Annotated in this window: 46 protein-coding genes and 2 pseudogenes; 22 read left to right on the plus strand and 26 right to left on the minus strand. The window is 60.6% G+C overall.

Going from position 1 to position 57671, the window contains the following annotated elements; all coding sequences use genetic code 11:
• Nucleotides 1-143: 143 nt before the first annotated feature.
• The 5 genes from QQL24_RS29475 to QQL24_RS29495 form a co-directional block, all read right to left on the minus strand.
• Nucleotides 144-1175, minus strand: a complete 1032-nt coding sequence (locus QQL24_RS29475) for a mechanosensitive ion channel family protein (protein WP_284315882.1) — start codon at nt 1173-1175, stop codon at nt 144-146.
• A 113-nt stretch (nt 1176-1288) separates the two neighbouring features.
• Nucleotides 1289-2059, minus strand: coding sequence for an SDR family oxidoreductase (locus tag QQL24_RS29480; RefSeq protein WP_284315883.1), 771 nt, complete (start codon nt 2057-2059; stop codon nt 1289-1291).
• 47 nt (nt 2060-2106) lie between these two features.
• Complete coding sequence (locus tag QQL24_RS29485) at nt 2107-2538, minus strand: hypothetical protein (RefSeq protein WP_284315884.1); 432 nt, start codon at nt 2536-2538, stop codon at nt 2107-2109.
• Between the two features lie 1276 nt (nt 2539-3814).
• Entirely contained in the window at nt 3815-4231 is a 417-nt protein-coding gene (locus QQL24_RS29490; protein ID WP_284315885.1) for a cupin domain-containing protein, read from the minus strand.
• Between the two features lie 31 nt (nt 4232-4262).
• Nucleotides 4263-5018 carry an SDR family oxidoreductase gene (locus QQL24_RS29495; RefSeq protein ID WP_284315886.1) on the minus strand — a complete coding sequence of 252 codons (756 nt, stop codon included), beginning with the start codon at nt 5016-5018 and terminating at the stop codon, nt 4263-4265.
• Between the two features lie 769 nt (nt 5019-5787).
• On the opposite strand from QQL24_RS29495, the gene QQL24_RS29500 reads away from it, so the two are divergent.
• Nucleotides 5788-6498, plus strand: a complete 711-nt coding sequence (locus QQL24_RS29500) for an SDR family NAD(P)-dependent oxidoreductase (protein ID WP_284315887.1) — start codon at nt 5788-5790, stop codon at nt 6496-6498.
• Between the two features lie 562 nt (nt 6499-7060).
• Nucleotides 7061-8245, plus strand: coding sequence for an MFS transporter (locus QQL24_RS29505; RefSeq protein ID WP_284315888.1), 1185 nt, complete (start codon nt 7061-7063; stop codon nt 8243-8245).
• Between the two features lie 178 nt (nt 8246-8423).
• On the opposite strand, the gene QQL24_RS29510 is transcribed toward QQL24_RS29505, so the two are convergent.
• The 4 genes from QQL24_RS29510 to QQL24_RS29525 are packed head-to-tail and all read right to left on the minus strand — an operon-like array spanning nt 8424 to nt 12539.
• Nucleotides 8424-9116 carry a response regulator transcription factor gene (locus QQL24_RS29510; protein WP_284315889.1) on the minus strand — a complete coding sequence of 231 codons (693 nt, stop codon included), beginning with the start codon at nt 9114-9116 and terminating at the stop codon, nt 8424-8426.
• Nucleotides 9113-9490, minus strand: coding sequence for a response regulator transcription factor (locus QQL24_RS29515; RefSeq protein ID WP_284315890.1), 378 nt, complete (start codon nt 9488-9490; stop codon nt 9113-9115). Before QQL24_RS29515 ends, QQL24_RS29510 begins: the two co-directional genes overlap by 4 nt.
• A 2-nt stretch (nt 9491-9492) precedes the next feature.
• Nucleotides 9493-10134 carry a response regulator transcription factor gene (locus tag QQL24_RS29520; RefSeq protein ID WP_284315891.1) on the minus strand — a complete coding sequence of 214 codons (642 nt, stop codon included), beginning with the start codon at nt 10132-10134 and terminating at the stop codon, nt 9493-9495.
• Nucleotides 10131-12539 (minus strand): MASE1 domain-containing protein, encoded by a 2409-nt coding sequence (locus QQL24_RS29525; RefSeq protein ID WP_284315944.1) that lies wholly within the window; start codon nt 12537-12539, stop codon nt 10131-10133. Before QQL24_RS29525 ends, QQL24_RS29520 begins: the two co-directional genes overlap by 4 nt.
• A gap of 735 nt (nt 12540-13274) precedes the next feature.
• On the opposite strand from QQL24_RS29525, the gene QQL24_RS29530 reads away from it, so the two are divergent.
• From QQL24_RS29530 to QQL24_RS29540, 3 genes are all read left to right on the plus strand, one after another.
• Nucleotides 13275-14789: an HlyD family secretion protein gene (locus QQL24_RS29530; RefSeq protein ID WP_284315892.1), complete on the plus strand. Its 1515-nt coding sequence runs from the start codon at nt 13275-13277 to the stop codon at nt 14787-14789.
• Nucleotides 14786-16405, plus strand: coding sequence for a DHA2 family efflux MFS transporter permease subunit (locus QQL24_RS29535; protein WP_284315893.1), 1620 nt, complete (start codon nt 14786-14788; stop codon nt 16403-16405). The genes QQL24_RS29530 and QQL24_RS29535 overlap by 4 nt, the downstream gene beginning before the upstream one ends.
• A gap of 576 nt (nt 16406-16981) precedes the next feature.
• Nucleotides 16982-17698, plus strand: a complete 717-nt coding sequence (locus QQL24_RS29540) for a nitroreductase (protein ID WP_284315894.1) — start codon at nt 16982-16984, stop codon at nt 17696-17698.
• A gap of 497 nt (nt 17699-18195) precedes the next feature.
• On the opposite strand, the gene QQL24_RS29545 is transcribed toward QQL24_RS29540, so the two are convergent.
• The 3 genes from QQL24_RS29545 to QQL24_RS29555 all read right to left on the minus strand — a co-directional run bounded on the left by QQL24_RS29545 (nt 18196) and on the right by QQL24_RS29555 (nt 20079).
• A complete protein-coding gene (locus tag QQL24_RS29545; RefSeq protein WP_284315895.1) occupies nt 18196-18588 on the minus strand; it encodes a DUF5615 family PIN-like protein in 393 nt (130 codons plus the stop codon).
• Nucleotides 18585-19298 (minus strand): hypothetical protein, encoded by a 714-nt coding sequence (locus QQL24_RS29550; protein WP_284315896.1) that lies wholly within the window; start codon nt 19296-19298, stop codon nt 18585-18587. Before QQL24_RS29550 ends, QQL24_RS29545 begins: the two co-directional genes overlap by 4 nt.
• A 241-nt stretch (nt 19299-19539) precedes the next feature.
• The gene (locus QQL24_RS29555; protein ID WP_284315897.1) at nt 19540-20079 is read right to left on the minus strand and encodes a hypothetical protein; all 540 of its coding nucleotides are present in this window, start codon (nt 20077-20079) and stop codon (nt 19540-19542) included.
• A 279-nt stretch (nt 20080-20358) separates the two neighbouring features.
• On the opposite strand from QQL24_RS29555, the gene QQL24_RS29560 reads away from it, so the two are divergent.
• The gene (locus tag QQL24_RS29560) at nt 20359-20541 is read left to right on the plus strand and encodes a helix-turn-helix transcriptional regulator (protein WP_284315898.1); all 183 of its coding nucleotides are present in this window, start codon (nt 20359-20361) and stop codon (nt 20539-20541) included.
• A gap of 59 nt (nt 20542-20600) precedes the next feature.
• On the opposite strand, the pseudogene QQL24_RS29565 reads toward QQL24_RS29560, so the two are convergent.
• From QQL24_RS29565 to QQL24_RS29580, 4 genes and pseudogenes are all read right to left on the minus strand, one after another.
• A pseudogene (locus QQL24_RS29565) lies at nt 20601-20841 on the minus strand (IS3 family transposase); the annotation flags it as partial.
• 113 nt (nt 20842-20954) lie between these two features.
• On the minus strand, nt 20955-21896 hold the full coding sequence (prpB, locus tag QQL24_RS29570) for a methylisocitrate lyase (protein ID WP_284315899.1): 942 nt from the start codon (nt 21894-21896) through the stop codon (nt 20955-20957).
• 10 nt (nt 21897-21906) lie between these two features.
• The gene (gene prpC, locus QQL24_RS29575) at nt 21907-23094 is read right to left on the minus strand and encodes a bifunctional 2-methylcitrate synthase/citrate synthase (protein ID WP_284315900.1); all 1188 of its coding nucleotides are present in this window, start codon (nt 23092-23094) and stop codon (nt 21907-21909) included.
• 10 nt (nt 23095-23104) lie between these two features.
• Nucleotides 23105-24658: an MmgE/PrpD family protein gene (locus QQL24_RS29580; RefSeq protein WP_284315901.1), complete on the minus strand. Its 1554-nt coding sequence runs from the start codon at nt 24656-24658 to the stop codon at nt 23105-23107.
• A 221-nt stretch (nt 24659-24879) separates the two neighbouring features.
• Between QQL24_RS29580 and QQL24_RS29585 the strand changes: the two genes are divergently transcribed.
• From QQL24_RS29585 to QQL24_RS29610, 5 genes are all read left to right on the plus strand, one after another.
• Nucleotides 24880-26307: a short-chain fatty acyl-CoA regulator family protein gene (locus QQL24_RS29585; protein ID WP_284315902.1), complete on the plus strand. Its 1428-nt coding sequence runs from the start codon at nt 24880-24882 to the stop codon at nt 26305-26307.
• A 145-nt stretch (nt 26308-26452) separates the two neighbouring features.
• On the plus strand, nt 26453-28189 hold the full coding sequence (locus QQL24_RS36495; protein WP_348536509.1) for an alpha/beta fold hydrolase: 1737 nt from the start codon (nt 26453-26455) through the stop codon (nt 28187-28189).
• 282 nt (nt 28190-28471) lie between these two features.
• A complete protein-coding gene (locus QQL24_RS29600) occupies nt 28472-29572 on the plus strand; it encodes a Dyp-type peroxidase (protein WP_284315903.1) in 1101 nt (366 codons plus the stop codon).
• Nucleotides 29565-30383, plus strand: coding sequence for a family 1 encapsulin nanocompartment shell protein (locus QQL24_RS29605; RefSeq protein WP_284315904.1), 819 nt, complete (start codon nt 29565-29567; stop codon nt 30381-30383). The genes QQL24_RS29600 and QQL24_RS29605 overlap by 8 nt, the downstream gene beginning before the upstream one ends.
• 342 nt (nt 30384-30725) lie before the next feature.
• Nucleotides 30726-33551: an ATP-binding protein gene (locus tag QQL24_RS29610; protein WP_284315905.1), complete on the plus strand. Its 2826-nt coding sequence runs from the start codon at nt 30726-30728 to the stop codon at nt 33549-33551.
• A gap of 263 nt (nt 33552-33814) precedes the next feature.
• Here the strand turns inward: QQL24_RS29610 and QQL24_RS29615 are convergent, their stop codons facing one another.
• Nucleotides 33815-34711 (minus strand): LysR family transcriptional regulator, encoded by an 897-nt coding sequence (locus QQL24_RS29615; protein ID WP_284315946.1) that lies wholly within the window; start codon nt 34709-34711, stop codon nt 33815-33817.
• Nucleotides 34712-34927: 216 nt separating this feature from the next.
• Between QQL24_RS29615 and QQL24_RS29620 the strand changes: the two genes are divergently transcribed.
• The 7 genes from QQL24_RS29620 (at nt 34928) to QQL24_RS29650 (ending at nt 39672) form a co-directional block, all read left to right on the plus strand.
• A complete protein-coding gene (locus QQL24_RS29620; protein WP_284315906.1) occupies nt 34928-35668 on the plus strand; it encodes a 3-oxoacyl-ACP reductase family protein in 741 nt (246 codons plus the stop codon).
• A gap of 265 nt (nt 35669-35933) precedes the next feature.
• The gene (locus QQL24_RS29625) at nt 35934-36581 is read left to right on the plus strand and encodes a glutathione S-transferase family protein (RefSeq protein WP_284315907.1); all 648 of its coding nucleotides are present in this window, start codon (nt 35934-35936) and stop codon (nt 36579-36581) included.
• A 74-nt stretch (nt 36582-36655) separates the two neighbouring features.
• Nucleotides 36656-37075 carry a nuclear transport factor 2 family protein gene (locus QQL24_RS29630; RefSeq protein ID WP_284315908.1) on the plus strand — a complete coding sequence of 140 codons (420 nt, stop codon included), beginning with the start codon at nt 36656-36658 and terminating at the stop codon, nt 37073-37075.
• Entirely contained in the window at nt 37072-37623 is a 552-nt protein-coding gene (locus QQL24_RS29635; protein WP_284315909.1) for an SDR family NAD(P)-dependent oxidoreductase, read from the plus strand. The genes QQL24_RS29630 and QQL24_RS29635 overlap by 4 nt, the downstream gene beginning before the upstream one ends.
• A 27-nt stretch (nt 37624-37650) precedes the next feature.
• Nucleotides 37651-38487, plus strand: a complete 837-nt coding sequence (locus tag QQL24_RS29640) for an alpha/beta fold hydrolase (RefSeq protein ID WP_284315910.1) — start codon at nt 37651-37653, stop codon at nt 38485-38487.
• Nucleotides 38488-38518: 31 nt separating this feature from the next.
• Nucleotides 38519-38899: a DUF427 domain-containing protein gene (locus QQL24_RS29645; protein ID WP_284315911.1), complete on the plus strand. Its 381-nt coding sequence runs from the start codon at nt 38519-38521 to the stop codon at nt 38897-38899.
• Between the two features lie 26 nt (nt 38900-38925).
• Nucleotides 38926-39672, plus strand: coding sequence for a glucose 1-dehydrogenase (locus QQL24_RS29650; RefSeq protein WP_284315912.1), 747 nt, complete (start codon nt 38926-38928; stop codon nt 39670-39672).
• Nucleotides 39673-39903: 231 nt separating this feature from the next.
• Here QQL24_RS29650 and QQL24_RS29655 read toward each other — a convergent pair whose 3' ends face one another.
• From QQL24_RS29655 to QQL24_RS29670, 4 genes are all read right to left on the minus strand, one after another.
• Nucleotides 39904-41646: a recombinase family protein gene (locus QQL24_RS29655; RefSeq protein WP_284315913.1), complete on the minus strand. Its 1743-nt coding sequence runs from the start codon at nt 41644-41646 to the stop codon at nt 39904-39906.
• The gene (locus QQL24_RS29660; protein ID WP_284315914.1) at nt 41643-41918 is read right to left on the minus strand and encodes a hypothetical protein; all 276 of its coding nucleotides are present in this window, start codon (nt 41916-41918) and stop codon (nt 41643-41645) included. Before QQL24_RS29660 ends, QQL24_RS29655 begins: the two co-directional genes overlap by 4 nt.
• Nucleotides 41919-42107: 189 nt before the next feature.
• Nucleotides 42108-42995, minus strand: a complete 888-nt coding sequence (locus QQL24_RS29665; RefSeq protein ID WP_284315915.1) for a class I SAM-dependent methyltransferase — start codon at nt 42993-42995, stop codon at nt 42108-42110.
• A gap of 333 nt (nt 42996-43328) precedes the next feature.
• Complete coding sequence (locus QQL24_RS29670; RefSeq protein ID WP_284315916.1) at nt 43329-43631, minus strand: hypothetical protein; 303 nt, start codon at nt 43629-43631, stop codon at nt 43329-43331.
• A gap of 578 nt (nt 43632-44209) precedes the next feature.
• Between QQL24_RS29670 and QQL24_RS29675 the strand changes: the two genes are divergently transcribed.
• Together QQL24_RS29675 and QQL24_RS29680 are read left to right on the plus strand one after the other, a co-directional pair.
• Entirely contained in the window at nt 44210-45781 is a 1572-nt protein-coding gene (locus QQL24_RS29675) for a serine hydrolase domain-containing protein (protein WP_284315917.1), read from the plus strand.
• Between the two features lie 3 nt (nt 45782-45784).
• Nucleotides 45785-46642 (plus strand): annotated as a pseudogene (locus QQL24_RS29680) (IS91 family transposase); the annotation flags it as partial.
• A gap of 703 nt (nt 46643-47345) precedes the next feature.
• Here QQL24_RS29680 and QQL24_RS29685 read toward each other — a convergent pair.
• Entirely contained in the window at nt 47346-48161 is an 816-nt protein-coding gene (locus QQL24_RS29685; protein ID WP_284315918.1) for an oxidoreductase, read from the minus strand.
• A 162-nt stretch (nt 48162-48323) separates the two neighbouring features.
• Nucleotides 48324-48929 carry a TetR/AcrR family transcriptional regulator gene (locus QQL24_RS29690; protein ID WP_284315919.1) on the minus strand — a complete coding sequence of 202 codons (606 nt, stop codon included), beginning with the start codon at nt 48927-48929 and terminating at the stop codon, nt 48324-48326.
• An 84-nt stretch (nt 48930-49013) separates the two neighbouring features.
• Here QQL24_RS29690 and QQL24_RS29695 point away from each other — a divergent pair, with 84 nt between their 5' ends.
• Both QQL24_RS29695 and QQL24_RS29700 read left to right on the plus strand, forming a co-directional pair.
• A complete protein-coding gene (locus QQL24_RS29695; RefSeq protein ID WP_284315920.1) occupies nt 49014-50126 on the plus strand; it encodes an efflux RND transporter periplasmic adaptor subunit in 1113 nt (370 codons plus the stop codon).
• Nucleotides 50126-53236 (plus strand): efflux RND transporter permease subunit, encoded by a 3111-nt coding sequence (locus tag QQL24_RS29700; RefSeq protein ID WP_284315921.1) that lies wholly within the window; start codon nt 50126-50128, stop codon nt 53234-53236. Before QQL24_RS29695 ends, QQL24_RS29700 begins: the two co-directional genes overlap by 1 nt.
• 435 nt (nt 53237-53671) lie before the next feature.
• On the opposite strand, the gene QQL24_RS29705 is transcribed toward QQL24_RS29700, so the two are convergent.
• The 3 genes from QQL24_RS29705 to QQL24_RS29715 are packed head-to-tail and all read right to left on the minus strand — an operon-like array spanning nt 53672 to nt 56385.
• Nucleotides 53672-54172: an SRPBCC family protein gene (locus tag QQL24_RS29705; protein WP_284315922.1), complete on the minus strand. Its 501-nt coding sequence runs from the start codon at nt 54170-54172 to the stop codon at nt 53672-53674.
• 43 nt (nt 54173-54215) lie between these two features.
• Nucleotides 54216-55637 carry an ISKra4 family transposase gene (locus QQL24_RS29710; RefSeq protein ID WP_284315923.1) on the minus strand — a complete coding sequence of 474 codons (1422 nt, stop codon included), beginning with the start codon at nt 55635-55637 and terminating at the stop codon, nt 54216-54218.
• 58 nt (nt 55638-55695) lie between these two features.
• Nucleotides 55696-56385: a plasmid pRiA4b ORF-3 family protein gene (locus QQL24_RS29715; protein ID WP_284315924.1), complete on the minus strand. Its 690-nt coding sequence runs from the start codon at nt 56383-56385 to the stop codon at nt 55696-55698.
• Nucleotides 56386-57671: the final 1286 nt, after the last annotated feature.

Consider the following 57671-nt stretch of genomic DNA (forward strand, 5'->3'; position numbering starts at 1 on the left):
CAGATCACGCTGATTTGCGGAATCCCCTTGAGTCAGAATCCACGCCCCTTGGTATAAGAGGTTCAAACGTCGATCAATTCTCGATAGAAAAAAATTCTGTCCCACAGAGTCATTTCTCAACTGAAATCAACATGCAGGGGGCTTCATCCGGTGATTTCAGAGTCACCTACCAAACGCAAAGCATCACGATTACCTCCATCAGGTGCGTATAGAGGTAGACGATAGCTTTCCGGAGGCATTGCCAGCGCGAGATGGTTGTGCTTGCATTGAAGGTAAACTTGGTCGATCACTTCGTTTCTTGCCGGTGTCCGGCTGGCTGGATTGGCCACGGCGAACTGCAGCTCGATCTTGATGGCTGCGGCGTCTATCTCCTGCAACGCGACAACCGGCGGCGGTTCCATAACGATATGTTTGCAGGCCAGGAGCGCATTTCTCATCACATTTTCGATCACATGAGGCCTCTGCAAGGCGGCGATGCGTATCACCAACGTCATTTGATGGGCCTCGTCGGGCCGGCTGCGATTAGTGAGGCCCAGCTTCGCTAAAACGCTATTGGGTAGGACAACGAGGTCGTAGGCACCGGTGAGCAGGTGCGTTGAGCGCCAGTTGGTCTCTACAACGCGTCCACTGGTGCCATCACCCAACTGAATCCAATCCCCGAGCACGTATGGCCGCTCAAGGGTGAGGGCGATGCTGGAGAAGACATCGCCGAGAGTGTTCTGCAGCGCCAGACCGATAATGACGGCGACGACGCCGGACGTCGCCACAAGCGTGCCAATCGGGGCATCGAACACAAACCCAACTATTGAAAGCGTCACGCTGAGGTAAACAACAGCGCTGACCAGATCGAGGAGCAGATGCGCCTCTCTTGGCCTGTGACCGTAGGCCATGTAGAGGCGTACAGCGCCGATAATGGTCCAGGCAAGGTGCATCCACCACAAGACCAGCGCCGATCTTCCGAGGAGTGCGCCGATCTCGTCAGCATTCGTCTGGTCAAGTCTATAGGGTGAGACATCGCCGACAACCAACGCAAGCGTCATGCCTGAGAAGAACGCGATCTGCACCACAAGGCGAGCGGTGTGGCGCCTTCGTCCTTGGAGGAGCCACACAAGAATCCCGAAGAGTCCCATTACGTTGATCAGGATGAGTGTCAGCTCGTGTTGGTCTCCAGGCATGGGGGGTGTCTCTGACAGGATAACGATTGCATGAAGCCGGGCGCCAAACTTCGCCGAGGCGATTGCTAACCTCTGTGACTGCCGAAGGCGACGAGCTGGTATCTGCTCGCGGCTTAGAAGGCAGGTGTGAGCGTCTCGGCAATCGCCCTCCGCAGCCAGTCCTCGAACCGCGTCGGTGCAAAGCGTGGATGGTCGCCCGGCATGAGCGTGTCGTCCCGTAGGACCACGCCGAAATAGAGGGCCTCCGGATCCGCAATGACGAAGCGGGGATCCTCATTGGCCGCGAGGATCGTACGCGCAAGGTCGCTGAGACGAAAGCTGTCGGGTCCGACCACCTCGATCTCCTCGTTCTGGGCACGCCCCAACACGACATCTCGAAGGGCTAGCGCGACATCGTCGGCGGCTATGGGCTGCACGTAGGCTGGCGACACCCGCAGCGTGTCGCCCTCCGCATCGGCTTCCACAATGCCGTTGATATATTCGAAGAAGGGTGACGATCTGAGGATCGTAAAGGGCGCGTTCGAAGCCCGGACCAAGTTCTCCTGTGCCATCTTCGCCCGGAAATATCCGCTCTCGGGAAGGCGATTGGTACCCACCACGGACAGGGTCACGTGATGCCGTACGCCGGCCGCCGCTTCCGCGGCCAGGAGGTTCCGGCCTGAGATCTCGAAGAAGGCCAATGCGGCATTTTTCTTCAGCGACGGCGAGTTCGAAACGTCCACGACGATTTCGGCGCCGCTTAACGCCTCGGCCAGGCCCTCGCCAGTGATCGTGCTGACGCCGGTCGAGGGTGAAGCGGAGATGACCTCGTGATTACCCAGCCTCAAGAGGGTCACTACTTTGGCTCCAATCAAGCCGGTGCCACCGATGACGACGATTTTCATGTTGTGCTTCCTGAAGGGTTCGATCTCAACAAAAGCGGGCGCCTGCCTCAAATGCGGCTCGGCAGCGGCGCGGTTCCTTCGATCGAGTTGTCACGAACGCCCTGGCTCAAGGCCCAGAGGCACAGCAGGATGCCGACCAGCGCTGGCAGGGTCACGCCAACAAAATCACGGGGGATCGCCGAGACGGGGCTGATGCAGACGGCAACCTCCCAGAAGTGGAAGAGGGCATGGGCCGAAAGCCAGACTGTGGCCGCCAGCCAGAAATCGATCCTCCTTGAGGGCATGCTCATGCCGAATAGGAAGGCCAGCCCCAGCAACACCTGGATCATGCCGATGTCGCGGACGAAATGCTGATTGAAGAAGCCCGTGTCGGTCACGCCAGGAACAAGTTCGTACCAGGTGTACGGCACGATGATCATGACCACCCCGTTAATTGTCAGGAGGATGACGTTGAACGAGACCATGGCATAGACAGCCATCCTCGTCAGTCGGCGGCTCAGCTGTGAATGCATGGGTAAATCCTCTCGAGGTTGATGGTTCCTGGTAAGCATCTACATAAGCGCTGCTGAATCGTGTCTGCCCTGCATGAAGATCTGCCAGTGGCCGAACAGTAGTCTTGCCCAGATCAGTCGCAACAGCCTGGGCTTTTTTTCGGCTCAGATGACTGCAGGAAAATAACAGAGGCCGCATATTGCCGTCGATATATTGAATGGTTCAGCGTGTCTCATACCAATGTATAGGGTAATAGGGTGCCTAGTCTTTGGCACCCCTTGGGCACGCCAGTGGCTCCTGCCTTCGACGGCCGGCTATGAAAACAGGGCGAGCCTGACCCCTATCATTGGGAGAAATTGGCAAGAGCCCGCGCTTCGTGCCGGTTAGGCGTGCTCCGAAGCGATCTCACAACTCGGAAACTGGAAGTCCAAAATTCGGCCTGCAAGGCTAGCTCCGATGTCTGGTGTGCGAATTAAATTGCGCCAATCCATTTTGAGGAAGTGCCGCACCCAGCTACCTACTTGCTAGGTCTTAGTACCAACGGAGAGGATAATATAGCCCCAGGTATAGCTGTCGTGAAGCGTCAGATTTGCGAATGATTTTGTATAGCCGTGTCAACCGGACACAACAGGAATGATGAACGCGAGAATTTTTCCGGTTTCTTCTCGCGGCCAACGAAATGGCAGGCGAGCATTTTACCTGTTCGGCTATTCAATACACAAGGTCGTGACCACGAGTATTCAGGTTGCCGATAATTACGCGGACAAAGACTTGGAAAATAACATCATCAACTCGTGAATCGTAATGATGGGTGGGAGCCGCATCATCGGTTCGAATACCATGTATCGGCTGCACCGAGAAGGCCACGAGGTGAAGCTCACGAGTACCGGTATCAACACTGTCAGCGCAGAAGGCCTCCCGGTCGCATTCGCCGATGCCCAGGTTGTTGTCAATCTGACGAACTAGGCGTCGTTCGAAGAGAGGACGTCTTTGCGCTCCTTGAGGGCTGCGATTTTATCGGCGAGAGCTGTTCTCTCAGAACGACGTGCACCGATGCCGGCGTCATATCCAACGCAAATAACACGACCTTCGAAGGCGCCGAAGGTCGTTCGCAAAGGGGCGATGATTAACTAGAAGTAAAGTGCCAGCGGCAACGCCACTGCCTATTTGACTGAATGTCACGCCTGTCCCGCGCTCACCTTAGCAACCCGACAGTGTCCATGGCGTCGGCTGCTCGAGCAACCTACGCCATGGCTAATTGTGTCAGTTCCCGAGTGGGCTCGTCAGTTCTGTCTCATTCGTGTCCACGACGAATACAGCGAGGAGCTTGGCCGGCTTGGTCTGGCTGGCATTGGCACTGATGACGTGGCGGTCGCCGGGCAGCTCAGAGAAACTCTGTCCGGCCTTGTAGACCGTCGCCGGTCCATCGTTGACCTGGCTACGGATCGTTCCCTCAAGCACGGTCGCGTAGATGAATGCGGATTTGGGATGCGTGTGGCCGGGAGAATAGCCGCCCGGCCCATACTCGACGAGCACGCCCTTGATGCTCTTGCCTGGAACGTTCGGTAGTTCGTGCTGGTAGACAAGGGCCACCTTGGCGTTTTTTGACTGCGGAGCGGCCGCGAGCGATCCGCCGAACGGCAGGATGGCAACAAGCAGCGAGCAGAGGATGCGTTTCATTGAGCCTATCCTTTGGGTTGCCGATGCGGGGTCACGCTGCTGCCCGCGAGCGACGAAGCCATTCGTCGAAACCGATATGGCCGAGGCGAGCCACACCCAAGGGCACGAGGGACAGTTCCTCGACCCGGCCGCCCCAATATCGGGCCTCGGGGTCACGCACCACTTCGCGCTTGTCACCGACCGCCTTCAGATATCGGGCAACAATTTCATTGAACGGTGCCCGCTCTGGGCCAGCGATCTCGATGATGCCGTTTCGGGGCGCCGCGAGAGCAGTATCTGCGACGACATGAGCAACGTCGTCCGCGGCGATGGGCTGGAACATGCCCGGTGGGAGCCTGACCTTATCTCCGTTCATACTTGCATCGGCTATGCCGCTGAGAAATTCCATGAACTGGGTCGCGCGGATGATGGTGTAGGGGATACCTGACGCCTTGATTAGTTTCTCTTGCGCGACCTTAGCGCGGAAGTAGCCATTGTCTGTCGTACGGTCGGTTCCGACGATGGAGAGCGCGACATGGTGGCCGACATCTGCCGCGGCCTCTGCGGCGAGAATATTTCGCCCGGAGGTCTCGAAAAATTCCAGCACCGCCCTGTCTTCAAATGAGGGCGAGTTGGTGAGGTCGATCACCACCTGTGCGCCGGAGATGGTCTCCTTGAGCCCCTCGCCGGTGATGGTGTTGACACCGCTTTTGGGTGAGGCTGCGATAACCTCGTGACCGCGTTGGCGTAGATTTGCCGCAGCCTTCGACCCGATGAGGCCGCTCCCACCCATAATCACGATCTTCATATTTTCTCTCCTTTGATTGAGACGCTTGGTGTTAGTTGGACTCAGATACGACAATCGCGTGTTGAGTAAAATTAACAAAAGTTTCGTTGATAAAACTACTTAACTCAAATAATATTTATGCTATGTACACTATGCTGAATGTAGAGAGGCAATTTAGAATAACATATACCTGATTTTTCTTCAGTGGCTTCGTGAATATGCATTTCAACAATTTGTCAGAATGTCTAACTCGCGGCAATAATACGGAGGTCTAGGTCCTTATACCCGCGCGGATAAGGACCGGCGCAGGTTCTATCTCAAAGGCTTTTGAGCCCTCCGGAACAACGATCATGGAAACAGCAAGCGTTAGAAGGGAGGACGCCCAAGAGTAGTCACGGGCCCACTGCTTCTGACCTCGGACTCAGGTCGTTTGCTCCGGTACGCTCAGAGACATGCGCCGATGCGCTGCTGAAGCAGTCCGCATTCTTAGCCTCGCTTTACAGAATTTGCGGCGGTCTCTGCCGGTGTGACAAAAAGCACTTTGCGGAGTTGAAGTCGGATTGGTCGAAGTTTCGGCAATCACTTCGATGGGCATCTGCTCGCCGAGGTCACGAGCTCGGTAACCTATGCCTAGGTATAGCTTTCTCTGAGCCAATGCCGGTCTTGGACTATCCCCATTGTGAATGTCCCAGTCCAATCTGAACCCTTAATAATGTCCTCGAATCCATGGTACGCCGCGGTCCGCTCACGCGCTCCGCGCCGGACTAGCGATGCACAAAGGACGCATACAATGAGCACTCAACAGAAAGTCGCCGTCATAACAGGAGCATCGCGAGGCATTGGAGCGGCCCTCGTTAGGGCCTACCGAGATCGTGGCTATCGAGTGGTCGCTACGGCTCGCTCAATCAAGCCTTCGAAGGACGACGGCATCCTCGTGGTCCCCGGTGATATCACCGAGCGGAAAACCGCCGAACGAACAATATCTGAAGGTATTGCGCGGTTCGGACGTATCGATTCGCTCGTCAACAACGCCGGCATCTTTATATCCAGGCCCTTTACCCAATATACACAGGCGGACTATGCGGACATTCTTGGAGTGAACATCGCCGGATTTTTTCACATCACACAACTGGCGGTCGCCGAGATGGAAAAGCACGGTAGCGGCCATGTCGTGCAGATCACGACGAGCATGGACGAGCATGCCGACGCCCGGGTGCCGGCCGTTCTCGCCGCGCTAACAAAGGGCGGCCTTAATGCCGCGACCAAATCGCTTGCGATCGAGTATGCAAAACGCGGCATACGCGTAAACGCTGTTGCTCCCGGGCCAGTCAAATCTTCAATGCATCCTCCCGAGACTCATCGCGAACTCGGTGATCTTCTTCCCCTCGGACAGATGGGGGAGGTGTCCGACGTCGTCGACGCGGTCCTTTACCTTGAGTCGGCGAGCTTCGTGACCGGTGAAATCCTTCATGTGGACGGAGGTCAGAGCGCCGGTCATTGATCGGGAGCGCGACCAAGCACCGGCGGTGGCGCAGTATCAGGATGACGTCTGACTCAGTGAAGTGCTGCAAATCCTCTTCAATCCTCTGCGAGGGAAGCGGATGGTGTTCGAGGGCGGGACTGTCCTGTCGAAGGTCTATGATTGGCGTGTGGACTCCCTGCTTATTCACTTCCATGTGAGATGCATGGATCTCCATTGGTGTTGCTAAGCTATGGCGGATTTGCGTGAAAGCTTGAGTTTGCCGGCATTGGCATTGAGGCGTTGAACGAAACGTCGACGATCGCCCGGGTTTTATTCGCCCCACCGGAGCATCCAATCGTGATATCAGTGTGTCCCCAATAACAGCCGACCTTTTGTTCGTGGCACCCCTAGTCGGAATTGCTGCGTGCTGGTGGTAGTGTTCTCGAGCCAATCTTCAGAACCAAGCAGAGCGACATGGGCATGGGACTCGCTATTGGCCATTTGATCATCGGAGCACCGGGGGCCGTCTCTGGACGGCCAACAATGAGACGCGTGGGGCGACCGTCGCCTTTACGCTTCCACTAGTGGCGAGAGAGGCGTCATGAGCCCACGTGATGCTTCGGAGGCTCGCGATCCTGTATCCCTTGTGGTCGGGGCGATTGTCGCGCAGGTGATCGGCGGGCTGGTCACGCAGATGTCGCCCTTTATGATCGACGGGTTGATGGCGGGTCTCTCGCTTTCGGAACGCGACGCCGGCTTGGTTGCCACCGTCGAGTTCCTGACCCTCGCCCTCGCAGCGATCGCAATCGCGCCCGTCCTGCCGCGGTTTTCCAATCGGCGCGTTAGCCTCCTGGCGGTCGCGCTTGCGTTGCTCGCACAAGGCGCATCGATCTTCGGCGCTTCGTTGGCGTCTGTCGCCCTGCTGCGCGGCCTGGCGGGCGTTGGCGAGGGCGCCCTCTACGCAGTGTCGCTGTCCATCGTCGCCTCCCGTTCCAGTAACCCGGATAAGGTCTATGGCTACTTTCAAGTTGTCTGGGCCTTGGGCAGCGTCGCGCTCTTCGCAGTGGGTGGTCAGCTCACCGCGACATTCGCGCTTCGCGGCATCCTTTCGCTGATCGCGGGCGTGACCCTAGCACTCGCGCCGCTCCTGCTCCTCATACCTGGCGCCCGCGTCCAAAGTCATGGCGCAGTTGCGACCGGCGCAACGCGGGTCTCGCCACTGCTTGGCATCACGACGCTCGCGGCGGTCGTGCTCTACCTCACGGTCTCCGCCGCGGTCTATACGTTCAGCGCACCTCTGGGCGAGCGGTCAGGCCTTAACACGAACTCGGTCGGTTATGCGCTGACCGTCGGAACGCTGGTCGGTCTTGCGGGCGCGGGAGCCGCGACCGCGCTTAACGTGCGCTGGGGAAGAGCGATTCCCATCTCCGGCTTCTGCGTCGTCTTCACACTCGTCACGCTCGCACTGTGTCTCTCCCACAACCCGACCGTCTATGTCGTCGCCCTCGTCGCGTCGGTCGTCATTTTCTACTTCTCAATCCCTTACCTGTTCGGCCTCGCCGCCGCGCTCGACAGCAGCGGGCGTTGGGCCGCGGCAGCGGGGTCCGCCTATCTGGTCGGCTTCGCCGTAGGTCCCCTGTTCGGCGGCGCCGTGATCATGGAGGTCGGATACGCCGGCCTCGGCGCGGTCTGCGTTGCAATCACGGCCATTGTCTGGGGACTCGCCATGGTTGTCTGTCGGCAACTCAGCGGGACGGCCGCGCCGCGCGCTGATGGGTGTTTGTAGCGGCGATATCGCCAGTACGCCCTTCCACGCATTCGACGATTTCTCTGGTTTCGAAATAGAGCGTCGTCTGGTTCGTTCGCGTTGTATCGACGACATAAGTCCGCCATCGGAGTGCCGTCAGCGGGCTCGGGACGGGCGTTTCCTCGATTTGGTCGGACGCGCCTAGGATCGCGAGAAACTAGGCCTCGCCCCCCTCACGCACGTCGGCGGGCAGCGCCTCCCAGACGCGAACGAGCTCGCCGACGGAAGTAAGCTCCATCTTGCGCATGACATTGCTACGGTGGAGCTTGACAGTGATCTCGCTGATGCCGAGGTCGAAAGCGATCTGCTTGTTCAGCCGGCCGACCGCGACTTCCCGCAGCACCTGACGTTCGCGCGGAGTAAGCAAGGCGAGCTTGCCTAGTTGCTCCTTTACGAATCGCGAATGCGCCCGCTGTTTGATATCGCGCTCGATGCCCACCGCGATCGCGTCGAGCAGTATCTGGTCGCGCACCGGCTTGGTGAGGAAATCGACCGCGCCAGCCTTCATTGCTTGCACCGACATCGGAATGTCGCCATGGGCCGTGAGAAAGACTATCGGCTTGGCGTCACCGCTTTCAGCTAGGCGACATTGAAGATCCAGCCCGCTCAGGCCCGGCATTCGCACATCGGAGACAACACAGCCTGGCCGATCCGGGAGCTCGGCCTCAAGCAAATCACGCGTGGAGGCGAAGCTGATCGCGTCGAGGCCCGCCGATAGGGTCAGCTCGTGCAACGCCTCGCGGATACTGTCATCGTCATCTACGAGGATAACCAGCGGGCGATCCGCTTCGGCCTGATTGCCCACCGCCTGGGATCGGCGGAGCACTCTACTCTCATGGCTCACGCTCATGGGGAATTCTCCTTTTTAGTCAGAGCATCGCCAATCGCCGCGAGCAATGTCTGCCCGTCGAAAGGCTTGCGGAAGAACCAATTGTGCTTTGCCTGCGGCAGCTCGGCGATCTCGTGGCGGCCGGTGATCAGGATCACCGGCAGGTCGGGGCGTCTCTCACTCATCACGTGCTGCAGCTCGAAACCGTCCATACGGGGCATGCCGATGTCCGTGATCAGACAATCGATCTCAGACAAGGCATTGCTGTTGAGCAGGGTTCGGGCCGACGAGAATGCCCGCACGGTGTGCCCCGCTGACTCGAGAAGCTCCTCGAGCGACTCGAGCACGCGCTGGTCATCATCGACGATCGCCACAAGGGATTTCGGATTGGACATTCTCACGAGCTTCCTGAACGTCTGGAATGAGTGACTGGGATCTGAAGTTTTTCGGCGATCCGCACCAGGTCTGCGAGCGACGCCGCCTGCATCTTCTGCATGATCTTGCTGCGGTGAATTTCAATGGTGATCTCACTGATGCCGAGTTCTGCGGCCGCCTGTTTGTTCAGGAGGCCGCTGACCACCAGCGGCAGTACCTCGCGCTCTCGCGGCGTAAGAACCGCCAGGCGGCGAACAAGCTCGGCCTGCTCTGCTCGCGCCAATCGTTGAATGCGGTCCTGGTCGATCGCCGCCCGAACCGCTGCGATCAGATCGTTCTCCCCGACCGGCTTGGTGAGAAAGTCGACAGCGCCGCCCTGAATGGCGCGCACCGAAGATGGAATGTCGCCATGCCCCGTGATGAAAACGATTGGGGGATGGACCTCGGAGGATAGCTGCTTCTGGAACTCCAGGCCGTTGATGTCCGGCAACTCGACATCAAGGATCAGGCACGCGGGGAGATCAGGCTTCGCATAGGCGATATAGTCCGCGGCTGCGGCGAACGTCTCAGCCCGCCATCCCCACGACTCCAGCAGTTCACCGACCGCCTCGCGCACTCTGGTGTCATCATCCACCACGAAGACCATTTCCTCGCGCGGGCTCATGGCGCCTCGCTCGCCGCCAATGGCAGCGTGAAGGCAACGGTCGCCCCGCGCGTCTCATTGTTAGCCATCCAGAGTCGACCCCCATGTGCTTCGACGATCGAGCGGCAGATAGCGAGCCCCATGCCCATTCCTTGCTGCTTGGTAGTAAAGAACGGCTGGAAGAGGCGCTCAGCGTCCTTGAAACCAGTTCCAGAGTCACGAACCTCGACCCGTATCGCGTCGGGACCGTCGCGGCATGCGCGGATCTGGAGCATGCGGGATCCGTCAACCACCGCGTCCATCGCCTCCATCCCGTTCCGGATCAGGTTCGCGAGCACCTGCTGTACCTGGACACGATCGAGCGCGACCGCCGGCAGGTCCTGCTCAAGATCCGTTTCGATGCGGATGCTCCTTGTTGCGATCTCGTCGGCCATCAGCCGACAGACTTCGCCAATCACGTGGTTGACTTCTTCCGGCAACCTGGCCTGCGGCGTGCGACGGAAGAGGGCGCGAATGCGGCTAACGACATCTGCGGCCGAGTTGGCGTCGCGGGTGATGCGCTCGGCCGTGATCTTCGCGCGTTCGAGATTTGGAGGCTCGGCGGACAGCCAACGGTGACATGCGTGGGAATTCGCAACGATCGCCGCCAGCGGCTGATTCACTTCGTGGGCGATCGAGGCGGAAAGCTCAGCCAGGCTTGCGGCCCGTGTCGCCTGGGCGAGCTGGTCGGAGGCGCGCCGCAATGCCTCTTCGGCGTGCACTTGATCGTCTATGTCGTGACAGAGGCCGAACCATTGGACAATGCGTCCGCTCTCATCCCGCATCGGCTCGGCGCGGCCCGACATCCAGCGATACACACCATCCGCGCGCCGAAGGCGATACTTCATGGCAAAACGCTCACCCGTGCGGAGACAGCGTCCGAAAACGTCCCACACCGCCTGCATATCGTCGGGGTGGAAGATCGTATTGAACATCACTTCCAGTTGGCGCTTGTCCTCCAGATTCATGCCGAGAAAGTCCGCCATGTGCCTGTTGGCGAGGGTGGTCTCCCCGTCAGGGGCCACGCGCCAGAGATTGCTTGGAACCATGTCCACGAGCAACGAGAGTTCCCGCTCTCGCTCGCGCAACGCCTCCTGCGCACGCATCTCATCGTCGATATCGATGGAGACGCCGTACCATTGCGCAACCGCTCCGTCTTCGTCATGCCGAGGCTCCACCCTGCACTCCGCCCAGCGATAGGCGCCGTCTTTCTCACGCCAACGAAACCGCATCACGGAGGCGTCGCCCGTTTCGAAACAATTCCGCAGCGTGCGCTGCACCACGGGAGCGTCTTCGGGATGAATCAGCTCTTGTGCCAACTTCTCGATGTCCGGCTCCTCAAAAGGTTCGAAGTTGGGGACAACGGCGCGGAAATGGTCCTGGTATCGCTTATTGAAGTATAAAGGTCCGCCGGTTGGTGTCGCGCTCCAGATCCGGATCGGAAGCGCGTCGAGCATCTGCTGAAGCTCCCGTTCACTCTTGCGCAACGTAAGCACCGCCAGCTGGTGCTGCCGGGATATGGCGGCCACGATGAGTGCCGAAAATGCCGAGATGGCCAGAAAAAGCTGCAGCATGATCTGCGTGTGCCTTTCGGACGCGGGATCGCCGACAAATTGACTGGCGCCGGATACCGTGAATAACGCCGTGATCAGAGCAAGGAGCGTCAACGCGACGGCAGCACCTCTGAACTCAAAGCGCGCCGCGGCCCAAAGAAGAGGCGGCATGATGATGTAGGCAAAGGGCAGATAACCGCTCAAGGAAAGGGCGGCGACGCCGAGAAAGATCAGCCCCAGGACGCAAGCTTCCATCCATCGCGCGGCCGAGAGCTGGGCCTTGCCGCGCCAGTTCTGGAACACGACCAGCGCCAGTGGTGCTACGATCAGGACCCCGGTGGCGTCTCCGATCCACCATAGAGGCCAGGCCGCCGCGAAGGTTTGCGATTGCATGCCAAACCATGCAAGTGTCGCACTTCCTATCGTCGCGCTTACGACTGGCGCAATTCCGCCGGCCAGTGCAACGAATGCGAGAACCTCCTGCAAGGTTTCTAGCCGAACTGGTGATCTGCAGGTCCTGTTCACGAGCCAGGCTCCGGTCGCCGCTTCAAGAGCGTTGCCGGCATAGATCAGGATGGCCGCGGGCAGTGGACTGTGGAACCACAAGAAATTGCTGAACAGTTCAGCCAGACAGCCGCCCAGCACCCACCACGGCCAGCTGTATCTTGGGGCCAGGATAAGCGCAGCGATGAAGAGCCCGCTCGGAGGCCAAATGGAAATGCCCGTTCCAGGTACGATTGCGAGCGACTGAGCGAATCCGCAGCCCAAAACATAGGCCGCAATAAAAAGCCCTAGTGCCCAAAATTGGGGGCGGTGCGACCAGACATTAGACAACAAAGTTCTTTCAAGGTCAGTAATCGAGTCGTCATGAGACGCGCCGAGTTCATTTGGAGCGAGAGGTCGACCAATTCCCTGCGATTCCGGTCTAGATCGGTCCAGGTCCAGGTTTAGCTCCCGGGTTGCTTCAAAGTCGGTCTCGCCAAATGAGTTGGGCGCGGTCGTCATTGGCTTCTCCTGCCCTACAAAGAAAGCCTGCAGCCTATCAGCGCCGTGTATAGCACTTGTGCTCAGAGTTAGGATCTGGGCTAGCGAGCTTACGTCACTATCCTAGTCCTGCCGAACCGAAGCCGCACCTTATGGAAATCCATGTATTGCACGCAGCACTCCTTGGCCGGCGACGCAAGCCCGGCGCTGGCGCTGCTTGTGACACGGGCACTGATTCCAGCGACAGTTGTCCAATTCTCTAAGTGAGTGCTTCATGCAGTCCCCGCTCTCATAACCTTCTCATGTTGGGCTTCTCCCCTGAGGTCGAGACGCACCCAACGATCGGCGATAGGGACCTATACCTAGGCGTGATACCGATCATCTCATCGAAGGTTCACCCTGTGAGCATCAATTGTTCTGCAATCAATGGGCGACAGGGTTCGGCCTGGGGAATTGAAAGCAGGCGAAAATCGTTGGGGAACTTTGTCACTCAGGTGACGTGGTCGTTTCTTCCCGGGTCCCGGGTCTCCCATTTTCACGTTGTCCGCCACCGCCGGTTTCATCCCTTGCAACGGGTGTCCGAATATGTCCGACAAGAGCAGCAAGCCAGCTTCCATCAATGTGCAACGTACTGCGGATGCAGATGCTTCGGTTGCCCAAGAGGTCAGTCTATCGCAGGCACCTCCGGAGCCGAGCCCGGCGCCACAGCAGGCCGGAAAAGCTTCCTGGAAGCGAAAGCTGCTGGTGCGCGCGGTTTGCGTCGCAATCCCGGTAGGTCTTCTCGCGGTGGGCGTCCCGTGGCTCCAGGAGATGCTCAGCACTGCCTCCACGGACGACGCATTCGTGAACGGGCATGTGACGTTTGTTGCCCCGCGCGTGCCGGGACAGATTTCCCGCGTTCTGGTGGATGACAATAACCGGGTCCACCAGGGAGATCTCCTCGCCGAGTTGGATAAGGAGCCGTACCGGGTCGTCGTCTCCCAGAAGCAGGCGGCCGTCGACACCGCTCAGGCGGACCTCCAGGCGGCGACGGCCGCCGTGCGCGCGGTTGAAGCGGAAGCAAGGAGCCGTCGCTGGAACCTGCAACATGCCGTGCAGGACGTGGATAACCAGGTCGCGCTTCTCCACGCGCGAGCTGCTGTGGTGGACAAGAGCAAGGCCGCGCTGGCTCTGGCGCAGATCGAGTTCGACAGGGCACGACGGCTGGTCCCAGCGGCCGACGTGTCGCGCGCGGTCTACGACCAGCGGCAGGCGCAGCTAAGCGCGGCCGGCGCCGACCTCGCCCAAAGCATGGCAGAGGCACAGCAGATCCGCGTCTCCCTCGGGCTGCCGGCCCAACCTGAAGGGGGCGCCGACCTGGGCCAGGTACCTCCCGATCTCGACGAGACCTTCTCGTCCGTCCTCGAGGCGCAGGCGGGGCTCATTCAAAGTGCCGCCCAGCTCGGCGTCGTGCACTCGTTCGTCCAGGGTCCGAAAGCGATGCTCGACCAATTCGAAAACCTGGGCGATATCGACAAGACGCTCGCCCGGTACGAAGCCAATGCCCCGGCCGTTAAGCAGGCGGAAGCAAAACTCGAAGCGGCCAAACGCGAACTCGCGCAGGCCGAGCTCAACCTGCGTTACTGCGATATCGTCGCGGAAATCGACGGCGTTGTCACGCGCCGCAACGTCAATCCGGGCAACTACGTGCAGGTCGGCCAGAACCTGATGGCGGTTCGCTCGCTCAACGAGATCTGGGTTGACGCGAACTTCAAGGAGACGCAGTTGGGCGATCTTCGCATCGGGCAAGCTGTCGATCTGTACGTCGACATGTATGGCGGCAAGCGCGTCTTCAAGGGCCGGATCGGCGGCTTCACCATGGGAACTGGATCGACGTTGGCATTGCTGCCGCCCCAGAACGCCACGGGTAATTTCGTCAAGGTGGTCCAGCGACTGCCGGTCCGGATCGATCTTGTCGATTATAATGCCGATCAGACACCTCTGTTCATCGGCACCTCGGTCGTTCCTTATGTTCGTATCAATGAGCCGGCGACCGGACCCGACGCCGGCAAGTTCCTGCAGTCCGCTGCAACGGCCAGCGCGCCGGGAGCAGAGCAATGACCGACACTGCCCTGTCGCCATCACTGCCCAGCTCCCGATCCCACCGGGCTATCAATCCTTGGGTGGTCGCCGCCGTTGTCGTGATACCAACCTTCATGGAGGTGCTCGACACCACGATTGCGGTCGTGGCGCTGCGCTATATCGCCGGTGGCCTGTCCGCCACCGTCGATGATGGCGAGTGGGTCATCACCAGCTACCTCGCCGCCAACGCGATCATCCTGCCCATCACCGGCTGGCTGATCGCCCATCTTGGGCGTCGCAACTACTTCCTGCTTTCCATCGCTGTGTTCACCCTCGCCTCGGGGCTGTGCGGCATGGCCACGGGGCTCGGGCAATTGATTCTGTTCCGCGTTCTCCAGGGGCTTGCCGGCGGTGGTCTCCAGCCGTCGAGTCAGGGTGTGCTGCTGGACGCCTTCCCGGTCGAGCGGCAGGGCATGGCCATGACGCTGTTTGGCCTCGCCGCGCTGATCGCACCCGTCGTCGGTCCGACACTCGGTGGCTGGATAACCGACAGCTATTCCTGGCGCTGGGTGTTCTGGATCAACGTCCCCATCGGCCTCCTGGCCCTGGGTGCATGCGCCATCACGCTGCGGGATCCCGATTACCTCACAGAGCAGCGCACGGAGCTGCGCAAGCAACCGTTCAGTTTTGACGGCGTCGGCCTGACGCTGCTGGTTGTCGTCGTTGTCTGTTGGGAGGTCGTGCTCAGCAAGGGTCAGGAATGGGACTGGCTGGGCGACCCATTCTGGCGTGTGCAGACGCTGGCGACCCTGTTTGCCGTGGGCTTGGCCGGGCTGATTGTCTGGGAGCTGCGCCATCCTAGTCCAGTGGTCAATTTCCGGCCGTTGCGCGAGCGCAATTTCATCGCCTGCTGCGTCATCATCTTTTGCGCTTACGCGGTGCTGTATGCCGCCAGCACCTCATTGCCTGCCTTGCTCCAGTCCCTGTTCGGCTACGACGCCTTGAGCGCCGGGCTGGTCATGTCGCCGGCCGGCTTCTTTGCGGTCATCGCCATGCCGTTGGTGGCGCGCCTGCTCGGTCGTGGAACCGATGCGCGATGGGTGATTGCCGCGGGTCTCCTGACCATGGCCGCTGGAAATTACTGGATGTCGCAGATGAACCTGGACATCAGTCCCGGGCAGGCCATCTGGCCGCGCGTGGTGCTGATCGTCGGGCTTGCCATGTGCTTCGCCCCCGCGAATGTGGCAGCTTACCTCTATACGCCACTGGCGTTACGCGGGGCAGCGGTCGGCCTGTTGAGCCTCCTGCGCAACGAGGGCGGCAGCGTGGGAACCTCGCTGGCCCAGACGGTGCAGGAGCGCCGTGACCAGTTCCACAGCCTCCGACTTGGCGAATGGCTCGACCCCTTCAATGCGGCTGCGCGTTCGTTCCTCGATCAGGCTTCTGGAGCATTCGTGCAGCAGACCGGCGATCCGGTCGCCGCGCAGCAACTGGCCTTGCAGTCGCTCGTAAATCTTCGCCAGCAACAGGCATCGTCGCTCGCCTACTTCGATGTCTTCTGGGTGCTGGCCGTCGTCATGGTCGCGCTTTTGTTCGCCGTGCTGCTGATGAAACGCTCCGTCGCGGAGAAAGGTGCTCGGATCGGGGCAGAGTAAGGGGGCATACGTTGCCCTCCCGCCGCATCGAGCCTTTATCGCCGGAGAGATCAAATTGGACACGTATCTCGACGGCTATGACAAGAGTGCTTGCAAGGGGCTCGCAACGCCCGATGTTTACGGCTGGTCCAGGACGCCAAGCCATGTGCCGCAGTAGGGCCGCTTCTGGTCGTCAAGAGACTGCCGATAACGGCCGTCATGCCAATCCAGCGGCTTGTTTTTCCATGGCCGTTGTTGGGCCGAGACCGGCCCCCTGGCTTCAAGGCACCGGCGACCGTTAAGCAGGTATTGGCGCCGCGACCTGCGTCTTCGGCTGTCGCCCCTGAGCGGTCGGCCACCGCAAAGACCGGGTGGCCCGTCATCCGGACACGCACGCCCGAAGCTCGTCACTGAGAGCGAAGTCGCCATGCTCATCATTCGGATTTGCTTGACGTGGGTATGGCCTGGTCTAGCCATCGGTATGACTTCGTCTCGCCAAATGTCGTGCACGGACTGACACCTCGTAGAATGGGCCGGCTCATCACGAATTGCTACCTTCTGGTTGCTGGGGACTTGGCAACGAGAAGGTGAACGATCATGGACGTGTATGAGGCGGTCATGAGCCGACGGGCGGTGCGCAGGTTTACGGGCCGGGATATCCCGAAGGAGGTGCTGGAGCGGGTGCTGTTCGCGGCGAACTGGACCCCGTCCGGATCGAACCTCCAGTCGTGGAACACCTATGTGGTGACCGGATCGCCGCTTGCCGAGCTCAAGAAGCGCGCCGGGAGACGCGTGGCCGCTCGCGACCCCTGGGACGAGCGGGAGTACGAGATGTACCCAGCCGACCTGAAATCTCCCTACCGCGAGCGCCGATCCCGCTTCGGCCATGAACGCTACAGCGCACTCGGCATTGCTGACGGCGACTGGGAAGCAAGTCAGAGAGCTGCTTCCGCCAATTGGGACTGTTTCGGCGCGCCCGCCGCCCTGTTCTGCTACATCGACCGCGACCTGGGTGTACCCCAATGGGCCGACGTCGGCATGTATCTTCAGACTGTCATGCTGCTGCTGCGCGGCGAGGGGTTGCACAGCTGCACCCAGATGGCGTGGTCGGTGTATCGCAAGACCGTCGCGGAGATCCTGTCACCGCCCGAACGGCTCATCCTGTTCTGCGGCATGTCGATCGGGTACGAGGACGTCACAGAGTCTTACGTGCGCACGGGCCGGGCGCCGCTCAACGAAACCGTCACGTTTGTCGACTCGACTTCACAACAATTGGCGCAGGCAGCGCGAGAGGGTTCATTGCTGGGTGTATGAAACGATGTCCCCTATCTGCGAAGGTCGACAAGGGGATGCGAAGTTCGTCATTCCGCAATAGTCCGTGTTGGGATGCTCGGCAACGATCGTTGGGCCGCCCGCCCGCGGGACGAATGAGTTGCCGGTCGGACCTGTCAATCGTCTGAAGAATGACTTTACCTATGTAGATGCAAGCTTACGAATGCAAAAAAACCGTCGAGGCGATCAGACCTGGACGTTTATTGATTCATGGCAAAAGTAGTTGCGGGGGCTCGCAACACCCGATTCTTGCGATTGGTCGAGAGAGCCATACCAAAACTTGCAGCATAGCCGCGATTCTAAGACGAGTTCGAATCCCGCTTGAGCCGCCAGTTGCCCTGGGCCCGATATTCTGCACTACGGCTGACGCAAATGCCGCCAAGGCCGAAAGCTTGGGCATCTGGCGGGCCGGTTCGACCTCCCCTGCGAGGCCCGGGCAGCGCGCCTTAAGCGCGCGCCCTCGTGCTGATCCTGGCCTGCTATATCTGACTTAGCCTTGAGCTCTTCATGGGGAGCTCAAACATGGCCCCACCTTGGACGAGGCCTGACTGCGCCTCGATCGTCGGCCAAAGAGCGAGTATCCGCTCGGTTTGTTTGATCACCGGCGACTTGTATAGGCCCTTTGAAAGAAAGAAGCCGATGAGGTGGGACGCGCGGAACGCGGCGTGCTCAGCTCGATTGCGGGTTATACGACGATCGCCGGAAATAACGATCCAACGTCCCTCAGCGCTTAAAGCCTCTATCCATTGCGCGTCCTTTACGCCTGTACCGAAGCGATCCCGGATATGAACGACTTCATGCTCGCCTTCGAACAAAGCGCCCAAGGATCGAGCGATACGAATGGAAAGGTTCTCGTCGAAGAGGACCTTCATGCCGCTATCAAAAGGCTTTGCTCAAATTGAACGGCGTCGCGAACGGACGCCGTCGATACCTCAAAGAGCCGAGCGACCCTCTCGATAGAGCCCTCTGCTTGAACCGCGTCAGCAAGCGTTACAGTTGGTATTCCGAATTCCGAGGCGATCGGTTGCCCAAATGCCCTTGCGGGGTCGATCACGATTGAACGTTTCCCGTTGAACGGACGCCATCGAGCCACCGCATGGTCTTCGATATCGAGATCTTTAAAGGTGCGTTCGATCACCTGTTTGAAGACGTATTGCCGGCGCTTCAAATCGAGAAGTCTCGGCTCCTTTGAGCGGACGGCGCTTTCCAGAAAGATGGTTCTTCCGTCGGTTCGAAAACGTTGAGTTGAAAAGGGCCTATCGTCGTTTACCTGCTGCCTCGCGTAATTAAGGCAGTTTCGAATTGCGAGAGGCCCGACGCCAGCGTCTACAAACGCATTTACGAACCGCAACTCGATCAAGTCACGGAAACCGATTTCGAGATGCTCATGAATTTCGGCGTGCTGCGACTTCCAAAGCGGGGGAACGTAGTGTTCTTCGCCCTTGCGACGGAAACGATAACCTCGAAGCCAACGGTTGATATTAACCGCTGACGTACCGAGCAGACGCGCGGCTTCCCCGGCGGTGTAGGAGCCAACGCCGATCGCATCGGAAAATTGCGCATGGTTTGAGGTCGACAACATAGGAGCAACCTACATAGTTTGATTGGCAGAGCAAGGCAGCGAGCCGTAAGAATGGCGGCCATAAGAGGCATTCGAGTTGGAAAAAGTCCAACGGCCTGTTGAGTCCCAACAATTGGTTTTCACAGCTCGTAGCGCGCCAGCGGGAGCACTGACGCTCTCTACGAGAGCGTGAAAGACAAGGCGGAAGCGGTATTTGGTTGTGGTAAGTCGAAAATAGCTGAGGTGCTCCACCTTGTAGTATTCAAACGGTTTGGCGGGCCTGACGCTCCAACAAGCGCGTGAGTTCAGCGCGTATCCGTCGGAGCTGTGGCCAGGGCCGCTCATCCGAGTGCTCGCTCGGAGCGTCAAGGGCAATCAGAGCCTCCAGCTTTGCAAGGACGCCAGGAATTGACATGGCATCCGCGTCAAAAAGTTCGTCGGCAAGTCGTTGTTCGTCTGCCATCGCAACCTTCTCTTCCTGCAAGGCGGCCGAGTATCCGAGCATGCCATCGGCATCTTCCCAAAGCGCGTGATGGGCGCTCAGCTCTGCCTCCACGAAAGCACGCATATGACGAACAGATGGCACGGAGGACGCGAGAGCCTCGAATGCCCGTAATGATCTGATCCGAACAGGTTCGTCGAGAGCGGGATCGTCCAAGGTCACAGAGGGAAAGCCGATCCTGCAGGCAAGCTGCGTCTCGAGACGTTGTTGCTTGCGGCAGAGGGCGTGTGCCCTCCGGGAAGCGGAGCGCCAGGATCTCCAGGCGACGATCGCCGGGTCGTGCGATGTTTCGCCGGTCACGCTCTTCCCCAAAGAGGCGCCGAAGGCCGTGCCGCCAGCGGCCGCCATTAAGGTAGAGAGAACGTACCTTCGCGATACTCTGGACAGACTCGTGCTAGTCTCAGAATCAACCATGATCCGAGCTCCTTACAGCTTGGGTGTGTGGCCAGACTGGGTGGCATATTTGCCTCATGTCACCCAGTTGTACGCAAGGCTCACACTCATATTGTAAAATGTCAGTCAGAAAGTACAACATTGAGACCTGATTTGTCCCCCGAACAATGTCGAGCTGGACGGGCGATGTTGGGATGGAGCCAGGAACAGCTGGCCCAGAATGCAGCAATATCCCGTCAAACGATCGTTGATTTCGAACGAGGCCTCAGGCTGCCGATCACGAACAATCTTGTCGCAATAGTTGCGGCCTTTGAAAGGGCGGGTATCGAGTTTCTCGCTGATAATGGTCTGAGACTAAAGAGACGCTAGCGGAGAAATTCTGGCGCTGTTTGGCGCGCTGAGCTGCTGCCGGTTTTGCGGACACGAGGTTAGGCTAGCATAGCTTGTTCCTCAAACTCGACGGGGCTCATATACCCCAGGGGTCGAGTGCCTTCGCTGCGGGTTATAGAAGCGCTCGATATAATCGAAGACTTCCGCGCTAGCGTCATCCCTTGTCCTGTAGACCTTGCGAGCTGTCCGCTCGGTTTTGAGTGACGAGAAGAAGCTTTCCATTGCCGCATTATCCCAGACGTTACCCGACCGGCTCATCGAACAGGTGATGCAGTGGTCGTGTTGATTTCCGTCGAGAATTTTCGGGGCCGATTCACAATTCAGGCTGCTCAAAGTGACATTTCTAACGGGGACAAAAGGGACGTTTCTATCGGGCTAAGACAGCCACAGCGTTAATTTTCCCGCTGATCTGGACGGGGAAAAGCTGTAGCGGGCGAAGCCACCGTTTGGACGATCGACGCATCGAGCGTCTCATATTCCTTCAAGCCAATGAGATCGTAAAGTTCCGCTCGGGTCTGCATCTCGTCGATCATTGCCTTGGTCCCGCCATCGCGGCGGATGGCCGCGTATAGCCGCTGCTGCGCCTTGTTGGCGACGCGCAGCGATGAGACCGGCCAGATCACCATCGCATAGCCCATGGCCTCGAACTCGGCTGCCGTGATGAACGGCGTCCGGCCAAATTCAGTCATGTTGGCGAGAAGCGGCACGTTCGGCAGGCGGTTTGCAAATTCCCGGAACATCTCCGGAGTGGTCAATGCCTCCGGAAAGATCGCATCGGCCCCCGCCTCGAGGTAGAGCCTGGCCCTATCCACCGCGGCATCGAGCCCTTCGCTGGCCACCGCATCTGTCCGTGCAATCAGATAGAGATGCCGGCGGGTCTTTGCAGCAGCCGCGACCTTGGCCGCCATATCGCGCGCGTCTGCCAGCTTCTTGTCGTTGAGGTGCCCACACTTCTTGGGCAGCAACTGATCCTCGATGTGCACGGCGGCAGCGCCGGCATCTTCGAATGTGCGCACCATGTGCATGACATTCAGCGCTTCGCCATAGCCCGTATCGCCGTCGACGACGACCGGAAGGCCGCTTGCCCGCGCCACCTGTCGGATAAAGAAGGCGACCTCGTCGACGGTGATGATCCCGAGGTCTGGCAGGCCCATGGAAGCGGTCATGGCCGCTCCCGAAAGATAGAGCGCATCGAAGCCGGCGGCTTTGGCCTGCAACGCGGCCATGCCGTTGTGAGTGCCGGGGATTCGCACGATGCTGCCCTCGCCGAGCAATGCCCGGAAGCGCTTCTCGGCAGGCTCGGAAGGATGATCGGATGCAAGAAGATAGGGCATGGTTGATGGCCTAAACATGTTGCGGCGCCGGGCAGGCTTCGCCGCGAAGTTGGATGGGCTGGAAGGGCCGGTTCTCCGGGCCGACATAGTGGGCCGAAGGCCGGATGATCTTGTTGTCCACGCGCTGCTCCATGACGTGGGCGCTCCAGCCCGAGGTGCGGGCGATGACGAAAAGTGGCGTGAACATTGCACGCGGCACGCCAAGCAGCTGATACGCGACGGCGCTGAACCAATCGAGGTTGGCGAACATTTTCTTTCGTTCCGCCATGACCGTCTCGATGCGCTCGGCGATCTGAAATCGCTTTGCCTGACCGCTTTCGCCGGAAAGGCGACGCGCCACCTCCTTGATTACCTGGTTGCGTGGATCCGCGATCGTATAGACGGGATGGCCGAAGCCGATAATCACCTCCTTGGCGTCAAGGCGCTGGCGGATATCGGCTTCCGCGCTGTCGGCGTCCGCATAGCGCAGCTGGATATCGAAGGCAGCTTCGTTGGCGCCGCCATGTTTCGGCCCGCGCAGGGCGCCGATGGCACCGGTGATGGCGGAATACATGTCGGCGCCCGTGCTGGCGATCGAGCGGGCCGTGAAGGTCGAGGCGTTGAACTCATGCTCGGCATAGAGGATGAGCGAGGTATGCATGGCCCGAATATCCGCTTCGCCGGGAGCATATGTCCGAAGCAGATGCAGGAAATGGCCCGCGATCGTCTCGTCGTCCGTCTCCACCTCAATGCGACGGTCGTTGCGGGCATAATGGTGCCAGTAGAGCAACATGGAACCGAGGCTGGCCAAGAGCCGGTCGGCGACATCGCGCGCTGCAGCGGGATTGTGATCATGGGTCTCGGGCACTACGCATCCGAGCGCGGAGACACCGCTACGCATTACGTCCATTGGATGCGCCGCCGCCGGGATCGCTTCGAGCGTGTTGCGCACGGTTGCCGGCAGGCCGCGAAACGCCATGAGCCTCGTTTTGTAAGCCGCAAGCTCGTCGGCAGTCGGCAGGCTGCCATGAACCAGGAGGTGAGCGACCTCCTCGAACTCGCAGGCTTCGGCAATGTCGAGGATGTCGTAGCCACGATAGTGGAGATCATTGCCGCTGTGACCGACGGTGCAGAGGGCCGTTCTCCCCGCGACGATGCCGGATAAAGCAACCGACTTCTTTGCGCCGGCCAGCGGGCGGGACAGTGCTTCGATGGTCATGATGCTCCTCCTAGACGGCGACGACGACGTTGGGCACTGCGACCGCCCCCGGTGGTCGCCAGTTGAATATTCCGTAGGCTTTTGACACGAAGAGGTGCCCGGGCGGGGCGGTGAAGGAGAGGCCGAGAAGTTCCCCCTCCTCGAGCTCGGCCAGCCGGTCAACAACCCCGAGGAAACGATCTTGCTCCTCGGGCGCGATGATGCCCTCGGTTAAGGTGCGGAACTTGGCGACATAGTCCCGCCGTCGAAACGGTCGGGCGCCGAGGGGATGGGCATCGGCGATCGCAATCTCGTCGACGATGACGCCGCTATCCTCGAGTGTCACGACGACGCGACCGCCAAGGGCCTTTTCGCGAGGGTCGCGACTGTGGTAGCGCCGCGTCCACTCCTCATCTTCCACAGTCGAGATCTTGTGCCAGAGTGCTACGGTTTCTCGCCTTGTAGCGCGTTCGGGCGCATAGGAGCGCTCGTGATGCCAGCCGCCGTCCTCGAGCGCAACGGCGAAGATGTACATAATGGAATGGTCGAGCGTTTCACGGCTCGCCCCGGGATCCATCTTCTGCGGATCGTTCGCTCCAGTGCCGATGACGAAATGCGTGTGATGGCTGGTGTGGATGACGATGTGCTTGACCCGTGACAGGTCGCCGATCTTCGGCCCGAGCCGGCGCGCCAGGTCGATCAAGGCCTGGCTTTGATATTCGGCAGAATGCTCCTTGGTGTAAGTCTCGAGGATCGCTCGCTTGGGCTCGCCGCGCTCCGGTAGCGGCACGGCGTATTCGGCCTTTGGCCCACCGAGCAGCCAGGCGATGAAGCCATCCTCGCCCTCCCAGGCCGGCGACGGGGCGTCTTCCCCGCGCATGGCTCGATCGACGGCCTCCACCGCCATCTTGCCCGCAAAACCCGGCGCATAGGCCTTCCAGCTCGAAATCGCGCCCTTGCGCGACTGCCTTGTGGTGGTGGTGACGTGCAGCGCCTGCTGGATTGCCTGGTAGACCGTCTCGGCCGGCAGCCCCAGGGCTGCCCCGATCCCGCCCGCTGCGGAAGCTCCGAGATGGGCAATGTGATCGATCTTGTGCTCGTGCAGGCAGATGCCTTTCACCAGATCGACCTGGATCTCATAGGCTGCGGCGAGACCGCGAACGAGAGCCTTGCCGGATAGGGCGCAATGCTGCGCCACCGCAAGAACGGGTGGGATATTGTCGCCAGGATGGGAATAGTCCGCGGCAAGGAAGGTGTCGTGGTAGTCGAGCTCGCGCACCGCGACGCCATTGGCCCAGGCTGCCCATTCCGGGGAAAAGCGCTGGCTCGACGGCAGCCCGACGATCGCTGAGCCTGGCGACAACCGATGCGGCTCGGCCTGAGCCCGCGCGCTGATGACCGGCCCGCGGTTCAACGACGCCGCCGCCACCGCCGCGTTGTCGATGATGCGATTGCCGATCATCTCCACGACTTCGTCTTCGACGGGTACGGGGTCGACCGCCATGTCGGCGATCTTCCAGGCGAGCTGCTGTGAACGCGGCAGATCCTCTGCCGAGGCGTAAGTACGGACGCTGTGGAGATTCAATGGATCGACTCCCGGTCGAGAGAAAGTTGGCATCCGCACGATCGCAAGGCTGCGAACGCTTGTGAATGTGCAATCGGGACTTGCATCGCGATCACATCAACCGCACTATTCGAAAACTTGGAAGCCATTGAAAGTACTGAAAAAGCGAACATTTGCGGACGACTCTCTAGTGAATTGCGAATGTTTGCGAATGTAGCAGCTCGGTTGCGCGGGAGACCCTGATGAAGAAAGCATTCATGGGCGGTCGGCTGAAGCGGCTGCGCGAAGAGCGCGGGTTGACCCAGATCGCGCTGGCACGGGCCCTCGACTTGTCGCCGAGCTATCTAAACCAGCTTGAAAAGAACCAGCGGCCGTTGACCGTGCAGGTTCTGCTCAAGATCAACGCCGTGTTCGATGTCGACGTGCAGCTCTTCGCCGAGGATGACGAAAGTGGGCAGATCGCGGATCTGCGCGAGGTCCTCGCTGATCCTGCTCTCACGGAACGAGTTACGCCCGGTGAAATTCGCGACCTCGTCGCGAACATGCCCGCCATCGGGCGCGCCTTGGTGGCGTTCCATCGTCGCTATCGCAATGTCGCGGAGCAGGCCCAGGCGATGATGGCGGGGTTGGGGCTGGGAGACGGGGAAACGCCGGGCCTCGCACCGGTCTTGCCCTACGAACAGGTGCGCGACTTCTTTTTTGCCCATCACAATCACTTCCTCGAGCTCGACCTCGCGGCAGAAAATCTGTTCGCCAGTGCCGGGCTCCTTGTCGGCGATGTCGCGGCGGGCCTGACGAACTATCTCGCCCGGCGGCACGACATCCGCGTCGCCTTCGACCGATCCGATGCCGGCAATACGCCACAGCGGCTGTTCCGGCCGGCAGACCGCATCCTTCAGCTTTCCGCGCAGCTCACGCCTGGACAGCGTGCGTTCCAGATGGCGGTTCAGATCGCCCTCATCGAAATGGCCGAGGCGATCGAGCGATTGGCGCAAAGCGCCGCTGCGGGCAGTACCGAGGCCCGCGCCCTGACGCGCATAGGCCTTGCCAACCATTTCGCCGGCGCGCTGCTGATGCCCTACACCATCTTTCTGGAAGCTGCAGAGGCCGTGTACTACGATGTCGACCGGCTGGCGGACCGCTTCGGCGTCGGCTTCGAAACGGTCTGCCATCGGCTGAGCACGATGCAGCGCCCAGGCGCCTCGGGCCTACCCTTCTTCTTTATCCGTGTCGATCGCGCCGGCAACATTTCGAAGCGCCAATCGGCGACCGATTTCCATTTCTCGAAGGTCGGCGGCACCTGCCCGCTCTGGAACGTCTACGAAGCCTTCGCCCAACCGGGCCGCATCCTTACGCAACTCGCTCGCATGCCGGATGGGCGTACCTATCTGTGGGTTGCCCGCACCGTCACGCATCGCATGGCCGGCTATGGCATGCCGGGCAAGACCTTCGCGGTTGCCCTCGGCTGCGACCTGCGGCACGCTGACCGACTCGTCTATTCCAAGGGCCTCGACCTGACGGACCCGGAAGCCGCGACGCCGATCGGTCTCGGCTGCAAGGTGTGCGAGCGCCACAATTGCCCGCAGCGCGCTTTCCCTGCGATCGGGCGGCCTCTGGTGATCGACGAAAAGCGCAGAGACTTTGCGCCCTATCTGGCTGACGACAGGTGATCGTGCGAGCGAGGCGATTTCGCAGGCGCTTGATTATCCATCGAATAGGTCATGCGGCACGGCGGGCTAATAGCTGCAATTAGCAGTTTGAATTTCACTTCGAAAATTATCTGACTCAAGATCCTTCCACTCATGGGAGGAAAACATGAAACAAAGAATAGTAACATGCCTCGCTGCCAGCCTTGCATTCTGCAACGTAGCCCTGGCAGATGAAATCACAGCATCGAAATCGGAAATTGTAGCCAAGCTTCCCTATTCGGTTGGCAACATCGCCTTTACGCCGGACAACCAGCTCATCTTAAGCCATCATCCGTTTTACGCGCCTGACATTCGGGTGGCCAAGCTGACGTCACCGACGACGTTCGTGCCGTTCCCGAATGCCGAGTGGAACACGCCGCGCAAGGACTCCGACCATTTTCTTGACAATGTGCTCGGGCTGCGTTCGGACGAGGACGGTGTTGTCTGGATCATCGACATGGGATTCCGCACCGGCATCACCCCGAAGCTGGTCGGCTGGAACACGCGCACGAACAGTCTCGAGCGCATCTATTACATGCCCAAGCCCACGACACGGGACGGTTCGCAGCCCCAGGATATCGTCATCGACCGCAAGCACGGCAAGTTCTACATCGCCGACGAGGATATCGGCCCCGGCGGCAACGGTTCTCAGGCCGCCATCATTGTCATCGACATGAAATCGGGCCTCACCCGCCGCGTGCTCGAGGGCGATGCCTCGACGGTTCCGGAAAATATTCCGATCACCGTGGACGGCAAGGATCTCACCGTTCCGGGCAGCGACGGCAAACCCACTGCCATCAAGGTCGGATGCGACGGCATCACCATGGATGTCAACTCTGAGTGGGTCTATTTCGCCCCCCTCAGCGGGCGTTCCGTCTATTGTATCAAGGCCGAGGATCTCGCGGATGAGTCGATCATCGCGTCAGAGCTGAGCAAGAAGGTCGAGCGCTATTCCGCCAAGCCCAACAACGGTGCCAGCCTGGCGCTGGGCGCCCTGTCGGCGCACGCCGCGCTCAAGCCCTTCCCCGCCGACTTCCGCAGTTCGCAGGTGGTGAATGCCGACGCGACGATCAACGTCCGCGTCGGCGGCCACGGGCCCGCGGTCGTGCTGATCCACGGCTTCGGCGAGACCGGCGACATGTGGTCGCCGATGGCCGCAGAGCTTGCGAAGGACCACACCGTCGTCGTGCCCGACCTGCGTGGCATGGGCCTGTCCTCGCACCCCGCCGGCGGCTACGACAAGTGGACGCAGGCCGGCGACATCCGCGCCGTCCTCGACAAGCTGGGCATCGACCGCGCCGACATCGCGGGCCACGACATCGGCGTGATGGTCGCGTATGCCTACGCGGCGCGCTATCCGGACAAGACGAGCCGCCTGGTCGTGATAGACTCGCCGATTCCCGGCATCCCGCCGTGGAACCAAATCGTGCGCATGCCCGCGTTGTGGCACTTCAACTTCGGGGGCCGGGACGCAGGGCGCCTGGTCGCCGGCCGCGAGCGCATCTACCTCGACCGCTTCTGGGACGAGTTCGCGGGCGACCCCTCGAAGATTGACGAAGCGACCCGCCGCCACTACGCCGCGATCTACGCCAAGCCCGGAGCGATGCATTCCGCGTTCGCCCAATTCCTCGCGATCGACCAGAAGGACGAGGCCGACAACCTCAAGGCGATGGAGACGAAGCTGACGATGCCGGTGCTCGCCATCGGCGCCGAGAAGGCCTTCGGCGCCAACGTAGCGGTCCAGATGCGCAACACGGCGACGAATGTACAGGAAGTCATCGTGCCGTACGCCGGCCACTGGCTGATGGATGAAGCGCCCGCGGCCACGATCGCCGCGGCGAAAGACTTCCTCGCTGCGCACTGAATGCGGCGGCTGCTCCCTCGCACAGGTTACGAATTATCCGTGTCGAGACTTGAAGCGGGATTTCAAGCGTGGTGTGACTATGTCTCCAGCCTGGAACGCCTGCTCAAGGGGAGCGGAACCATTCGAAAACCAGGCCCGTTCCACGTGGAGGGGCCTCCCTACTCCGGACCACTTCTCGATGGCATTCAACACCTTAGTCTTGTGGCGCCGGTTGTTCGGCAAGCTTGAATTAACCCACGCGGCCGAGTTGAGCGGGACCGGCGTTAAAGGCGGGCAGATCTGGTGACCGTTTCCATCGAGCAGGAAGAAGCCCCCCTTCCGCAGCCGGTGCTCGGACTGCTTACCCGCGCAGCGATTTTTCTCGTCGTCAGCCTGAAGTCTGGGCCGGAGAACGCCAGGAGCCTGCGGACCTTTTGTGGCGATCTGTCGGGTCTCATCCGTGCGGTGGAGTTTCGCGATATCGAGGCCGGCCTTACCTGTGTCGCTGCCTTCGGATCCGACGCCTGGGACCGACTGTTCGGAAGTCCCCGTCCCGCCGAGCTTCATCCTTTCCGGGAGATCCGCTCGGGAGGCCGCCACGCTGTCGCCACGCCGGGCGATGTGCTGTTTCACATCCGTGCCAGCCGCATGGATCTTTGTTTCGAACTGGCGACTGAGATCATGCAGCGCATCGGTGAGGCGGTCTTGCCGGTCGACGAAGTGCATGGCTTTCGCTACTTCGACGATCGTGATCTCATAGGCTTTGTCGATGGCACCGAGAACCCCAGGGGGCCAGCCGCCGCCGCTGCGGCCCTCGTCGGCGAGGAGGACGCCGCCTTTGCCGGCGGCAGCTATGTCCTGGTGCAGAAATATCTGCATGACCTGGCCGGGTGGAACGCCCTTTCCACGGAGGCGCAGGAGCGGATCATCGGCCGCCGGAAACTGACCGATATCGAGCTGGACGAAGCCGTCAAGCCGAGCTCGGCCCACAGCGCGCTGACCGTGATCGTCGAGAACGGCAAGGAGGTTAAGATCCTGCGCGACAACATGCCGTTTGGGCGGCCCGGCCATGGCGAATTCGGCACCTATTTCATCGGCTATAGCCGCTCGCCCCGCCCGACCGAGCAAATGCTCGAAAACATGTTCGTGGGCCGGCCGCCCGGCAATTACGACCGGCTGCTGGATTTCAGCCGTGCCGTGACCGGAAATCTGTTTTTTGCTCCCTCCGCGACATTTCTCGACGATAGTGGCGAGGAACAGCCCGCCGCGGCGCTGGCCACGCCATCGGCAGAGCCACCCCCGGTTTCGCCGGTCGACGACGCATCCCACGACACCTCGCACGACAGTTCGCGCGACAGTACTCTTGGCATCGGATCCCTCAAAGGAGACCACCGGCATGAATAATCTCCATCGCGAGCTGGCGCCGATTTCGGACGCGGCGTGGTCTGAGATCGAGGAGGAAACGACCCGCACGCTCAAGTGCTATCTTGCAGGCCGGCGTGTGGTGGATGTGCCGGTTCCCGCCGGCGTCGGACTGTCAGCGGTCGGCACCGGCCATCTTGTCAAGATTGGGGCACCCGCCGAGGGCGTCATCGCCAGGCAACGCGAGGTGAAGGCACTGGTGGAATTGCGCGTACCATTCGAATTGACGCGCGCAGCGATCGACGATGTCGAGCGGGGCTCGAACGATTCCGACTGGCAGCCTGCCAAGGATGCCGCCCGGATCCTGGCCTTCGCCGAGGACCGCGCCATTTTCGAAGGCTACGGCAAGGCCAACATCGTCGGCATCCAGGAAGGCACCAGCAATCCCGTCATGACCCTGCCGGCCAATGTGGATGATTATCCCGATGCCATCGCCCAAGCCCTGAGCCAGTTGCGCCTCGTCGGCGTGAACGGACCCTATGCCGTGCTGTTGGGGGCCGAGGCCTATACCGCGCTCGCCGAGACAAGCGATCACGGCTACCCTGTGCTGGAGCACGTCAAGCGTCTCATCGACGACGAGATCATCTGGGCGCCGGCCATTTCAGGGGCCTATGTCGTTACCACGCGCGGCGGCGATTTCGAGCTTGCCATCGGGCAGGATATCTCCATCGGATACCTCAGCCATACCGACGATACCGTCCGGCTCTACCTCCAGGAAAGCTTCACCTTCCGCCACCTGACGAGCGAGGCAGCCGTCGTGCTTCGCGCGAGTTCCGACAAGCCCTCTGCCTAAGATTAGACGTTCGCTCCAGACTGAGAGACATAAACCCCGTTCTGCGAATCCCCTGCTCGCTTGTCCGTCGCTATTGCTATGGAATGGGGGATCCGTTCCTCGGCCCGAGAGCATTCGATGGCCTTTGCCGCCACATCGATCCGACATCGGCTTGCGTCTAACGTTGGCTATGCGCCAATTGCAGAAGCTCTCCGTCTGCTCGGAAGCTGACATGTGACCACGCGTTTCCTCGCACCAGGATCGAAGGGCTCACGGCATGTTGGATGGCGCTCGCGAGGGCACAGGGATAACTTCATCTACACCGTTATACCAAGGTCGTGGCGCCGGGCGAGGCTCTCAAACGTGGAACGCAACGTTTTTGTCGGCGAAAGGCTCGGGATGCCCGACGGAAGGCTCACGACGTTCGCGTTCGGTCCTTTCCGCCTGTTCGCTGCGGAACGTCGGCTTGAGAAAGACGGCAAGCCTGTGCGTCTGGGAAGCCGCGCACTCGACCTTCTGATTGTTCTCGTTGAGAGCGCTGGCGAGGTGGTCTCAAATCACGACATTCTTGAACGAGTCTGGCGCGGTGTGACAGTCGACGAGGGTAGCCTGCGCTTTCATGTCAAAAATCTTCGCAGGGCGCTTGCGGACAATCTGCGGGACACCCCTTACATCACGAACGTATCCGGCCGCGGCTATTGTTTTGCCGCGCGCGTGGAGCGGCTGGATCGAGAGGGCATGCCCGGATCGAACGGAGCATCGCTCGCTGCAGCACCCAATTTGCCGATCCGGGGAAGAGCGATTGTGGGCCGCACGAACAATATAGAACTCGTATCTCGCGAATTGTCGCGCGGCCGCCTGGTCACCATTGCCGGGCCGGGCGGTATCGGCAAGACAACCTTGGCGATCGCAACGGCCGAAGCATTGCGCCCGAGCTTCGGCAATGCAGTGTTCTTCGTCGACCTGGCGCCGGTGGAGGATGCCGCGCTGGTTTTGAGCGCCGTGGTATCTGTGCTGGGCATCGTCCGGAGCGACGATGAGCCGATGGCGGCCGTCGTCGAGTTCTTGCGAAACCGGCGACTGCTTATCGTCCTCGACAACTGCGAGCAGGTCATCGAGGCAGTAGCCGCACTTGCCGACCGTATCGTTCGGGATACCATCGGGACGCATGTGCTGGTCACGAGTCGGGAGACGCTGCGGGTCGAGGACGAGCGCGTGCACCGGCTGATGCCTCTCGAATGCCCGCCCGACAAGGACGATATGTCGGCCGAGGAGGCAATGAGCTACGCAGCCATGCAGCTTTTCGTCGATCGCACAACCGCCGGCTTTGGCGGGTTTGTGCTTGACGATGCACTTGTACCAGCGGCCGCCGAAATCTGCCGCCGCCTGGACGGCATTCCGTTGGCCATCGAACTGGCGGCGGCCCGTGTGGAATTCTTCGGACTTTCCGGTCTAGCGCGCGGCCTGAACGATATGTTCGCCCTGTTGACGCGGGGGCGACGGTTTGCGTTGCCGCGTCATCAGACGCTGCGTGCGGCACTGGATTGGAGCTACCATCTGCTCTCGCCGATCGAACAGGCAGTCCTGCAGGGCATCGCCATATTCCGTACGACGTTCACGCTGGAATCGGCTCTCGCGATCGTGCCGGGACCGGCAACCACGGCCGACAACGCCACGGACGCGATGGCCAACCTGGTCGCCAAGTCGATGCTGACCGCGGACAGCACAGGTGATGTCGTGCAGTATCGACTGTTGGAGTCGACGCGGATCTATGCAAGCGAAAAGCTCACGGCTAGCGGCGACAAGCCAGAGACAGCAAGGCGGCATGCAGATCATCATTTGAAGTTGATCGAGGCCGCGCCCGCCGACTGGGAATCGGATGCTGGCAAGGCGTGGTTGCGGCTTCACGCCGGCCGGATCGATGACGTAAGAGCAGCGCTCGATTGGTGTTTTTCCAACACAGGCGACCTGTCGATCGGGTTGCGCTTGATTGTCGCTTCCGCGCGGCTCTGGTTTCAGTTGTCGCTGACCCTGGAATGCCGGGATCGGGTCGAGGCAGCTCTTCGGTTTGCGCTGGGCCGGCCCGAGCTGGACGGGGCCATGGAGATGCGGCTGCAGGCGGCCCTCGGCCACGCCCTCTGGTATTCGGCAAGCGAAGCGGACCGATTGGAGCGTGCTTTTCGCAGGGCCTTGGCGCTGGCCGATGAGGTGGGTGAGGTGCCCGTGCAATTGCAGGCGCTTTGGGGTCTATGGGCCGCTCGGCGCGCGCTTGGCCGATATCGGGAAGCCTTGGCGATTGCGGAGAATTACGCGACTCTGGCCGAGAAGGCCGGTGACGAGGCTGCCAGGCTGCTGGGTGGCAGGATCCTTGGATTGACCCACCATCAACTCGGCAACCAGGGGACTGCCCGCGACCTGTCCGAGCAGGTGCTGCGGGTCGGACGCCGTGCCGGGAATACCTTGAATAGCGAATTCCAGGTCGGGCACGAGATCACTGCGGCGACGATGCTGACGCGGATTCTGTGGTTGCAGGGCTTTCCCGATCAGGCAACGACCATGCTGCAGCAAGCCATCGCTGCGGCGGAACAATCCGATCACTGGTATTCGATGTACTACGTCCTCTGCTTTGCCGGCTGCCCGCTGTCGCTATGGCTCGGCAATCTTGCACAGGCACAGCATTACCTCGATCGGACTGTGAATCGTGCCGCGGCGGACCGATGGAGGCGATGCTGGGCGTTTATCCTGCGGCTGCGGCAAAGCGGTGAGCGAGAGGCCCTGATCGCGTCGTCGCTTGAGCCAAGAGTGGACTTGAATACGGCGCAGGAGATCGCCGCGCTGGCCTCGGCTGCAACAATACCGATGCCGCAGCCTGACGATGATGGGAGCGATGCTCTCTGGAGCTTGCCCGAAGTGCTGCGTGTCAACGCCGAAGTGCTGCTCTGGCAGGGCGGGCCGGATGCGGCAGCGGCTGCCGAGCCCAAGCTGCTTCGTTCCCTGGACCTGGCGCGGGCGCAGTCGACACTGTCGTGGGAACTGCGCACAGCCACCAGCCTGGCAAGACTATGGTATCGGAACGGCCGCATCGCTCCGGCCCGCGACCTCCTGGCGGCAACCTGCGATCGCTTCTCCGAGGGATTTGACACCGCGGACGTCGCCGGCGCGCGGCAGTTCATTGCCCAATGGTCCTGATAGCTTGCAAGGCCATACCTTTCCGGCACCCGGCGCGCCGATCCCACTCACAAGATATCCCAATCGCTCACACGACTAAGGCTGACCTACCTGCCAGCATTGCACTCGATTAGCGGCCGATCCGGCGGCCGCCTGCTTGGGCATCCTGGGTGCACTCCTCTGTTGGGGGCGCGCACCACGGTCGCGAAACAGGAGGTAGGGTCGTGTGCAGCAGTCCTTCATCCCCTATGCCGTCGCGCCGACTTGATCGCCGGCGAGTGCCGCTATCCTGCCTTCTCGGCGATTTCACCGCCCGCATTCAATCGATCCAACAGGGCCAGCAGGATCGGCGAGCTGTTGGCTCGGTGGTAACCCAAAACGAGATCAATGGCCGGTGCCTCCCCCTTGAGCGGGCGGCTGACCACCGACCAGGGCAGGAAGTTCGCCGCATAGGCCGGCAACAGGGCGTAGCCTCTGGTGGAGGCGACCAGCGAGATTCCCATGGCAAAATTGTCGATCGTCTGGGCCGGGGCCACCGGCACCCCGCGCTGCTTCATGTAGTCGCCAACGATGTCGCGCAAGACGTGAGGAACATCGGAGAAGCCGATGAAAGGATCATCCTTGAGATCGGACACATCGATCTCCGATTGCTTCGCCAGGACGTGGTCGCTTGGCAGGATAACCACGATGGGTTCGCGCCCGAGCAGCCGATAGGCCAGCCCTGGTTTCGGCTCCCTTCGGATGATAACCACGTCGAGCTTGCCCTGCTCCACCTCGTCGGCAAGTTGCGGGGAGTAGCCGCTCGAGACACGCAGTTCGAGCCTGGCCAAATCGTCGCCCAGCGCCCGGGTCACCTTGGCCAACCAGTCGACCTCTTCGCCGATGAGGAACCCCATGCGGAAAACCGGCTTCTCCGGTCGTGCCGCCCGTCGGGCGGCCTCGACGGCGGTGCTGGCCTGGGCAACCGCGAGCCGCGCGTGATCCAGGAAGGCGCGGCCCGCGACCGTGGGTTCCACGCCGTGCGTCGTGCGCGTGAGCAGCGGAAAGCCGACTTCATATTCCAGGTCCCGGATCTGACGGCTCAACGAGGGTTGGGATGTGTGCAGCCGGCGCTCCGCCGCTGCGGTCAACCCGCCCTCCTCGACCACCGCGATGAAGTACCGAAGATGCCTCAACTCCATGCCCACCTCATGCCTCCCAGGTATGGGGCGAAGCTTACAAAGTCTTTTTCACAAAGGCCAGAACGACCTACCTCATACCCACGAACGAAGGGAACGCTCTCGCGCTTCCATCTGAATAGGCAACGACAATGACGAGCTATGGACATGAGACGGCGCGGCCGACGGCATCGTCCTTCCCTTCCTGAAAACCCCTGATCCTTTGAAAGGAGCCATCCCATGGCAAATCTGAGCAACAAGGCTGCGCTCGTCACCGGCGCTTCACGCGGCATCGGCGCGGCAATCGCCAAGCGCCTGGCCGCCGACGGCGCCAACGTGGCCATCACCTATGCCCGCGGCGCGAACGCCGCCGCCGAAGTGGTCAAGGCCATCGAGACGTTCGGCGGCAAGGCAATCGCCATCCAGGCGGACGCCACCGACGCCAAGGCCGTCACGGCTGCGGTCGAGGCGACAGTCTCCGCCTTCGGCCGGCTCGACGTGCTGGTTAACAACGCCGGCACCGCCATCCCCAAACCATTCGAAGAGTCGACGCTGGAAGAGATGGATCAGGTGATCGATCTCAACCTACGCGGTGTGCTCGTCGCCACCCAAGCAGCGCTGAAGCATCTGGGTAGCGGCGGGCGCATCATCAATATCGGCTCCTGCGTCGGCGAGCGGATGATGACGCCCGGACTCGTCGCCTATTCCGCCACCAAGGGCGCGGTCAAGATGTTCACGCAAGGCTTGTCGCGTGAGGTCGGCCCGCGTGGGATTACCGTCAACAACATCCAGCCCGGTCCGATCGACACCGACCTGAATCCCGCAGCCGGCGATTGGGCCACCCCGCAGACCGAGAACACGGCTCTGAAGCGCTACGGCCACGTAGACGACATCGCCGCCATGGTGGCCTTCGTCGCCGGCCCCGAGGCCAGCTACATCACCGGCGCGAACCTCACCGTTGATGGCGGCACCAACGCCTGAGGCGCCCAGGGCCGGATGACAGCATCCGGCCCACCAGGAATATTTTTCTTCAAACATTTTGAGTGCGCGTGGCGGTTTAACGCCTTGAATCTGACGCGCCGCTAGGAGCACGGCTATGACCAATTGCAACGGAAAGACCGCCTTCGTCACCGGCGCCTCGCGCGGCATCGGAGTGAACCAGGCCTCTTCCGTCAGCGGCCTGCCGATGTTCGGCAACGCCTTCCCCGCCTGATTCCTTTTCCTTCTCCACTCAAAGGTTCTCGTCATGCCATCCGATCATCTGAAGCTGTATGAGTCGAGCGGATCGCCCAATTCGCGCCGCGTTCGCATTTTCCTGGCGGAAAAAGGAATTGGCGTTTCGCGCGTCCCCGTCGATCTCGGGGCGAAGGAACAACTCTCCGAAGAATACGCCAAGATCAACCCGAGACAAGTTGTCCCGACGCTCGTCCTCGACGACGGGACGGCAATCGGCGAGGTCCCGGCAATCCTGCGTTATCTTGAAGAGACACATCCGAACACGCCTCTGCTGGGCTCATCCCCCAAGGAAAAAGCACTGGTGACGATGTGGGAGCGCCGGATGGAGCTCGAGGGTTTCGCAGCGGTGATGGAAACCGTCCGCAACAAGGTACCAGGACTGAAGGGACGTGCGATCGCCGGTGCCCACGCCTACGAGCAGATTCCGGCCCTCGTCGAACGCGGAAGGCAGCGGATAGCGGACTTCTATGCCGATCTCGAAGTCAGGCTCGCTGCGGTGCCGTTCGTCGCCGGTGACAGTTTCGGCGTGGCCGACATTACGGCAGTCGTCGCGGTCGACTTCGCGACGAAGGCAGTGGATATCCCGATTCCCGAGGGGAACAGCACCACCCGCCATTGGTACGAGAAGATCGCTGCGCGCCCCAGCTTCACGGCCTGAACGAACGCCGCGGCCGCGGCCAGGGACGAGCACCCAGGCCGCCCCTTTCGTAATGCAATCCGAGGGTGGACGATATGGAAAAGGATTTCGAAAGCGTCGGGAATAAGGGAATCGTCGATAGCTACTACCAAGCGGGCGTGGAAGGGCGTCTGCCAGATTTCGCTGTTCACCTGCATCCGGACTTTACGACAACAGCGCCCAATTACCTCCCGTGGGGCGGCACGCATTTCGGTGCGGCATTCTTTCGGGACGAGGTGCTGCCAAGTCTGCCTGGCGTGCTCGACTTCGAGCGCTTCAACTACGATGCGTTCTTTGCCGAAGGCGAGCATGTCGTTGCATTGATCAATATCGGCGTCACCGGCATCGATGCGATGATCAAGATCTCCGAGCACTGGACCGTGCAAAACGGCAAAGCCACCTCGATCTGGGTCGCCTACTTCGAACCGCAGGCACTGCTCGACAAGCTTGGCCTCAGCCACGGCCTTCGTCGATGAGCAGGATCAATTCAAGGCTGCAGCACGGACAGATATCCCTGAGCCATCACCCGTATGAAACGCACCCGGCGGGCGGACGAAAGGTCGTCACCCTCTATGACCCCAACAAGAAATGTAAGGAGGAACTGCATACTCCGAATTTTTCACGCGAAGCTCTGGATTTCGGGAGTGACGTCTCGGGCGTGTGGAGTTTTCCGAACGATCGGGCACGAATTCCGGGCGATCTGACAGAGAGGCCTCTCCGCAACGCGTCACGCTACATCGCAAGTAAACATGCCGTCGAAGGCCTGACCAAATCCGGCGCCCTGGAGGCCGCTCCTTTTGGTGTCCGCGTCAACGCGGTGGCGCCCGGGTCGGTCGAGACCTGGATGCTCGATCGCTTGACCGGCTCACCGGACCGCAAGGCGGGATTGCTTGCTTCGATCCCGCTTCGCCGGGCGGGCAAGCCTGAAGAACTCGCGGACGCGATTCTGTTCCTGGCGTCGGACAATTCCTCGTACGTCACCGGCCGGATCATCAGCGTCAACGGCGGCAGGACCGCCAACTAACCGTCAGCCTGAACAAGGAATTTCACCATGACCACCTACACCCATGAGACCGTCCCAACCCAATTCGTCGAGGCCAACGGCATCCGCTTCGCCTATCGGCGCTTCGGCAAGACGGGCGGCGTGCCCATCGTCATGAACATCCACTTCCGTGGCACCATGGACCATTGGGATCCGGCCGTGACCGACGGGTTGGCACAGCAGCGCGAAGTCATCTTGTTCGACAATGCAGGTATCGGCGCCAGCTCGGGCGTGACGCCGGCGAGCATTCCGGGCATGGCGACAGACGCCATCGCCTTCATAAAGGCGCTCGGGATCAGCAAGGCCGACATCCTGGGTTATTCGATCGGCGGCAAGGTCGCCCAGGAGATCGCCGTGCAAGCACCCGATCTGGTGCGCAAGCTGATCCTTGTGGGTACCGGGCCGCGTGGTGCCGACACCGCCGCGAGCAAAGGGGGCGAGATCTTCGCGACCAGCTACGACCCGCCCGAACACCTCTGGATCGCAGCGCATTTCCTGCCCAATGAGGACGGCCACGCGGCCGGGCTAAAGTATCTTGAGCGCAAGCATCGCCGCAAGGACCGCAGCCCGGAAGTCAGTGAGGCGTCCGCCGCCGCCCAGTGGAAGGCCATCGCCAGCTCCAACGTGAAGACCGACGGCGTCTGGGACTATCTGGCCGACATTCACCAGCCGACGCTGGTGGTCGACGGCAGCAACGATCTGATCATTCCCACGGTCAACGGATTCACGCTGCAGCAGCACCTGCCGAATGCGCAATTGATCGTCTACCCGGATTCCAGCCACGGACCGCATAATCAGTACCCCGAGCTGTTCGTGGCCCATGCCACGCTGTTCCTGAATGCGTGACCGCCCGCCACCTTTCAACTGGAGGTCCATCATGACCGAGCGCACCATCAGGATTCCAAGTCCCGACCATCCGATCACCATCGAGCGGAACAAGCGCCGCGTGATCGTCACCTTGGGCGGGCGCGTGATCGCGGACACAAGCGAAGCGCTCACGCTGAGTGAGGCGAACTATCCGCATGTCCAATACGTCCCTCGGAAGGACGTGGACATGGAGGCGCTGGTTCGCTCTGCCACAACGACCTACTGCCCGTACAAGGGCGAGGCCGCCTACTTCAGCATTCCGGCCGGCGGCGAGCGGTCGGCTGACGCGATCTGGACCTACGAGGCGCCTTACGACGCCGTGGCCGAGATCAAGGATCGCCTCGCCTTCTATCCCGATCGCGTCGACGCGATCGAGCAACGCGGCGCCTGATGGGCGCCCTGAAAGGATAATTCATCATGTCTAAACTTACCGGTAAGGTCGCCGTCGTCACGGGCGCCTCCAAAGGCATCGGCGCGGCAATCGCCAAGACCCTGGCCGCCAACGGCGCCGCCGTGGTCGTCAACTACGCCTCCAGCAAGGCTGGGGCTGATCAAGTAGTCGAAGCTATCACCAGCGCTGGTGGAAAGGCCGTCGCGGTCCAAGGCGATGTATCGAAATCCGCCGAGGCCAAGGGCATCGTCGACGCAGCCATCGCTGCCTATGGACGGCTCGACATCCTGGTCAACAACTCCGGCGTCTATGAGTTCGGCCCCGTCGAGACGATCACCGAAGGCCAGTTTCATAAGATGTTTGACGTCAATGTGCTGGGCCTGCTCTTGGTCACGCAAGCGGCGACAGCGCACCTAGGCGAAGGCGGCAGCATTATCAACATCGGTTCCGGCGTGACGGCCATCACCCCGCCGCAGACGGCGGTTTACACCGCAACCAAGGGCGCGGTCGACACCATCACCGGCGTGTTGGCGAAGGAGTTTGGCCCCCGGAAAATCCGGGTCAATACTGTGAGCCCCAGCCTCACCGAAACGGAAGGCACCCACTCCGCGGGGATGATCGCTTCGGAGTTCGAGGCCGGCATCATTGCCCAGACTCCACTCGGGCGCCTCGGCCAGCCCCAGGATATCGCCGATGTCGTCGCCTTTATGGCCTCAGACGATGCGCGCTGGCTCACCGGCGAGCGGATTCTGGCCGGCGGCGGTCTACGGTGACTGTTCCGAGATGATCAGTTGGTTCTGGTCCGCCCCAAAAAGGCGGACCTCGGCCGAAGGTGGAAGCCTAAATCCTCGCGTGTACAATCCTAAGCCATGTACGCAACGAACGTAGCGCTGAGGGTGGAAACTGCCCAGGGCTCGCGTTCCAAATCGGATTAGGCTCGCGTTTCAACGACTCGGAATGTGTTTGACAGATTTCGATAGTTGGGAGTGATTTGAACCTCAGAGCTAAGTCGTTGATATTGTTGAGTACCGTTTGTTGCATTCGATAGTGACAACGAAAATCCCTAGCAAACCGTTGAATTTGCTAGAGGTTTTCCGTTTGATATGGTTGCGGGGGCCCGCAACCCCTTTTGTCATAACTTCTCCAACCCTTTGATTTCGTTCCGGATCGACGAATTCGAGGATGCCGAACAGCTCGCCGCGTAGCTCGGCATGCACCTCGCCGCGCTTGTCGCCGGGCCTGAGTGCGATCTCCCCGATCAGCGAGCGCAATGCCTCGGCGGCCCGGCGGCCGTCTTCATGGTCTGCCAGCGTCTGTGTGAAGTGCTCCACCCGCTTGCGGTAGAGAGTGGCGATGTTGGGATGCAGGTCGGGAACGTCGGCAGCGGACTGCGCCAGGCGTTCAGTGATCTCCGGCTTCTGCCGCTCCAGATCCTCCATCCTTGCTTTCATGGTGGGCTGATACAGACCATCCTCGATCGCCGCCATCATGCCGGCGATGGCGCGCTCAATCTTGTCGAGCGCCTTACGGTCCTGTTCACCTTTCACGCGACGCTCCTGGTTGAGCCGATTGGTTTCCTGGGCATAGGCCCGCACCGCCTCCCCAACGGCATCCGCCGAGACCAGCCTTTCCTTCAGGCCAGCCAGGACACGCTGCTCGATCTTGTCGCGGGTGATGGTGCGGCCATTGTCGCAGGTGCCCCGGCGTTGATGGTTCAGGCAGGCATAGCGATCACGCTGGGACAGGCCATAGCGCCCACCGCAACAGCCACAGGTGAGCAAGCCTGAAAGCAGGGAGACCGGCCGCTTCATGGTGTGCAGCTTTCTGGCTCTCGCCTTGCGCGTGCCGACGGCCGCCGCCTCGAACCGGCCGGCGACGGCCTTCTGCCTTTCCTTCACGGCCTGCCACAGCTCGTCTTCGACGATCCTCAGATGCGGCACTTCGGTGCGGATCCATTTGCTGGGTGGATTGGCTCGTGAGACCCGCTTGCCGGTGGCAGGATCCTTGACGAAGCGCTGGCGGTTCCACACCAGCACCCCAGTATAGAGTTCATTGTTGATGATGCCATTGCCCCGGATCACATGTCCCCGCACGCTGGTATCGCCCCAGTGCCGGCCGAGCGGGCCAGGAATGCCATCCTTGTTGAGGTCGACCGCGATGGCCTTCGGGCTCTTGCCTGCGGCGAACTCGCGGAAGATGCGGCGCACGATGATCGCTTCTTCCGGCACGATCTCGCGGTCACCGCGGACCGGGTCGCCTTCGGCGTCGAGCTTCTTCATCACCCTGTAGCCGTAGCATAACCCTCCCCCGGCCTTGCCCTTCTCCACCCTGCCCCGCAGACCGCGATGGGTTTTCAGGGCGAGGTCTTTGAGGAACAAGGCGTTCATGGTGCCCTTGAGCCCGACATGCAGCTCGCTGATCTCGCCCTCGGCCAGAGTGACGATGGCGACGCCGGTGAATTTGAGATGCTTGAAGAGGGTGGCGACATCGGCCTGGTCGCGGCTGATACGGTCGAGCGCCTCGGCAAGCACGATCGCGAACAGGCCACGCTGGGCATCGCGCACCAATTGCTGGAAACCCAGCCGTAACACGGTGCTGGCGCCAGAGATCGCCGCATCCTGATAGGTCCCGGCTACACTCCAGCCTTCGTGCCCCGCGTGCTCGCGGCACAGCCGGAACTGATCCTCGATGGAGGCATCCCGCTGGCTGTCGGAGGAATAGCGGGCATAGAGCGCGGCACGGGTCATGGCGGATCATCCTCTCTCTGGTCTGCAGGGGGTTTCGCCCTCCTCCCCCTGCCCTCTTCCTCTCGGCGGCCTGACCGATTGTCATTGGCCGGCCGTTGCTTCTCGAAGGCTTCCCGCGCCAACTGCCCGCCGATCAGCCGAGCGGTATCGAGCGCGATCCGATCCAGCTTTTCCCGGACCGTGTCCTTGGTGGCGCGGTTAGGCTCGGCAGGATCGGTGTTGTCGTTGGCCGGGGCCGACACCATAGGCCCCTTCTTGGTCTCTTCTGCCATCGGGTCGCTCCAAAGCATGGATCGACCTGTCATCAGATGCCTCCGAAGGGCGAAGGAAAGCACGAAGTTCGTGCCATGGAGCTGCAGCGTGCAATAACTTGCGCGCTGCGGTTTCGTCCCAGGCGTCAATTCTGACTCGCAGGCGACAGCCAGCGTTCCTCCGCTCATGCGTCACCCGCAGCGTGTCTTTTAGAGCAAGACAAGCTGCCCTCGCCCGTCCGCCAAGCCTTTTACCTGCCGACGTTCCCGCCATTCCGCGAATTCCACGGTGACGATCTCACACAGGGGAGCGACCCCACGCCAGTGATCGCGGCAGATGCTGGTGTCGATGCCGATGCCGCAATCCATGAACAATCCGGTCTGCTGCTCGAACGCGACGCCCGGCCCTGATATCAGCAGCTCGAAGCACTGGCGGCCCGAATAGCGAAACGATGCCGAGCTTTGTGGCAGGATGAACACGCCGTTGTCCGCGATCTCAGAGGCGATATCGATCACGGCAAACTCGAACGCCATGAAGCCGCGGCGATCGCCAGATGTCGGCAGCTTGCCAAAGGGCGGGTTGGCAATTGCCCAATCGAACATGGTCCCTTCGAGCTCCCTCTGCCACCACTTCCGCCAGTCGAGGACGTCGGCGCAGATCCATCGTGCCTCCGGCAGCAGTTTGCGTCCGATTTCGACGAAACGCGGATTGATCTCGATGCAGGTCAAGTCCACCGCGCCGCGCCATTTTGAGCGCTGCTGGACCCAATAGGCGAGACCGCCGATCCCGGCGCAGAGGTCGATCACCCGGCCGCGTCCCGGCTCAAGGGCAAAATCGGCCGCCAGATCCGTCGGTGTGAAGAACACGCCGGCAGCGGCGACATTGTGTTCCGCACCCGGATGCCAATTCTCAAGAACGAAATCCTTCTCGTTCTCGCTCAACGCACCCTTCCTCAATAAGGCTTCCGCCTCAGCGTGTGCCTTCATCTCAGCTTTGCACAACTTGCCCATCTTGCTGCTCTTTCCTTGGATCGGCGAAGCAGGTCTCCGCCTGCTTCCCGAGCTCGTGCGGAACAGCGTGTGGGTGGGGGCAAGCATGAACTGGGGAGGGGGATCGCCCGCCCCCTTGGGCGCCGCCGCTCGCGGCGGCGAGATTGTCTGAGCGCAGCGAAGAGAATTTCGGGGAGACCCCAGTTCATGCTTGCTGGGGAGGGAGAGCAGCGCTCTCCCTCCCCGCGCACTTCGCAAAAGATCGGGAGATGCTCGCGGCTCAAGCTGCGGCACCGACTTTCTACTTCGGACTATAAATTCCGTGAGCAACAAACGACCGCGGCTGACCAAGGTCGCCTCGCACGTTACCGGAGCACGAAGCGCTCTTTATATCGCCAGGCGGCGCATGGTCCCCCGGCGTAGGTTGGTATAGGGATACGATCAGGTGAAGTTGAACTGGCTCTGCTGGAGGCTGGCCACGGTGGTGTTCTTCAGCGTGATCGTATCGTTGGTATCGGCGGTGATGATCACGTCGCTGCCCGACTGCGCGGTATGGGAAAGCAATGTCGCCCAATCTGCGAAGACCGTGTGATCGATGTTAATTGTATCGGCGCTGGTGCCAGAGGCAGTGTAGCCAGTAATCGTATCCTTGCCAAAGCTCGGCGTGAACACGAAGGTAACCCTCTTAAAGGAGACCCGCCACAGCTTCTGATCGTCCGTACAGCCGCGGAACTCGATCTCCACTAAACGCGCTGGCTTACCTACACGACATAGGTTTCGGGGCCGCGCACCGGGTGACATATTCAATCGATTTGGCGAACCTGATATTTAGTCACCCAGCGCTCGCCCTTCAGCGCCGCGTTAAACAAGGCGTGGAATTCCTCGTCTGGTCGCAGACGCCGATCGGTGTGAGGGCGATGACTCAGCTGGTCAAGATGGATTGGTGTCAAGTTACGCGCCCGCGCGATTGCGTTCGTTAATGTAGACTTGCCGCTATTGGATGGCCTCATAACGCATATACGCGGGCCAAGATCGTCAAGCCTCATGTCCCACCACGCTCTGCGTCTTTATACGCTAACCACCCTCCAAGAATTACATATGCGCGCGCTTGGAATATCTTTGTCAAAGCTTCCAGCCTCAGCGCGGATTGTAGCAACCGACTTCCACTTCCTCGCAAATTGGGCTTTCTGCGTCAGATCAAGGGGGCTGCAGTTGATTACAAGGCTTCCGAAATTTTGATCGACACCGGCTCGGCGGCAACCTGCGCTTAGTACACCGCACAACGCCAGGCGCTTAGTCTTCTCGAAAGCGGAGACATGAGCATGCGAGTCAAAAGCCTTTTCGGTTTGAGCGTGACGTTAGGCGTATATGCCCTGTTCGCTGCCATTCATTTTGAGCCCGCGCACGGCCAGATCTTGGACAGGTCGCCGTGGCCAACCAAGGAATGGCTTACGTCCACACCAGAAGAACAAGGCATGGATTCGTCGGAACTCGCCACGCTCGTTGCCTTTGGTGCAAGTCACGGCTTTGACAGTTTGCTCGTCGTGCGGCACGGGCGAATAGTGACAGAGGCCACGTATGCGCCCTACACCCCGGATATTCGGCACGATATTCACTCGTGCACCAAAGCGATTCTCGGCACTCTGGTCGGAATGATCTACAAGGACGGCCAGCTCGACCGTCTCGATCACCCGATGCTGGATTTTTTCGCCGATCGCCGCATCGCGAATGTCGACGACAGAAAGAAGGCCATCACCGTCCAAAATCTCTTGGATATGACTTCCGGGCTCGATTGGGATGAGGGCTTCGAGGGCGGCAAGGAGCAATCGTTCAACGATTTGAAGCAAAGCCCCGATTGGTCCCAGTTCATTCTCGACCGTCCGATGGCGCGTAGACCAGGAGAGGTTTTTTATTATGACAGCGGCAATTCGCATTTGCTTTCCGCGATTGTCACCAAACTCACCGGCAAGCCCGCCGAAGAGTACGCAAAGCAAAAGCTTTTTGACCCGCTAGGCATCACCACCTGGCACTGGGATCGCGATCCTCAAGGTATTTCGACCGGAGGTTGGGGGCTGTCCTTATTGCCGCGCGATATGGCGAAGATCGGCTATTTGTATTTGCATGGCGGCGAATGGGAGGGAAGGCAATTGCTTCCCCCTGGCTGGTCGGATGTTTTGCATCATCCGACTGTGAACATGCATGCATCAAACGACCCCAACCAACGCTATTCGGACCTGTTCTGGGTATTTCCCGGAGGGCGTGTCTTTATGGCGAATGGCTGGCACGGCCAGAACATAGCGGTGTTTCCTGACCTCGATATCGTGGCGGTGGTGACTGCCCACAAATATGTATCGCAATTCGCGCTGATCGAAGGCATTTACGCAGCAGTCAAGTCTGAGGCGGCGCTCCCCCCCGCCCCGAAGACCACTGAGTTCCTTGCGGATGTGATCAAGGCTGCATCGGTCGAGAAACGAACGGACGTTAGCCCAACGCCTGAAATCACTCCTTCGATTTCCGGGAAGAGCTATAAATTTCCCGACAATGACCTAAAGCTAAGCTCGCTCAATTTATTCCTGACTAAGCCGCATCCGCATATTGAATTTGAAATATATACAGGTGATCCAGCAACGCCTATCGCGAGGTACGATGAACCAATCGGACTCGATGGATTATATAGCATGGGTTCGCCACTGAAATCTGGCCCTGCTGCAGGTTACACTACGGCCATGAAAGGAACATGGTTGAATGGGCAAAGTTTTGCAATCGACTTGCAGATTCTGGCATTCGGTGAACAGCGCAAATATCTTCTTACGTTCAATGGCGAGAAAATCCATATTCGATTCGAAGATGGGGATGGCCGAGTAGTGTCGATTGATGGCAAGCAGGCCGGCTAGCCTGCCGTCTACGGGCTTCTGTTCAAAGCCGCGGCGCGGGCGCTTACGACGATCGCCGCCGATTCCAGACATTTGGGCGCTCAGATTGGTCTCACCGCCGTAATGCACACCTGGGGCCAGAACCTTGATCACCACCCGCATGTCCATTGCATCATTCCCGGCGGCGGCCTCTCGCCCGATGGCAAACGCTGGATATCCTGCCGCCCTGGCTTCTTTCTTGCTGTTCGCGTGCTCTCGCGCCTGTTTCGCAGACTGTTTCTCGAGGGCCTCGTCGAACTCTTCGAAGCTGGCCAGTTGAGCTTCTTCAATGATCTGGCGGAACTTGTGGATCGAACCGCATTCCTTGCCCTCCTCGCGCCGCTGGGAAAGCGGGAATGGGTTGTCTACGCCAAGCGCCCATTCGCCGGGCCAGAACAGGTGCTGGCCTATCTGGCGCGGTACACGCACCGCGTCGCTATCAGCAACAGCCGTCTCGTCGAGATGACGGACGACCATGTCGCCTTTCGTTGGAAGGACTATCGCCAGAAGGGGCGATCAAGAGGCAAGACGATGACGCTCGCCGCTGTTGAGTTCATTCGCCGATTTTTGCTTCACATCCTGCCCGAGGGCTTTTGCCGCATCCGGCACTACGGCCTCTTCGCCAATGGGCATCGCGCCGGCAAACTCGCTCTATGTCGCCAATTGCTCAGTGCGCCGCACTCCAAAGGCGCACAGGCCATATCCACGGCGGATGCCGATCCGCCGGCCACACCCGCTGGGGTGCCAGCATGCCCCTACTGCGGCGGCCGCATGACGCTCGTCGGCAGCTTTGAGGGATCGTTTTCGCGCCCGCGCCCAACATGGAGGGCTGATACGTCATGAAGCCTTCCACGGGCTCAGCTTCTACCCGTCCGCGCAATTGCATCCCACCCGCGTGCCGCGGGAACGGCAAGATGCGGCTGCATCGATACGATCCCTCCCCAAAAGCTCGCCGGCCAGGGCTGAAACACCGACAAAAAGCCTTCGAACATCCGACCATCGCGCGCTTCGCCCGCATCGATCCCTCCGCCCTACTCGCAAACGCACCCCGGCACAGCGCCAAACACCTCCTCGCACCACGTCAATCGCCATAGCGCCAAACTCGACCCGCGGTTTCGTGCAACGAAGGTTTCGCAACGCCCCCTAAAATCGGCGCTCGCCCCGGCTCGCGCACCCGAGGGCGTCACGAAACCTCTTAAGTTATGCGAATCACATAACTGCTTCGCATGTTGGGACTGGGCGCTCCCATCCGCTGCGTTTCACATTGCTTTTGGAAGGCAAGAAGGCAAACCCGGGCGTGACGAACATCCGCGACGGGCATTGTTAACTTAAGCTATCTTGCTCAGAAGGACGGCAATTTCTGTTCACCTGGAACGTCTCATTCGGGCATTTTCGGGTCATGTGGAAGCTGGGATCTGCAAGAAAATTGCTCAGATCAATGTGCTCGTCGGTTAAGTTGACAGTGCCCCGCAGTGTCATAAGAACCTCTGAAAGCCGCCTCACTGCGCCTGTCCGTCCGGCGAAAAGGGATCTTGCTGATCTTGGGTCAGACCGGCAACCCGAGCTGCTTTCGCAGGCTCTTGTCGAATGCGGACGCGGGGACGAAACGGCGCAGGAAACTGACCTGACGTGCCATTTTGCCCGCCGCATAGCGGCTCTTTGGAGCGGGATCGGTCGCAGCCGCCAAAACGGTCTTGGCTACGACTTCGGGCGCATCGCCTTTTTCCATCGCTTTCCGCACGGCTAAATTCATTCTAGCGCGCGCGGAGTCGTAGATATCGAGCAACTGATCCGGCCTGGCGAGATTGTCCTCGAATGACGTGCGGGTATAGGCGGGCTCGACCAAGACAACGCGAATTCCGAACGGGCGCAGTTCATGGTCAAGCGATTCAGAATAGCCTTCAATGGCATGTTTGGTCGATGCGTAGAGCGCGAAATAGGGAGCTGGGATAAATCCCTGCACCGAGCTCAGATTGACGATTCTGCCCTTCCTTTGATGGCGCATTATAGGTAGCACCGCTCTGGTGACGCGCAGAACGCCGAAGACGTTCACGTCGAACAGTGCCTGAGCCTGCGCCATCGAGGATTCCTCTGCGCCGCCAAGCAGCCCGATGCCGGCATTGTTGACGAGCAGGTCGATGCGCCCAGCCTTGGCCATCACCTCATCGACCAGTTTCGCCACGGACTCATCATCGGTCACGTCACAGACCAGCATGGTCATACCATCGATGCTTTGGGCGGTCGCACGGCGGCTGGTTCCGAATACGCGAAAACCCGCGTTCTGCAAGGCTTTGGCCGCCGCGCGCCCGATGCCGGAGGATGCCCCTGTCACCAGGGCGACGCCAGGATTGTTCTTGTTCATGGGATTCACGTCTTTCCTATCGCGAATGTGATGGATCGCTTGCCTCTTCGTCCCTGCCCTGTTTGTCGGCTGCTTCTCCAGTGGGTTGGGAAAACAGGAACGGTCAGAGGAAAGGCTTCGATGTTGTGCCTGCAGCGCTCACCCGGGTTGGAGAACCCATCGTCATTGGCGCGGTCCGTGCTGGGCATCGCCCGCAGACGACCCCGTCAGAATGCTCTCGGCCGCCGCTTGCAGGAACCGCTTCGACAACTGCTCGTCGTTCACAGCCCGCGAGAGGACTACCGCACCGACCATGGTCGAGAGAATGGCCATCGCCTTGCCACCGCGCTCCTCGCCGTCGGCCTCGCCGACCCAAGGACCGAGCATTTCGAGGTAGTCTCTGATCCCGGCTTCGAATGAGGCCTTCACATCGGCGCCGTGCCTGGCAGCATCCGAGCCGAGCGCAACGACCGGACAGCCTTCCATCTTTTCCGCGCCGTGCTCCATGCTGAGGTAGAACGCGATTACCGCGCCAAGCGGGTCCTGCGGATTGGTCGCACCTGCGGCTGACCATCGTTGAAAGGCACTCTCCAATGCCCGCCTGGACGCTTGCGCAGCCAAGTCGTCCTTCGACGCGAACTGCTTGTAAAACGCGCCCTGGGTCAGCCCGGCACTCTCCATCAGGTCCTTGAGACCGATGCCATCGAAGCCGTGTTCCCGAAAGAGGCGGCTGGCAACATCGATCACGGTTTGCCTATTTTTGTCAGCCTGAGTGCGACTCACACGCATCGCCGATCTCCAAAATTAGATTGCGTTTAACATCTATATTCGATATAGAGTTCGAACGCAATCTAATTTGGCAAGGCGACAAGCATGAAAATGAGACCCGCTATTATGGTGTCGGGCGCCCTGATCGCGGGGCTTGGGGTGGCCGCCTTTGTCGCGCTTTCCCTTTCCGGGCAGAAAGCCGCGGCCCTGACCGACCCGAGACAGGAAGCGCCTGTCGTCAGACTGGCAGTGGCAGCGCCGGTGACCGGTTCCGAACGGGCCTTCACGGGTATCGTCGGGGCAAGGGTGGAGAGCAATCTAGGTTTTCGCGTTCCCGGTAAGATTGTGGAACGGCTGGTGAATGCCGGTCAGCAGGTCAAAGCCCATCAGCCGCTGATGCGAATCGACGAAACCGACCTCCGCTTGGCGCTGACGGCGAAGCGCAACGCTGTGACTGCGGCACGCGCTGTGCTGACACAGGCGAGCGCCGACGAGTCGCGCTATGCAGTTCTGGTCAAAAACGGACTGGCGGCAACGCCGCAGCGTTATGAGCAGGCGAAGGCTGCGCTCGATACTGCGACGGCACAGCTTGCCGCAGCGGAAGCGGAAGCGAAGGTGGCGGAGAATGAGGCCGCCTATTCCGTTCTGGTAGCGGATGCCGATGGAACGGTAATCGAAACGCTTGCCGAGCCGGGACAGGTCGTCTCCGCCGGTCAGGCCGTGGCTCGACTTGCCCACGCCGGGCCCCGCGAGGCGGTGGTCGCACTGCCCGAAACGATCCGGCCGGCGATCGGCTCGGTGGCCGAGGCCAGTGTGTACGGGAGCGATGGGCGTCATTACACGGCACATCTCCGGCAGCTATCGGATTCCGCCGACGCCCAGACCCGCACCTATGAAGCCCGCTATGTGCTCGACGGCGAGGCCGCGGCAGCACCGCTTGGAGCAACGGTCACCATTCGGTTGGTCAATCAGGCGAGCCAGCCTGAGGTGGAAGTGCCACTCGGAGCTGTGCTGGACAATGGCCAGAGCACCGGCGTCTGGGTCTTGGATGGCGCCACCTCGACGGTGAAATTTCAGCCCGTCAAGCTTGTTCGCGTGACCAGCGAAACCGCTGTGATTTCAGGATTGTGGTCAGGGGCACCGGTTGTTTCGCTCGGGGCTCATCTTCTGCAGGAGGGCGCTCGCGTCCGGACTGCTTCTGGAAGCGGGAGCAACTGATGAGCCTCAATCTGTCCGCGCTTGCGGTTCGCGAACGCGCCGTCACCCTGTTCTTCATCGTGCTCCTGGCTGCCGCCGGCGTCTATGCTTTCGTCAAGTTGGGGCGGGCGGAGGATCCATCCTTTACCATCAAGACGCTGACGGTCACGACCGTATGGCCGGGCGCGACCGCGCGCGAGATGCAGGATCTCGTCGCCGAGCCGCTCGAAAAGCGTATCCAGGAGCTGACGTATTATGACCGTGTCGAGACGACAACACGGCCAGGCTATGCCTTTCTGACCGTTACGCTGAAGGATAGCACGCCACCCTCCGCGGTTGAGGAAGAGTTCTACCAGGCGCGTAAGAAACTCGGAGACGAAGCGCGGAATCTGCCGCCCGGCGTTCTCGGCCCGTTCGTCAACGACGAATATTCCGATGTGAGCTTCGGCCTATACGCGCTAAAGGCCAACGGCATGCCGATGCGCGAGCTTGTACGGCAGGCCGAAGCGATCCGACAGGATCTTCTGCATGTGCCCGGCGTGAAGAAGATCAACATCCTCGGCGAGCGCCCCGAACAGATTTTTGTCGAGTTTTCCTATGCCAAACTCGCCACGCTTGGCGTATCGGCGCAGGACATAGCCTCTGCCTTGCAGCGGCAAAACACCGTCACGCCGGCGGGTTCGATCGATACGCGAGGCCCGCAGGTCTTCATCCGGTTCGATGGAGCCTATGACAGCGTCCAGGCGATCGCCGATACTCCGATCGTCGCCGGCGGACGCACGTTGAAACTCTCCGACATCGCAGATGTGCGGCGCGGTTACGAAGATCCTGCGACTTACATCATCCGCCACGAGGGTGAGCCCGCCGTCATGCTTGGGGCGGTGATGCAGCAGGGGTGGAACGGGTTGGAGCTCGGCAAAGCCCTGGCTGAGAGATCGGCCGCCATCGCACAGACACTGCCTCTCGGAATGACGCTCGCCAAGGTCAGCGACCAGGCGGTGAACATCGAAGAGGCGGTTGGCGAGTTCATGCTGAAATTCGTGATGGCGCTCGGCGTCGTGCTGTTCGTCAGTCTGGTCGCACTCGGCTGGCGGGTTGGTATCGTCGTGGCCCTGGCCGTTCCGCTGACGCTTGCCGTTGTGTTCCTCATTATGCTGGAAACAGGCCGGTTCTTCGACCGTATTACGCTTGGTGCGCTCATTCTGGCGCTCGGCCTTCTCGTCGACGACGCTATTATTGCCATCGAGGTGATGGTGGTGAAGATGGAAGAGGGCGTGGACCGCATTAAGGCGGCCGCCCATGCCTGGAGCCATACGGCGGCGCCGATGCTCTCGGGCACGCTCGTGACAATCATCGGGCTGATGCCGGTTGGCTTTGCCAGTTCGACCGCCGGCGAGTACGCGGGCAACATCTTCTGGGTCGTCGGTTTCGCGCTGATCGTTTCCTGGATCGTGGCGGTGATCTTCACCCCTTACCTCGGCGTCAAGTTGCTACCTGCGATCAAGCCAGTCGAGGGTGGCCATCACGCCATCTACGACACGCCGAATTACCGGCGCCTGCGGAGGGTGATCAAATTCACCGTGCGCCACAAGTTTGTGACCTGCGCCGTCGTTGGCGTCGCCATGGCTCTCTCTGTCGTTGGAATGGGAGCGGTGAAACAGCAGTTCTTCCCGACGTCGGATCGTCCCGAGGTGCTGGTCGAAGTGCGCATGCCGGAAGGCACGAGTATCGAGGCAACGACGGCTGCGGTCGAAAAGCTCGAACGCTGGCTGAAGGAGCAGCCTGAGGCGAAGATCGTCACGAGCTACATCGGCCAGGGCGCTCCGCGCTTCTTCTTTGCCATGGCGCCGGAATTGCCGGACCCGGCTTTCGCCAAGATCGTTGTTCTAACCCCTGACGCGGGGGCGCGCGAGACGTTGAAACATCGGCTCCGCGATGCGGTAGCACAAGGGCTGGCACCCGAAGCCTTCGTTCGCGTCACGCAACTCGTATTCGGTCCTTACACGGCATTTCCTGTCGAATTCCGCATCATGGGACCCGATCCTACGCAATTGTATCAGATTTCCGAGAAGGCCCTCGACATCATGCGGGGCGTCGCGGACGTGCGCCAGGCCAACCGCGACTGGGGCAATCGTACGCCCGTACTTCGCTTTATCCCCGACCAGGATCGGCTGAACCTCATCGGCCTTTCGCCGGCCGAGGCGGCCCAGCAGATGCAGCTGCTGCTGACGGGCATTCCGGTCACGCAGGTTCGCGAGAACATTCGCAACGTTCCCGTGGTGGCGCGTAGCGCCGGCGAAAATCGCCTTGATCCGGCACGGCTGGCCGATTTTTCGCTGATAAGCCGGGATGGCCGCCAGGTTCCGCTCGATCAGATTGGCCGTTCCGAAATCCGGTTTGAGGAACCGATCCTGAAACGCCGCGATCGAACGCCGGTCATCACGATCCGGTCCGATATCAACGAGGCGACGCAGCCTCCGGAGGTTTCGCAACAGGTCATGAAGGCACTTCAGCCGCTGATCGCTTCGCTTCCGGCGGGCTATCGCATCGAGATGGGCGGAAATATCGAGGAGTCGCTCAAGGCCAATGTCGCGCTTGTCAAGATATTCCCAGCTATGATCGCTGCCATGTTGATCGTGATTATCTTGCAGGTTCGCAGCCTCTCGACGATGACCATGGTCATGTTGACGGCACCCCTCGGTCTTGCTGGTGTGGTTCCGACGTTGCTTATGTTCAATCAGCCCTTCGGGTTCAATGCTATCCTCGGACTGATAGGACTGGCAGGAATCCTGATGCGCAACACGCTGATCCTGACTGAGCAGATCAAGGAGAATCAAGCGGCCGGGCTTGACGACTACCATGCCGTCATCGAGGCGACTGTCCAGCGGACACGGCCCGTTATCCTGACCGCACTGGCTGCGGTTCTTGCGTTCATTCCACTGACACACTCGGTGTTCTGGGGATCAATGGCCTATACGCTTATCGGCGGCACGGCGGCCGGCACCGTGTTAATCCTGCTGTTCCTTCCAGCGCTCTATGCCGCGTGGTTCCGGATCAGGCCGCCTGCGGATGAAATCCATGAGGGTTCGAAGGAGGAACCGGAACGGCAAGCAGCAATGGCTGCAGAATAGAGGCTTTGTCTAGCTGCGGGTTGAGCTATCTGGGAGCTGCTGATCCATATGTGTTCCGGCCCAGTGGGCTGCAAGTCGCGCTAACCACGGTAGCCACACGGCTAGGTATATGGACTGGATTGCGATGGCTGATGAGATTTGGAGAAGATGCTCCTATGTCAGGGTTCGAAATCGAAAAGCGACTTCGAACCAGCCTCGTCGTAAGGGTGAGAAGGAAAATATCCAGGCAGGGCCTCATGGCCAATGCGCGGGTCGGCCTTAAGCTTGTCCCGACCAGTCGTATTGTTGAAATCGCTCCTAGTCATCGATCTGGGATCAAAATTTGATATTGGCGTAACAAGATGGCTCTCGCTCGGAGGGCTGCGACGCCCCTCCGCTGAAAGGCGGCGACCGCCGGGGATCCGACGCGAGCCGATCCCCAGCGACATATCGATATTACTTGCCCTCGGAGACCCACTTGAGGGTCGCGAGCCAGATCTCATGGCCGTGATGCATGAGGCTCTCGTCGGTCGCGCGGAGATGAGTAGCATCCTTGCCCTTGCCGACTTCATCGGTGACGACCCGACAGGAATCGCCGAACGAGGCTAGATACCAGGTATGATAGAAAGTGGGTTGGGCTCCCGGCGCGTAGCCGTACCAGCCGATGCGGCTGAACGGCTCGAACTCGTTGATGCGGCTCTCGAGAGGCAAGCCGAATGTTTCCCACCGGAAGATCGTACCGCTCTGCAAAATGTTGCCGCCGCCAGCGTTGATCTGGACGTTCTTCGAGTTCGGATACCATTGCGGCCACTTGGTGGCGTCGATGATGTGGCTCCAGATTTTCTCGCAACTCGCGTTGATCACCAGTTCGTTGTGGGAGAACAAGTCAGCCGTCGTCGGATCGAAACCTTCCGGCCAGTGGATATCGGGCGAACGGTTCGCCAGGTCGCTCTGCATGGTCGTGCTCCTTGTTTGGAGAGCAGGAAAAAGCGTGGGGTGTTCAGGCGGCCGCAGCTTGAGTTGATGTCTGGTCATCATTTGCCGAAAGGCCCGGATACCATGTTTCGAATTGGCCGCGGAGCGTGCCATCAAGGGTTCGGGTGCGGATCTGTAGGAGCATATGGGCGCCGCGTCGCGACCATTGTATCTGCTGCTTCTTGGTGAAGCGCTTGGCGATCACGACATTGACGGCGGACTCCACGAACGACGTGGCGATGCGCTCGTCGTTGCGATAGCGTTCGCCATAATTTGGAATCGCATGGGCGTTGTGCTCGATATAAGTGGCGAATTCCGCGACCGCCTGGGTGAACGCCTTCAGGTTGGGATAGCTGCAGTCTTCTTCGAGCCCATAGAGGTCATCCGCCAGATCCTGGCTCCAGAACAGGCTGGCGCGGGAATTGCCATGCCAGAGGTACCGCTTGATCCGCAGCAGATTGCGGGCAATCCGCTCGCCGGCTTCCTGGTCGTGATGGACGAGACCTTTGGCATACTGGCCAAGCACCGTCAGGCGCATGGTGATATGAAACCAGTCCAGATGATGCTCGGCATAAGGTGCCATCTCGGCCGCTAGGTTGCGGACGTCATCGCCACCATCGGTCAGGAAGGTGACGGCTTGGTTCAGTTGCAGGCCTTGTGAACACAGGTGTTCCCACAGTCGGCGTTTCGGCTTGGTATCAAAACTCTGGACCAAGCCGAGATAGCGATCACTGCGATCCTGCGGCAGCGACTTACCGACCAGAATCCCGAAATGACTTTTCCTGTCGGTCCAGTCGCGCACGTAGCCGCCATCGATGCCGACGACCATCTCGCCTTCCGGCAGCGGCAGCGCCTTCCAGTCGCGCGGGCAGCTGTCGACGAAGTTCGGGCGCTCATCGCCAAGTTCGGATTCGAGACGCTCCGCCATACGGTGCAGATGATTGCGCACGGTTTTCGGATTGAGCCTGGTGTCGATCGGCAGCACGTCCCTGAGCAGGTCGACGGTCATGCCATAGGAGACGAGCGAGGCCCATTTGCTTTCAAGATAAAGCAGTTCGGGCGCGATGTGGCTGGCCAACAGTGAGGTCAATGGGCTGAAGGTCTGCGGTCCTTCTTCGGCTGCCGCAGCCGCGCAGCGACACCGATGAAGACGCGGACAGTCGATCGGCACGTTGCCGAACGGGGTGCGAAACGTCAGCGTTGTGTGGCCCTTGCGCCGAAGGGAGCGACCACAATATGTGCAACATCGATGATCGGCGGCGAAGGCGGCAGCCTGGGCCGCAACCAGGTGCTGCTGAACGCCGGCCAGAAACTCCTTGCCTTCATCGAGCGAAAGGCCGACTGCCTCCAGCCGATCGTGGCACTTGTCGATCACCAGCACATTGGCGTCATCGCAGATGATTTCGCCGGCGTCGCCAACAATCCGCAATCGCACCTCCACACGCATGGCTTCCTTCCTCCTTGGTGAGCTTGTCACTTGGTCTGGCGGACCGCGAGCGGCCGGTTCAGCAAAGCTGCTGATGCTTGAGAACATGGTGCTCGCCGGTGCGCAGCCGGGTGTTCACTGCGCGCCGGTCGAACCGACCCGGCCAGAACGGCTCGCGGGCGCGGTTTCGCTCCACAGCGCGCTCAAGCCGCCCGCGCATCTCGTCGTCATCCAGCAGTTGTGGCTGGTCCATCAGCACGACCCGATCCAGAATCTCGACTATGGTGTCGATATCTTCGTAAACATCGAGACCGAGGGCTTCGATGCGGCATTCGTCGTAGCCGGCCGGACCGCCGCATTCCTCCGGCGGGCAATCACCCTTGCCGTCGATACAGACCGGGTAGCGCTTGCGGAGCTGCGGCTTAAGCCAGGCTTCGATCCGGACCTCGTGCTTCCAATAGTCCGTCATGTCGTATTCATAGACGAACTTGTCACCGCGGCGGAAATTGAAGCTGCAAAGCGTTCGGTTCGGAGTTTCGGCTCCCAGTTCCCGGGAACCGTAATGCACGGCGTGGATGCGAAACTGATAAAGGTGAAGGCTGCGCCACCCCAGCACCACCTGAAAGACGCCATGCAGTTCCTTCAACGTCATGGCTGCCGGCATCAGGACACGCCTCCAGACCATCGGGCTCACATCGAGCAGGCGGACCTTCAGTTGCAGGATCGAACCGCTGGCTCCACCCGATGAGTCGATCTCGGCGTCAGGCATGCTCCAATCCAGTCCGGTTCAGAGGGCTACCGCGACAAGTCTATCGCCGCTCTCTCGCTCGGACTACCGGCAACGCCCCACGCTTTTTCCTGCTCTCCATTCTCGGATGCGGCGCCGGGCTTTCTATGAGACAAAGGCATCCTCACCGCTGCCATAGGTAGTTTCTGGCAGCGCGAAATCCCGACTTTTCCCTTGCAGATCTACGGGCAACCATTGGCACTACCGTGGGTTGACCCGCGGGTGACTAGGTTTATCCGACCGCCAACAACTTCGCCCCCGGCCCTGCTCCCCAGCGGGGTCGGGCTTTTCATGCGCGCTGCCTGAAGGGGGCGGAGCGGCCCGACGCCGTGTTGGGACGGCGCCGGGCCTGACCCGCTGACCAGCGGAGTCAGTGGGAAACACCGGTCGAGGCTGCCGTTTGAGGCGACGGAACGTATGCATATATCGACCTGCTTGCAATCCCACGAACGCGACCGAGATCGATCTCATTGCGACAAAGTGCCCTAGCCCACTAACATGGAGGCGGGTCGGCCGTGCTCCCCCCACGCGACTGGGCTTTTCATTGGAAAAGGGCTTGCGTTACCAAGGGCACAGTCGGCGGTTGCAGAATCTCTACTATTCCCTTGCAGATTTGCTGTGCAACCAGTGGCACCCCTACGCGTTTTAGCCGCGTCGGTAGATTAACCTCGCCCGACCGGGCCCGGCGGTTTTCGTGAGCGCTCAGCCGATAACCGCCAGGCCGCCTAAGAAATTTGGAGTCCACTAAACCGAGGGCATACAATGATTTTCTCCAGCCTTATCCTTCTGCCCCTCCAATGGCACCAGAGGCGCTTGGCGCGACGTCGCTTGCGGCGGACTTTTTTTGCTAGCTCCGCCCGGAGACAGCCGTGGCCGTGGTGGAAATAGCGAGAACTTACATGCCGACCGCTTCGCCGCTGCCACTGCTACGCTGACCGGCGACTCAGAGCGTACCGCCCAGCGCATGTCCACGGCGATGGTGGTCGTCGATGCCGCCCACCACGATATCGACTGGAAGGTGTGGAGTGTCATTGCGACTCTAACACCGTCACGCCGCGAACCTGCCCCGCGTTTCCGCTCCGGTATTTTTCACCAGCGCGTCTGCGTCGGCGTGGTGTCCATTTATGCGCAGTCTGGCGACGATCTCTGCGCGTTCCCTGGGCGGATTGTGGGCCTTCGCAATCAGCTGTTCGCGCATGTGAAGGTAGTATGCAGCGCGCATCGCATCGAGGAACTTGCCGCGGGGGCGTTGGGCAATGTTTTCTCCG

Source organism: Labrys miyagiensis (assembly GCF_030160835.1).
Lineage (GTDB): Bacteria > Pseudomonadota > Alphaproteobacteria > Rhizobiales > Labraceae > Labrys > Labrys miyagiensis.

Excerpts from the sequence above, each read along its gene's own strand:
- QQL24_RS29510 (WP_284315889.1), bottom strand. The coding sequence starts at position 9,116 with ATGAGCGTGAGCCATGAGAGTAGAGTGCTCCGCCGATCCCAGGCGGTG.
- QQL24_RS29665 (WP_284315915.1), bottom strand. The coding sequence starts at position 42,995 with ATGCTTGCCCCCACCCACACGCTGTTCCGCACGAGCTCGGGAAGCAGG.
- QQL24_RS29690 (WP_284315919.1), bottom strand. The coding sequence starts at position 48,929 with ATGCGTGTGAGTCGCACTCAGGCTGACAAAAATAGGCAAACCGTGATC.
- QQL24_RS29675 (WP_284315917.1), top strand. The coding sequence starts at position 44,210 with ATGCGAGTCAAAAGCCTTTTCGGTTTGAGCGTGACGTTAGGCGTATAT.
- QQL24_RS29630 (WP_284315908.1), top strand. The coding sequence starts at position 36,656 with ATGGAAAAGGATTTCGAAAGCGTCGGGAATAAGGGAATCGTCGATAGC.
- QQL24_RS29685 (WP_284315918.1), bottom strand. The coding sequence starts at position 48,161 with ATGAACAAGAACAATCCTGGCGTCGCCCTGGTGACAGGGGCATCCTCC.
- QQL24_RS29620 (WP_284315906.1), top strand. The coding sequence starts at position 34,928 with ATGGCAAATCTGAGCAACAAGGCTGCGCTCGTCACCGGCGCTTCACGC.
- QQL24_RS29495 (WP_284315886.1), bottom strand. The coding sequence starts at position 5,018 with ATGAAGATCGTGATTATGGGTGGGAGCGGCCTCATCGGGTCGAAGGCT.
- QQL24_RS29705 (WP_284315922.1), bottom strand. The coding sequence starts at position 54,172 with ATGCAGAGCGACCTGGCGAACCGTTCGCCCGATATCCACTGGCCGGAA.
- prpC (WP_284315900.1), bottom strand. The coding sequence starts at position 23,094 with ATGACCATCGAAGCACTGTCCCGCCCGCTGGCCGGCGCAAAGAAGTCG.
- QQL24_RS29485 (WP_284315884.1), bottom strand. The coding sequence starts at position 2,538 with ATGGCTGTCTATGCCATGGTCTCGTTCAACGTCATCCTCCTGACAATT.
- QQL24_RS29605 (WP_284315904.1), top strand. The coding sequence starts at position 29,565 with ATGAATAATCTCCATCGCGAGCTGGCGCCGATTTCGGACGCGGCGTGG.
- QQL24_RS29560 (WP_284315898.1), top strand. The coding sequence starts at position 20,359 with ATGTTGGGATGGAGCCAGGAACAGCTGGCCCAGAATGCAGCAATATCC.
- QQL24_RS29640 (WP_284315910.1), top strand. The coding sequence starts at position 37,651 with ATGACCACCTACACCCATGAGACCGTCCCAACCCAATTCGTCGAGGCC.
- QQL24_RS29500 (WP_284315887.1), top strand. The coding sequence starts at position 5,788 with ATGAGCACTCAACAGAAAGTCGCCGTCATAACAGGAGCATCGCGAGGC.
- QQL24_RS29615 (WP_284315946.1), bottom strand. The coding sequence starts at position 34,711 with ATGGAGTTGAGGCATCTTCGGTACTTCATCGCGGTGGTCGAGGAGGGC.
- QQL24_RS36495 (WP_348536509.1), top strand. The coding sequence starts at position 26,453 with ATGAAACAAAGAATAGTAACATGCCTCGCTGCCAGCCTTGCATTCTGC.
- QQL24_RS29475 (WP_284315882.1), bottom strand. The coding sequence starts at position 1,175 with ATGCCTGGAGACCAACACGAGCTGACACTCATCCTGATCAACGTAATG.
- QQL24_RS29710 (WP_284315923.1), bottom strand. The coding sequence starts at position 55,637 with ATGCGTGTGGAGGTGCGATTGCGGATTGTTGGCGACGCCGGCGAAATC.
- QQL24_RS29700 (WP_284315921.1), top strand. The coding sequence starts at position 50,126 with ATGAGCCTCAATCTGTCCGCGCTTGCGGTTCGCGAACGCGCCGTCACC.
- QQL24_RS29695 (WP_284315920.1), top strand. The coding sequence starts at position 49,014 with ATGAAAATGAGACCCGCTATTATGGTGTCGGGCGCCCTGATCGCGGGG.
- QQL24_RS29660 (WP_284315914.1), bottom strand. The coding sequence starts at position 41,918 with ATGGCAGAAGAGACCAAGAAGGGGCCTATGGTGTCGGCCCCGGCCAAC.
- QQL24_RS29650 (WP_284315912.1), top strand. The coding sequence starts at position 38,926 with ATGTCTAAACTTACCGGTAAGGTCGCCGTCGTCACGGGCGCCTCCAAA.
- QQL24_RS29655 (WP_284315913.1), bottom strand. The coding sequence starts at position 41,646 with ATGACCCGTGCCGCGCTCTATGCCCGCTATTCCTCCGACAGCCAGCGG.
- QQL24_RS29540 (WP_284315894.1), top strand. The coding sequence starts at position 16,982 with ATGGACGTGTATGAGGCGGTCATGAGCCGACGGGCGGTGCGCAGGTTT.
- QQL24_RS29715 (WP_284315924.1), bottom strand. The coding sequence starts at position 56,385 with ATGCCTGACGCCGAGATCGACTCATCGGGTGGAGCCAGCGGTTCGATC.
- QQL24_RS29535 (WP_284315893.1), top strand. The coding sequence starts at position 14,786 with ATGACCGACACTGCCCTGTCGCCATCACTGCCCAGCTCCCGATCCCAC.
- QQL24_RS29505 (WP_284315888.1), top strand. The coding sequence starts at position 7,061 with ATGAGCCCACGTGATGCTTCGGAGGCTCGCGATCCTGTATCCCTTGTG.
- QQL24_RS29645 (WP_284315911.1), top strand. The coding sequence starts at position 38,519 with ATGACCGAGCGCACCATCAGGATTCCAAGTCCCGACCATCCGATCACC.
- QQL24_RS29550 (WP_284315896.1), bottom strand. The coding sequence starts at position 19,298 with ATGTTGTCGACCTCAAACCATGCGCAATTTTCCGATGCGATCGGCGTT.
- prpB (WP_284315899.1), bottom strand. The coding sequence starts at position 21,896 with ATGCCCTATCTTCTTGCATCCGATCATCCTTCCGAGCCTGCCGAGAAG.
- QQL24_RS29515 (WP_284315890.1), bottom strand. The coding sequence starts at position 9,490 with ATGTCCAATCCGAAATCCCTTGTGGCGATCGTCGATGATGACCAGCGC.
- QQL24_RS29625 (WP_284315907.1), top strand. The coding sequence starts at position 35,934 with ATGCCATCCGATCATCTGAAGCTGTATGAGTCGAGCGGATCGCCCAAT.
- QQL24_RS29545 (WP_284315895.1), bottom strand. The coding sequence starts at position 18,588 with ATGAAGGTCCTCTTCGACGAGAACCTTTCCATTCGTATCGCTCGATCC.
- QQL24_RS29480 (WP_284315883.1), bottom strand. The coding sequence starts at position 2,059 with ATGAAAATCGTCGTCATCGGTGGCACCGGCTTGATTGGAGCCAAAGTA.
- QQL24_RS29585 (WP_284315902.1), top strand. The coding sequence starts at position 24,880 with ATGAAGAAAGCATTCATGGGCGGTCGGCTGAAGCGGCTGCGCGAAGAG.
- QQL24_RS29520 (WP_284315891.1), bottom strand. The coding sequence starts at position 10,134 with ATGAGCCCGCGCGAGGAAATGGTCTTCGTGGTGGATGATGACACCAGA.
- QQL24_RS29635 (WP_284315909.1), top strand. The coding sequence starts at position 37,072 with ATGAGCAGGATCAATTCAAGGCTGCAGCACGGACAGATATCCCTGAGC.
- QQL24_RS29490 (WP_284315885.1), bottom strand. The coding sequence starts at position 4,231 with ATGAAACGCATCCTCTGCTCGCTGCTTGTTGCCATCCTGCCGTTCGGC.
- QQL24_RS29530 (WP_284315892.1), top strand. The coding sequence starts at position 13,275 with ATGTCCGACAAGAGCAGCAAGCCAGCTTCCATCAATGTGCAACGTACT.